Genomic DNA, 57,671 nt, shown 5'->3' with positions numbered 1-57,671 from the left:
TACAACTAAAATCAAAGTTGGAGGATATTTAAAAATAAATCCTATACCAATATACATGACTGCTCTGAAAATAGAGCTTCCTATCAAATGTCTTAGTTTTTGCCTTTGTCTATCAGCTACTACACCTAAAAATAAACTAATTAAGATGGGGAGAGTTTCTGAAGCTGATACTATCATAACTGCTATGCTTCCATTTGGAAGAGATGTTGCTGTCGTTAGCATTGCTGTATAGAATAGTTTATCTCCAATCTTTGATATGAGATTAATGCTGGCAAGTTGAGTGAAGAGTTTATTTTTCTTAAAAAAATTGAACATTGATTCTCCATTATAAAACGAGGTATATTATAATAATTTGTATTATGCAATGATAATAAGACCTTGTTCTGCTGCCATAGTTCTTCACCTCCTTCAAATAGACTTTTCCTAATGTTACGCAATAATGATGAGACCTTGTTCCGTAGTCATATGCTCATTCCCTTTCCTTTATTGTTTATTATTGATTTTTGAGCAGTATTTACTGCTTCGGGATTTATATCGACACCATCCACCATGTAACCTTCATCATTTAATTTTTTTACATGTCGACCAGTACCACAACATAAATCTAAAATAGTCATATCGTTTTTCGAAGTGGCTTTTAAATAATTATTCTTCAAAAAACGAATTTGTGATTCTAATTCTACATTTAATAATTCTGAATATACTTTTGAGTAAGAATAATCAAAAAAATCATTTATATCATCATTTGATTGAGCTTTTTCAAAACCTCTCATTTGTTCTAGTTCCAAATTAACACCTCAAATCTTTATTACGTATAATATCACAAAAAATAACTATAACACTTTTTATTCAAATATGAATATTAAATATCGATAATTTTCATATTTGAGAAAAATGGTTACCAATTGACATATAAAAAAGATTGAAGAATAATGTTTCTTCAATCTATAATTAAATTAGCGGTCTCTATGTCCTATATTTTCTCTTTAAGATAGGTAAGCGTTTTGGGGAATCGATTCAGAGGCCATTGCTAAAATTTTAAGACAAAAAGATATTTCTATGTTGGTAGTTGTTTATGGGTATACCCTATAAGAAAAAATCGAGCAAGAATTTAAAGTTGTTAGAACGTTACTATGATTTCCCAACAAAATACTTTTAATTAGCGAAAAAGCCCAATTCAAGGGCTTTCCATCTTGTATTTTTATGCCGATTGCAGGACTTGAACCTGTGACCTACGCGTTACGAGTGCGTTGCTCTACCAGCTGAGCTAAATCGGCTAACATTAGTATTTTACTATTTCTAAAAATTTTGTCAACAAAAATAGATAGTAATCCTTTAAGAATCTCAAGAGTTTAAAACTCTTCTACTAAATAACTAATAATCTCATTCTTTTCTTTCCATTTCCACAAATGATATAACCCTTTCACTATCATAGCAATGAAAACAAGTGAACCAAGCAACAAAAGAATTAATTAAAACAACCAAAGGCTTGAATAATATCCAAAAAATGAGAGTGAGAATATAGAAACCTATCATTAGACTGATGGTAAAAGCAGTCATAGGGAAAAAACTTAACCAAGTAAGTAGAGAGCGCATTCCTTCCCTTTTGAAACTTCAAACAAAACATGAAAAATAATGTCAACATCGCTTCTACCATATGTGTCTCACATCAATTTTCTGCTTGGAAATCTTATTTTATCTCATTATAACAAAAAATCGGCTCTATAATATCTGTAGTGGGTAACTCCACTTTGGAAATTATAGGGTCTTTTTGATGGCATACAAAAAGTCCCATATGACTTATAATGAAAAGCGACCAAACCATCATTAGAAAGGCTCATATGGAACATCTTAAAAATACCACAGATTTAATCGGATTGAAAGATAAAAATATTACGATTCTCTTCGTCTTGCAGTACCATTCCCGTATCGAGATTAAGGCTAAGTTGGATTACCCAGCTCCTCTTTATACCCACTGTCAAGGAGCTATGATTAAGTACGACTTCCAAAAGGAGTAAAATTTCCTATCCTCGATGCCCAAGGAGTGCCTACTGTCCTAAAACTTAAAAAGCGCCGCTTTCAGTGTAAAACTTGTCGTAGAGTGTCCGTTTCTGAGACGCCTCTCGTTCAAAAAAACTGTCAGATTCCAAAGTTGGTGTGGGATAAGATGACTCAGCTGCACACAGATCAGTTGACCAATACTGATATCGCCAAACAACTACACATTTCTGTTTCGGCTGTCCAAAGAAAGCTAGAACAATTCACCTTCGCTGAAGAGTTTTCAAAACTCCCCAAAGTCCTATCCTGGGATGAGTTCTCACGAAACAAGGGAAAACTAGCCTTCATCGCTCAGGATTTTGAGACAAGACAGATTGTCACTATCCTTGAAAATAACCGACAAACAACCATCAAGAACCATTTCTATAAGTACACCAGAAAGGTTCGGGAACAGGTCAAATTTGTGACCGTGGACATGTCTGGATGCTATATCCCCTATCATCAAGCAATTATTTCCTCAGGCACAAATCATCCTCGATAGATTTCACATCATTCAACACCTAAGCCGGGCTATGATGACGACTAGAATTGCCATCATGAAGAGTTTTGACAAGCAATCCCTCCCCTATCGGGCCATGAAAAACCACTGGCGGATTCTTCAGAAAGACAGTCGAAAACTGTCTGATAAATCCTTTTATTCAAGAACCTTTAGACAAACGCTCACGCCTCGTGAAGTGGTTCAAAAAACGCTAGAATTATCGGATGAGCTCCGCTATTACTACGACCTTTATCAGCTCTTACTATTCCATTTTCAAGAAAAGCGAGCGACTGAATTCTTTGAACTCATTGATGACAACACGTCAATGGTAAACCCTACTTTCAAAACGGTCTTCAAAACCTTTATGAAGTACAAGATTTATATCATGAATGCCTTGCACTATCCCTATTCCAACGCCAAACTTGAGGCTGCCAATAAACTCATCAAAGACATCAAACGACAAGCCTTTGGCTTTCGTAACTTCAAAAACTTTAAGACTAAAATCCTCATCGCTTTGAACATCAAAAAAGAGAGAACAAACATTGTTCTCTCTAGGTGTTCGTTATAAGTCACCCACTACAGTTGACAATGAGCCGAGATTTTCTTGATTGATATGTCCAGCAAAATTAAGCTTTACCTTCTGAACCAAAGACATCAATACGTTCTTCAACCGCTTCTGTAATAGCTTCAAAACCTGGTTTCAAGAATTTACGTGGGTCAAAGAGTTTTTCTTGTCGTATTCTGCTTCATTTGCTTCGTATTCAGCAGCAAATTTACGTGTAGCATTAGCAAATGCGATTTGACATTCAGTATTAACATTAACTTTGGCAACACCAAGTTTAATTGCTGCGCGGATTTGGTCATCAGGAATACCTGAACCACCGTGAAGTACAATTGGGAAACCTGGAACAGCCTCTGTCAATTTTTTCAAGTGATCAAGATCAAGCCCTTCCCAATTTGCTGGGTATGGACCGTGAATATTACCAATACCAGCTGCCAAGAAATCAATACCGGTTTCGACCATTGCTTTAGCGTCATCGATTGGTGCCAATTCACCGCGGCCGATGATACCATCTTCTTCACCACCGATAGTACCAACTTCAGCTTCTACTGAAATACCTTTAGCATGTGCTTTTGCAACAACTTCTTTAGCTTTTTCAAGATTTTCTTCAACTGGAAGATGAGAACCATCAAACATAATTGAAGTATAGCCAACTTCGATACATTCAAGAGCATCTTCATAATGACCATGGTCAAGGTGGATAGCAACTGGCACAGTAATTCCCATTGATTCTACAAGAGTTTCAATAAGAACTTTACAAAGTTTATAACCACCCATATATTTGGCAGCACCCATAGAAGTTTGAATGAGAACAGGAGCTTTTTTAGCTTCTGCTGCACGCAAGATAGCCTGAGTCCATTCAAGGTTGTTAGTGTTAAATCCACCGACAGCATAACCATTATCACGAGCTGCTTGGACAAATTTTTCTGCTGAAACGATTGCCATTTTTAAAGGCCTCCTAAATATTTTTTGGGTCAAACCCATTACGTTGTTTATTTTATCACTTTTACAATAAAATTGCCAGCCCTTATCAAAAGTTTCAACCTTTTCTCTAACTAATCTAGGCAACAAAAAAAGCTGACTTGAACAGTCAGCTCACTTTGCGGAGAGAGGGACTTGAACCCTCACGACCAAAAGCGGTCACAAGATCCTTAGTCTTGCGCGTCTGCCAATTCCGCCATCCCCGCGATAGCAACTTTTTAAATTATATCAGCTAACGAAGATAGTGTCAAGAGTTTTTTCGCTTTTTTCATTTGAGTGTCAAATCTTAGCAATGCCAATTGAAACCACCAAAGTAAAATCAGAACTCTTGATACTGAAAAATATCTCTATAAAACATCAACATTTTTCCTTTGAATCCTTTGAAATAATAGTAATCATCTCATCACTCAAAGTGACTTAATACAATCAAGTTTGTTATTACTTCAAGCTATTTAATACAAAGATAGCTGCTAAAAAATAGTTGCATTTCCCGATTATGGTCATGATAACTTTTAATTAAATAACTTCACATGGCAAACAACTTAAAAAAAGCAGAAAAATAACATAATAATGTCTAAATAATAAACATTTCATTGCAATGATAGAATCCTCTTGAATTTTTCTTAAAAAAACTAAACTATATGTGTATTCGTTTTGTTGGCAGCCAATTTCTTTAACTATAACGGGTATAGAAACCATATTTATTTAAAGGAGATTCAGTATGAATAGTTTAGTTTTTGAAGAGTTTGAATCTTTGGATGCTGATTGCCTTGTACAAATCCAAGGTGAGGGTTGGGTTGGTGCAGTCGCTGTAGGCAGTTACAATACGCCACTATAAAGAGATTGAGCTGAATATATGATGTTTATTATTTACTCGTTCATACTATTAAGTTTCGCAGTATTAGTCTTAATTTCTAAATATAGCCGAAGCGGTACTGTCAAGCTTCTCTGTTTTGGAATTTTTATATTGGAATGTATTTTTGTAATAGCTAATATGATTTATTCATTTTTGAATTGAACGATTAGCTGTAATAATGATCCCAAAAAGAAACCCCTTCTTAAATCTAGTAAATGAGATTTAAGAAGGGGTTTCTTTATAAGCAAAAGTTTAACCTACATGGAATCTCTTTATTCTTTTTACTGAAAGCCGTGTCAAGGAACTCACTTTTCTATCAATTAATGTGGCTGACTGTTTTCAACCGCTGCCGTAATAAAGGCTGTATAAAGTTCTTCCGGGCGATTCGGACGAGACTGTAATTCTGGATGATATTGGGCTGCAACAAAGAATTTTTTATCTGACAATTCTACCACTTCTACCAAGCGATTATCTGGTGATATTCCTGAAAATACGAAACCAGCCTCTTCAAATTGCTGACGAAAGGCATTATTAAATTCATAACGATGACGGTGACGACGCTGTACGACCTCTTGATTGCTATAAGCCGCTGCCGTTTTGCTGCCTGGTTTCAATTTACATGGATAAAGACCAAGGCGAAGCGTTCCTCCCATATCCTCAATATCAATCTGATCACGCATAATATCAATAACTGGATAGTTGGTATCTGGATCCAATTCCGCAGAATTAGCTCCTTCAAGGTTAAGGACATGGCGGGCATATTCAACACAAGTTAATTGCATACCAAGACAGATTCCTAGCATAGGCACATCGTTTTCACGCGCATAACGAATAGCCTCTATTTTCCCTTCTGTTCCACGATGGCCAAATCCACCCGGAACAATAATACCATCAGCATCCCCCAGCAAATCAGCAACCGTTTCAGGAGTGACTTCATTAGCATTAATCCAATTGAGATCAATGGCCGTATCATTGACATAGCCCGAATGCTTAAGAGCTTCAACAACTGATAAATAAGCATCTGGCAACTCTACATATTTCCCAACTAGAGCAATTTTAGTCTTTTTCTTAAGATTCATAACCTTATCAACCATTGCTGACCATTCGGTCATATCGGCAACAGGCACATCAAGTTTTAAGTGATCGCAAACAATCTGATCCATATTTTGTGCTTGAAGATTTAATGGAATTTGATAAAGATGATCCACATCAAGTGATTCAATAACAGCTTCTGGAGCCACATCACAGAATTGAGCCAATTTATTTTTAATACCTTGTCCAGCTGGCTGCTCTGTCCGAATAACAAGCATATTAGGTTGAATTCCCAAGCCACGCAGCTCCTTAACAGAGTGCTGGGTTGGTTTTGTTTTCATTTCGCCTGCAGCTTTGAGATAAGGAAGCAAAGTCGTATGAATATACATGACATTATCAGCGCCCACATCAGCTTTCATTTGACGAAGGGCTTCAAGGAAAGGCAAACTTTCAATATCGCCAACCGTACCACCAACTTCAGTGATAGTAACATCTGAGTCTGTTGTTGTAGCTGCACGTTTAATTTTTTCTTTTAGAGCATCTGTAATATGGGGAATAACTTGAACAGTTGCTCCAAGATATTCACCCTTACGTTCTTTACGCAGAACTTCGCTATATATCTTTCCTGTTGTAACATTTGAATATTTATTCAGATTAATATCAATGAAACGTTCGTAATGTCCAAGGTCAAGGTCGGTTTCAGCACCATCATCAGTCACATAAACTTCACCATGCTGATAAGGACTCATTGTTCCAGGATCAATATTAATATAAGGATCAAATTTTTGAATGGTTACTTTAAGCCCACGATTTTTCAAGAGACGTCCAAGGCTTGCAGCAACAATTCCTTTACCGATTGACGAAACGACACCACCTGTTACAAAAATATATTTTGTCATTAACTGCTCCTTTGTTTTATATTGTGAGGAAAATGAAAAATGCTCCCTACAAGTAGAGAGCTTATTCTGACCTCAAAAGAGGTGCCCAATAAATAATATAAACTATCTTATGAATTTTGTCAATGAAGAAATCCTTTATTCTCCTTCTTCCTCTTCCTCATCATCAGAATAATCGTCATCTTCTTCATCTAAATCAACATTTTCGTCTAAATCTTCATCTGGAATGATTTCATTGATTTCAGAATCATAGGATTCAACCTCGGACTTTTCATCATCTGGATCTTCTTCATCATATTCTGCATCCTCTTCAGTGGTATCAAAACTTTCATCTTCAGGATCGTCATCACTGTAATCAATAGCATCCTCATCACCATCCATAAAGGCATTAACACGTTTCCTCTTATGTTTTGGTGCACCGTCTTCATCTTCCTCAAGTGTCACAATCTCTTCATCAATTTCATCAATACCATACCAAGAGCGCAGCCCCCATTTATTCTCACCAAGCGGGATAAAGCTGCCATCTGTGTTTAAGTCTGAATAGAAAAACGGTAAAGCTTCACGAATGTCTGCATCTGACTTTTCTAAATAAACTTGAATAGCATTAACAAGATCACTAAAATACATTTCTTTATCTCGACCACGTTCTTCTAAAATGGCACGGGCAACTTCAATCATTGACAATTCATTTTTTTCTTGTCCAGCAAATACTTTTAATTCCAAAGTAATTCTCCTTATTATAATCAGCCAAAACCAAAGGCTTACACAACCGACTATCTATAAATATCGTTCCTTATTATTTTACGCTAAAAAGCGCCGTTCGTCAAAGGTTAATTCTTCTTTCAAAACTGGTAAAAAGGAAGTGCCTTTATCTAAAATTCTAAGATAGTAAATCTCATCAAATCAACTATCGCAGGTTACGCATAATCCCCATCAGCCTTCTTTTATAACAACAATGCAAAAGGCCGTTCGAAATTAAAGACTAGGTACGAGTATCTTATAAATAAAATATTTTTTATCAATACAGGTTTTTAAACTCAAAACAAGATATGAACGCTACTTTTTATTATATTATTATCCATGGTGCTAGTTAATCTTTTAGTTCACAAAAAAGTTCATTTGGATGATGCTGTAAGTGTTCATACGAAACGGCATCACTTACAATATGGTATAGAACAATTAAAGGCAATGTACTCCTATTATTATCAACTCTATGCCCCTAAAGAACTGACGCACCGTCGAAATGTCAATTATTGTAAAATTAGCGACAGCTCCGTTCTTATCCTTTTATCGCTTCAAGCTGAACACGGCATCAAATTTCAACGTCGATTCTATCAGCTATGCCAGATATTTCTTGTAAAAACTGGCTTAAAGCGAACCCGATTTTACTGAAGGGCTCGCTACCTCATTACCTTGTTGAAGCTCATTCATCAAGGCATGACCGAGCAATTCCATCAGGATGATATCATCATCATGGATAGCTTTCCGATACCCGTTTGTTTGCCAGCTCGCAACTATAAGGTTCGTATTTTAAGGATCAAGCAACTGTGGCCTGCAATCCTTCAAAAAAGATGTGGTTTTACGGCTTTAAAGACCGTATTCTGGCGACCCCTGTCAGGGTTTATTTGAACTATGTTGTGACACCAGCCTCTGTTTACGACCGTCAGATGGCCGAAGAACTGCTTGAGAACACGACCTTTCCTGTTGTCCAAGCTGACTGGGGTTCCCTTAATACTAGACTATAATCTTTTGAACTCCCTTGAGGCGCAATATGGCAAAGACTAAACAGAATAATCAGTGGTGGCTCAAAGCTGAAAGGTTAATCATTGAAATGCGATTCTCAGTTTTCTGCTCTGAATTTGATATGGAAAGACCATTAGTAAGAAACTTAAAAGGTCTGAAACTTTGGTTAGATCAGACTATCTTTGCTTATAACCCAAGATTTTTTAACTAGCACCACGGGTTATGTTAATACTTAGAAGGTTGTTTATTTGTCTGATTCTTCCGCTAAATTGTTTTCCATCATCCATTTTTTTATATCATCAGGAGTGAATCCATGCATTTCCTCAAAGTCTAATTTAGAAATCACCTTCTTATTTTCATAAATAACCAATGAGGGTGTCCCTTTGATATCATATGTCTGCTTAAATCGTTCCCATTTTGACTTATTTTTATATAATTCATCTACGTTAACATAAATCATTTTAGAGGAAAGATCATACTGCTTTATATACTTCACGAAAATTTTATCAAAATTATTACAGTCCTCACAAGTGGGTCTTCCTATGTATACCACTAATTTCTGACCAGTATTATATTTTGCCTCAAAATTTGCTAATTGCATACTATCCAAATACTTATATATTTCTAAATTCTTATCTTCTGAATTACGAAATTTTTCTGTAGGGTTCTTACTTAAGATTAGATTGAGATTTATCCCCAGACTGACTAATAAAAGAATTGGTAAAATAAACTTGATAATCTTTTTCATTTTTTACCCCCCATATTCTTGATAAATTTCTTAAAATGTTTGAGCGAATGATAACCTTCAATTTTTACCAGATTACCATTTTGGTTCTTTATAATAGTTGTCGGAGTTTTATATACTTTTAGGTTGGCCGCTTTTTGTACTATTTCAGAATTTGTAGTTTCCCAATGGTAAATTTTTACTCCCGTTTCATCTTGATAAGTTTTTAAAACCTTATTAAACTCTTGGCAAGTGGTATTTCCATAATATAATAGTTCACCCTCTTGTAGAGATTTAATATTATTATCTTTCAGTATTGAAAATTGTGGTTGAGGAGACGAGTTCATTAAGCTAATTCCCAAGAATAAAATTGCTCCAAACGATAGTAGCAACAAAATAGGAAATATTTTTTCCCTCATTTAGAATTCCTTTCTATTGAATTGGTAAACAGATACTAGATAAAAAAGAAAATATAGAGAAAAGGAATTAATAAATTATATATGGTACCTATGCTTTGAAAGGTACTAGGAGATAAATAATAAGCTAACTGAATATTAAAAAGGCCAGTTTTGCTAAAAATATAATTTACTAAATCCGGTAAAATCCATAAACTAATTATAGATAATAATAACCCTATCCCAGCCTTTCCAATATTAATAATAATGATAGTGTTTACCATTAAGTATAAAAGTGAAAAAATCAAATAAACAAGAAATTGATCAGCGATATCCCCTGACATTAAAGACATAGAAAACATGCAAACCAGAAGTAACAAGCCAACATACTTTAATAAAATATAATTGATAAATTTAAAACGATTAGGCACATATTCTAAATAATACCTAATGATCCCTTTTTCTAAAATTTCTCCAAAAGACAAAACAAAAGAGCAGCTGACAAAAAACAAATTAACCATCATAAATATTTTACTTGCTGATGGAAGTGCTTTTTTCTTATAAAAAAGATAAGAAAAAAGAAGTAAATCTAAAACAATAAAGATTAAAATTAATTTGTTTCTCTTTAACCTCAGCCATTCTGACTTTAGATAATGAATCATAGTACCCCTTTCATTCTTCGACTAAGACATCCAAAAGATTATTGGTAGAGTCATAAAATTCTATCAACATAAACTGATTCTTCACCAAATACTCAATGGCACTCGTAACTTTACTCCTCTCAATAGGAATTTTAATAGTTACAATATTACCTTCTATGGAAAAAGAATCTACTTGGAAATAATCTTGGCAAAATTTAAGAGCATTAGGCTGGTCTATAAAACGAAGCGTATAAATTCTATTGTTGTCTTGCAAATTTATACTACTCTTTAGTAACCCATTAGTTAAGTGCCAAACTGTATCACAAATTTGTCCAAGTTCTTCTAGAATGTGAGAGGAAATAATAATTAATTTTCCTTCCCCCTTTAAATCCAAAATTATATCTCTCAACTGAAGTTTAGTAATATAATCTAAACCATTAAACGGTTCATCTAGCAAAAAGATATCACCACCTGACAATATCATCCTAGCAATAGCTAGCTTTTGCTTCATTCCTAATGATAACTCTGATACTTTTTATTTTTGCATCGGTTAAGCCCACCTTTTCTAAAATATTATCTATAGTTTTTTCGCTAACCGTCCCAGACAGGGTAGTAAACAACTTTAAATTTGTATAGACTGTTATATTATTGTAGAAAGTCGGGTTTTCAATAGAGTAAGAGATTTTCCCATCGTAATGCACTAGACCGTTATAATCTTGAATTAGACCAGAAATGCATTTTAACAGTGTAGATTTTCCTGATCCATTAACACCAACAAGTCCAATAATTTTACCTTGTCTAGCTGATACTGAAATAGATTTCAAGACCTGTTGTTTAGAATAGGTTTTTTCCAAGTTTTTTATTTCCAACATAAGTGAATCCTCTTATCTTCGGACAAACGAAATCCTAAAATTTCGTTTTCCTTCGACTATTACCTTTGAACCCTTTTTTACAATAATTTTTGGACTATCTTCGTATAAAATTCCATATCGTGCATTCTCAGGTAGTCCTTTTTTCTTTGCTTTTTTATAAGAACGATCGGATATATGGTATTTTTTACCACCAATAGTAACAGAGCCACTTCCCTCCAAAGCATACACAGCATACTTCCCATCTTTTAGCTTTATATCATCACCAACTGTATATGTTCCAAGAGGCAAAGATTTATAATTACCGTCAGCAGTCCCAATTTTGACACTTCCACTCTGAGTCAATTTAAAAGCAGCTATTCCACTAATAGCAATTAAAACAAATGAAATAATAATAATTTTCTTCTTCATATCAGTACCTCAATTAATTTAGCTCAATAATTTGATTAGCCAACCTATCAAATTGATTATCGTGTGCAACAATGATTACCATAGCTTTGTCTTTCAGCGATTTGACTAAATGATAAAATTTATCTTTGGAATCTGTATCCAAATTAGTAGTCGGTTCGTCAAAAATATAAATATTGGCTTTCTTATTCAGACACCTTGTTAACAAAACCTTTTGCCCTTCTCCAAGCGATAAATTTTCCCCATTGTAAAAAATTACTTTATCTAAGGGAAGATTGAAATAATTTTCAATTTTATTTTTAAAATCATCATTATAAATGTTATAACGGATATTTCTCTCAATCGAAGTATAATTTAAATATTCATCACTAGAGTAGTAAGAGACCTGTTTCAATAAATTAAATTGATTAACATTGTAAACTTTTCCTTTATCCAAATATTTAATTTCTCCTGCACTAGGTCTCTCAATCCCCATCAATAGATGTAACAAAGTAGTTTTTCCAGAACCATTTTGCCCTTTAATAATAGATAGTTGATTATTTTCAAACAGGGCACTGAAATTTTTAATAATATCATTGTCGCTATCATCATAGATAAAAGAAACATTATTTAAAGCGACTGTTTCAATTAAAGGAGCAGATTCTGATGAACTTCCATTTACAATTTCATCTTGATATCCTCCAGTTTTGTTTAAAGAATATTTTTCAATATCTAATAACTTGTGAATAGAAGGTCTTGCCAAATTAAACATAATATAGACAAGGACAAAGCAAATCAAGCTAGTAGTAACAGATAATTTCACAGAAAAGTATACTGAAAATAAGATATATGTAAATATAATAATCAACTCAAGATAGATAAGCATATCATAAATTCCCAAAACTTTTGTTGACTCTGCTTTCTGATTCTTATCTGCAGTATCAATTTTCTTCAATAGATTCAAGCTGTAACTATCAACTTCACTTCTATTTGAGAAAACAAGTCTATCAATCTTATTATGCATGAATTCTTCAATAAAGTTTGATAGTTCACCTATTTTGGAAAGATAATCTCGATTAACATTCCTTCTTTGATTCCTAGTAAACATAAATACTGTTAAATATATTAAGAAAATGCCTAATGTAAAAAAGAAATTAAAGGATTTAAAACAAAATTAAACAGAATAAAATACCCATATAAAACAAATCATACTTTATTGTTAGTATTTTCACATTGTTATTTGCAGCATAAAAATTATTCCAAAATTTAATTAAATCATTATAAATGTTATGCTGGCGATCAATCTTTTTATTATTAATACCTCCCATAAAGTTATTAACTTGAATTAATCTATTATTGAAAGTAATCTTTTGACCCAAATCATCTAACCTAAGTTTATCAATGAAAAAAATAATTATTAATAATAGATAAATTATCGTAGCTAAAAATATTTGCGGTAAGGCCATATTTCTAGATTGATAAACAACTAAATATTGTATAGAAAATATAATAAATAAAGGGATAAGCCAAAGAAGACTACTTAATAAGAAGAGATTTGCTTTATCCCTAAATCCCAATGTCCCCTCCTTATTATTTTCTTGGCTAATAACCCTAGGAACATTTTCTTCAACAATGTAAGCATAACCTTTGAAAGTATTTTCTATGTCTTCAGCAGATTGATATAGAAGCTTACTTTCGTCAGGATTAGAAACTATTAATTTATTTCCATGCCGACCATAAACCAAAATATAGTGATTGATACCATCCCTTTTTGTCACTAAAATAGTAGGGGTTTCAAAATTTAAATAACTAAAATCATCAACTTGATAATTACTACCAAATATACCAAAATGAGCTAATAACTCTTCAATATCTAAAAGGGATAATCCCTGATTGATATTAAAATTTTGGATTTGACCAGAAAATGATGTGGAATTATACTTACCATACGTCAATAAAACTGACTTGACAACGGCTAAACCACAATCTGAGGAAAGATCTTGCATCGTATGGTGATATTTCATCCCAGTCCCTTTCATTTTATTTTAAAAAGGTGGATAGCTTATGCCTATCCACCTAAAATTTAGTTTAGCATTAGTTAGTTAGCCCCAACAAACAAAGCCCCAACCAACACATACCCAACCAGCTTTTACAATACGAGATTGTTTCTTACTAAGTTTTTTCATGATGTCAGTCCTCCTTTTTAGATTTCAGATTATTATTAAAGAACTAACTAGTATTTTCTTTATGATAATCTGATCGCAAACATCTAACTAAATTGTTTACACTTTTACTATACCACTCTTAATAACAATTTTTAAAAATTTGCAAATCTGATTTTTTTTTATTTATTTTCATATTTGCAATTATACTATTTTACACAAATTTCCTAGTAGATTAAGGATGAAGGATGTTGAGGCTCCCAATGTTAAAAAGAATTATTTATCTCGCCATTTGCTTATCATTTTTGTTTTTGTTACTGTTGTAGTTAGCTATATGGTAAGATACTTTACTTTCTTATTTTAAATTCTTCCAAAAGAAAGGCGTTGACTACTTTAGTAGTTCGGTACCTTTTATCATCGTTAGGTTATCTTTTTATAATCTGTTCCAAATTCGTTCTTAGAAACATGATCAAAGTTGGATTATCAAGTTGCTCAATTAAATCAATATAAGGTTTACCCCTCGTGCTAGTTTAGAAATCTTAGATTATAAGCCCAAACAACTTGTTCTACCCACAGTTCAATTCCCTTCAAACTTCTTGCCAATGTTTTTTCGATACCAAAGGCAGAACAAAGAACGAAAAATCTGATTTCAATTGTCCGTCGTTGAACTAGCAGTTTCCAATGATTGTGCTTTTTATCCCCTTCCATATTCTGTCGTAATGGTGTCCAAAAGCAATGCCTTTTACGAGCCTTCAAAGGCACGCTTAGGTAACCAAGATCCATTAGAATATAAGGAAATGGGCTGTTTTCTATCAATGCTTCTGCCACATGACTAGTATGTGCACTTTAAATCCATAAAACTACATTTTCTTAGAAGGTTTATAGGAAATATCAGCTTGCTCCTTTAATGCCTTTGCTTCCCCATTTCCAGCTGGTAGACAAAGTGGAAGTGGAAAACTATCTATAATAGCCGTATCATCATGGAAAAACTGCTTACTCATCCATTGGTGAATTAATTTTAGCAGAGGAACGAGATAGCGGAGCTCTACGATAAAAGCGAGTTTTTCTAGAACTGTATCACCAATAAACAATCGACACATCCGATAGAATTTTCGTTGAGATGTGATACCTAGTTCTGCTTGAAGAACTAGAAAAACTGTTGGAGCATATTCCTAATAATATCGAGAACAAATTGTTTCAATTGTTTCATGCTGTATTGCAAGTGATGAGTTTTAGAGTGATAATTAAAGTCGTTCATTTGGACTATGCTGTCGGTTTGGTCACTGACAGCATAGTCCAAATGAACTTTTTTGTGAACTAAAAGATTAACTAGCACCACGGGTATCAGATCATAAAAAATCACATTTTTTGCACTCAAAAAGCCAGATGTTTCTTCCATCTAGCTTTTATTTTTATTTCACTTTAACAGAATCAGTAATAACGTCAACCGCTTTTTTCATTGCAATGTCATGTTTGAGCATATCTGGTGAAAGAAGGGAACGCACTTGCTCAGCTTCCATCTTGTATTCTGTTGCAAGATCAGAAATTTCTTTTTCAATTTCTTCATCTGTCGCTTCAAAGCCTTCTGCTTTCGCAACTGCTTCAATAACAAGGTTTGTTTTACGCGTTTGTCAGCATCCGCTTCATATTGCTTGTGAAGATCCTCTTCAGTTGTACCTGTCAATTGGAAGTACATCTCTGGTGAAATCCCTTGACGCTGCATATTCCCCATGAATTCTTGCATCGCACGTTGGACCTCATCATGAATCATCTCTTCTGGCAATTCAACGATTTCAGCATTAGCAACCGCTAGGTCAATAACTGCTGTTTCAACCGCATCATTGTATGCAGTCTCTTTAGTAGCTTCCAGTTCCTTACGATACTTAGCTTTTAGTTCATCCAATGTTTCAACTTCTTCATCAATATCTTTAGCCAATTCATCATCAAGTTCTGGAACTTCCTTGGCCTTAACTTCATGAATAGTCGTCACGAATGTTGCATCTTTTCCTGCAAGGTCAGCAGATTGGTAATCTTCTGGGAAAGTGACATTAACCTTAACTGTTTCACCAGCCTTTTTGCCAACCAGTTGTTCTTCAAAACCTGGGATAAACTGACCAGAACCAAGTTCAAGCGAGAAATTATCGCCTTTACCACCATCAAATTCAACACCATCAACTGAACCAACAAAGTCAATCACGACAGTATCACCTTCAACGGCTGCTTCTTCTTTAAGAACCAGTTCAGCTAAATTATTGCGTTCACGTTCAATTTTTTCATCAACTTCTGCATCAGTAACCTCTTTTGATTCTTCTACTGATACTTCAAGATTTTTGTAATTTCCAAGCTTTACTTCTGGTTTTGTTACAACTTCTGCTGTAATTTCCCAATCCTTACCTTTTTCCATTGATTTAACATCAACTTTTGGCTGAGTGACAACATCAAGTTCTAATTCAGCAACGGCTTCTTCATAAGCTGCTGGTAAAATACTGTTTAAAGCCTCTTCATAAAGAGCTTCTTCTCCAAATTTTTGATTAAAGACTGTACGTGGCATATGACCTTTACGGAAACCTGGTGCTGTTAAATCCTTTTTCACTTTATTAAAGGCCTGATCAAGAGCTGGTTTGATTTTATCTTGACTGATCGTAAATGTAACAACACCACGATTGGTAGCTTTGTTTTCAAATGATGTAGACATGAAGTCATTTCTCCTTAAAATTTATTTGCCTTTCCAGTGTATCATATTTATTGCTAATTTGGAAGTTTTTTTCTTTTTGAAAAACTTCCAAACTCTCTGAAAATAGCAATTAAAGTTAGTTTCTTTCAAAAAAGAAGAAGTTTTTATGAAACCCTTTTCATTTTTCCCATCTCAAGCAGAATTGAGAGTCAAATTAATTCTTGTAGGGGTGCGGATTGAACTGCACCCCAATCATTAGATTCTTCGTCCAACTTTTGGGATCAGTACAGATTCATTTCCCTATTTTTTCATTTTTTGATAAACTAAATTTATGAAATTGATTACTTCTTATTTTGGCCATTTTAACTTAGAAAACCTCTTATTTGAATTTGCGTCAAAACTATTGTCCATTCTGCTTCTGCTCATTGTTTTTATTATTGCTAAAAGAGTTATTAGTTATCTTTTTGAAAAAACAATTGCGAGATCTACTGCTCTAGCTAGATATAGCCAGGGCCGACAAAAAACCTTGATTAAGCTTTTTCATAATATCATGGATTATAGTCTCTATTTTCTGTTGATATATTGGATTTTAGCTATTATTGGTCTGCCTGTTTCAAGTCTTCTAGCTGGTGCAGGTATTGCAGGGGTGGCTATTGGTCTTGGTGCTCAAGGTTTCCTTTCCGATCTGGTAAATGGCTTTTTCATTTTGCTGGAACGCCAGTTTGATGTTGGAGATTCCGTTAAATTAAGAGCAACAACGGGTTCAATCTCTGGAACAGTCTCTAGTGTTGGCATCCGAACCACACAAATTCGTGATTTTGATGGCACTCTGCATTTCGTCCCCAATCGCAATATTACCATCGTCAGTAATTTGTCACGCGGTGATATGCGAGCACAGATAGATATCCCTATCTATGCTAATACTAATCTTAGACAAGTAACTACCATTATCAAACAAGTCAACGAAGACAATATCAGTCAGTTTCCTGAAATCGTTGGTGTTCCTAATATCTTAGGAGCAACGACCTCTCCTGTCACAGGTCAAATCGTTTTTCGAATAGATATTTTTGTTCAAAATAGCAAGCAAAATCATATTTACTATACTTTTTATCGCCTCTATCAAGAAGCATTGCTGGCAAATCATATTTCCCTGCCAACAGCTAATGCCATGCCTATTGCTAAAAAATAAGAAGGCTATTATCATAAATCAACAGTTAAAAAATAAATGTAAGCTAAACACCCACCACTACCGCTGATAATAATTTCCAAAACAGACCATAAACACTAAAAGCCCTCACTAGAAATCATTCTAATGAGGGCTTTGTGTTTATTCTTATTTCCAAATTCAGTTTTACAATTTTAAAATTTACGAATAGGATCTGGCTGATAGCTAGCACGGCTGCCACCGATTAACTTAGGTCGACTGGCAAGAGCCGTCAAATGAGCACCCCCCAGTTCTCTTAGGAGAGGACGCAAAGGAACTTGAACGCGTTTCACGTGCATACCAATAGCAGTATCCCCAATATCAAGACCTGCATCAGCTACAATTTCTTCAACTTCCACAGGATCTTTCATGTATTTAAAAGCTGCTAGTTGACCACTGCCGCCAGCATGAAGATTAGGCAGGACATTTACAATTTCCAAATTTCTTTTATCAGCTAACTCTCGTTCAACCACAAGAGCACGATTGAGGTGCTCACACCCTTGAACCGCTAGGTAAATTCCTCTGTCATTGAGATAAGTAAGAATCGTCTTAACAATAACTTCTCCGATGTCAAGATTAGAATTCTTCCCAATTACACCACCGGCAACCTCACTGCTGGACAGACCTAAAACAAAAATCTGTCCTTTCTTGATGTTGCTTCGTTTAACGAGATCTGCTAGAACAGTTCTTGTTTCTTCGGCTAAGTTTTCTAAATCCATTTTCAACCTCTTTATTTTCGTTTATCATCACTAAATTAGAGATGATCAAGGCTTCACGCGCCTATAGGCAAGGCTAAGCGTATAACCAACAAACATACCAAAAAAATTTTGCAAAATATTGCCCCAAGCACCAGCAATTGAAGCTCCTAATCCATACATAGGAATGGAACAGAGTAAATAAATACTAATCATAGACAGAGAAGCTAAAGCAAGACCTAAAAATTGTTTTTCCCAGTCCAACCAGCAAAGTAACCTTGTGAGCCATGCGCCAAAAAGCTGACAAACATCCAATTAGGGTAACCGGCAATCAAATCAATTAAAAAACCTGATAAGCCACCAACAATCGCGGCTGCTTTGGAGCCTAGATAAAAGGCTGTAAAATAAATACCTGCGTCCAATAACGTTAAAAAACCAGTTGGTGTCGGAATTTTAATAAATAAACCAAAAACAACGCTTAAAGCTGTTAGGATAGCTAAAAGACTGATTTCTTGTAAATTACTATTTTTCATAATGTTGATTGACTCCGTATTGATCTGAATGCTCAATAGCCTGATAGACAAATTCTTTGGATACTTTAACTGCTTCTAAAACGGGCTTTCCTAACACTATTTGACTGGCAATGCTTGATGCAAAAGTACAGCCTGCACCGATATTGTTATTTGCCAGCAGAGGATAATCCAAAATTTCTACCTTTTCACCATCAAAAAAGACATCTATCGCTCGTTTTGAACTCAGCCGCGTTCCTCCTTTAACAACAACATTTTTAGCACCTAAATGATAAAGGCATTTGGCCGCTGCCTTCATATCATCAAGATTTTTTATTGGCATTTGCGTCAATAATTCAGCTTCAGCCAAATTCGGAGTAATAACAGCAGCATAAGGGAAAAATTTTAAGAGCTCATCTCTCAACGCACTAACCTCTACATCATGACTTTCTTTACAAACCAAGACAGGATCCAGTACTACTGGAAGATCGTCATGTACCTTAACAAAATCCAAAGCCTGCTCTGCTATGTCCACATTAGGCAAAAGACCAAGCTTAATACCTGAAAGCGGCACATCTTTGAGGCTACTGAGCTGATGGCCAAAAACAGTGCTGTCTGTTGCAAACACTTCAAAGCCTTTATCAGTCATTGCTGTTAAGCAAGTCACTGCTACAAAACCATGTAAATGATGGCTTGTGAAAGTTGCTAGATCTGCATGAAGCCCACCTCCACTAAAAATATCGTTACCTGAAATAGCTAAAATATACTTAGTCGTCATAAATAATCTCCTTAAGATAAAGTCCATTACCTGCAGCTGTTGGACCAGCTAGACTGCGGTCCCCAGATTCTAAAATCCTGTCAATTTGGTCAATCGGCATGCGGCCATTGCCAATTTTTAATAGGGTTCCAACCATATTTCTGACTTGTTTGTAAAGAAAACCACTTCCTGTAAACGTAAAAATGAGAAATCCAGTCTTGTCGTCTTTTTCAACAGTAGCACGGCTGATTGTTCTAACCTTGTTTTCCACGCTAGTACCAGACGCTGTAAAACCAGTGAAATCATGGGTTCCACGTAATTTTTTAATAGCCGCTTTAACAACTGAAAAATCCACTTTATACGGAAAATGGGTGGCATAATGGCGCATCAAAGGATTCTTAGGTCTCCCCAAATCTACTAAAAATTCATAGGTTTTGCGATGCTTTTGGTAACGCGCATGAAAATCATCTGCTACTTGTTCAACCTGAATAACATCAATATCATCTGGTGTCTGTGTATCAAGGCCAAAACGCAGTTTTTCTAAATCCCTTTGCTGCGGCAAATCAAAATGAATGACTTGACCATAAGCATGCACACCCGCATCTGTTCGGCCAGCCCCATGTACCTTAACAACCTGCCCGCTATTCAAACGTAAAAGAGTCTTTTCAATTTCCTCTTGCACTGTTCTCATCTGCGGCTGCCTTTGGAAACCCGAAAATTAGTGCCATCATAGGAAATAATCGCTTTATACCGTATCATAAGAAAAATTATAGCATGACAATTATTTAAGAACAACACACAATCAGAAAAATTGTATGGGGACAGAGTTGGTTAAATCTTCTTTTTAATCAAAGCATTAATTGAGCTTAACTTGTTTACATACTTAACATAGCAACTGCTGTGGATATCACTGCCAATTATCATACTATCTGCCGCTAACTTACACCTGTGACTGCCTATTCTGTCCTACCTAGGATTCGCCGATTTTTTATGAGAAACAAAAAAGCAATCGTAATGACTATGCCCAAGCCAACTGCGATTGCTCTTATATTTAACGCATTCTACATCTCATCAAAAGCGTCCTTGACTTTATTAAAGAAACCTTTTTCTTAGGATGAACAGGATTTATACCACTAGCCTTAGCAAAATCTTGCAGGGCCTCTTTTTGGGCATCATTAAGTTTTGTTGGAGTAACAACATTAACAGTAACGTGCTGATCTCCCTGTCCATTTCCACGCAAACGCGGAGCTCCTTTACCTTTGAGACGGAATGTCTTACCTGTCTGGGTACCTGCTGGAATAGCGAGTTCAACATTACCATGAACTGTTGGTACTTCAACAGTATCACCAAGTGCAGCCTGAACAAAATTAATGTCCATACTATAGTAAATGGTTGAACCATCACGTTCGAATTTATCACTCTTGAGGACATTGATAATGACAAAGAGGTCACCATAAGGGCCGCCATTAAAACCAGCTTCCCCTTGTCCTGCCAACCGAATTTGCTGGCCTGTTTCAACACCAGCAGGAATCTTGACAGAAACTTTATGGCTTTGCTTTTCATGACCCGTTCCATGACAAGTTGGACAAGGCTCTTTAATTTCTTGGCCCGTTCCATGACAAACATCACAGGTTACTTGACGACGCATCATACCAAGTGGCGTTTGGGTGTCCATATTGATAACACCTGAACCATGACATTTGCTACAAGTAACAGGACTAGTCCCTGGTTTAGCTCCAGAGCCATTACAGGTATGACAGCTTGCTTCACGATTATAGTGCACTTCTTTTTCTGTTCCAAAAACAGCTTCTTCTAATTGTAAATTAACACGATATTGAAGATCATCACCCTGACGGGGTGCATTAGGATTCCTAGAGGTTCCGCCACCAAAGAAACTTGAAAAGATATCTTCAAAACCACCAAAGCCCGAACTATCAAAACCACCAAAGCCCGAACTATCAAAACCACTACTATCACCAAAGCCGCCATTAGCTCCAGCTGGACCGTACTGATCATAAGCAGCACGTTTTTGTTCATCGCCTAGTGTATCATAAGCCTCTTGAATTTCCTTATATTTTTCCTCAGCACCCGGTTCTTTATTAATATCTGGATGATATTTTTTAGACATCCTGCGATAGGCTTTTTTATTTCGTCTTGTGAAGCGTCCCTTGAGATACCAAGACGATCATAATATTCTTGATTATTCATATAAGATATTAAGCCGTTAAGCGACTCAAAGAAAATAAGAAGTCCGACGAAGATACTAGAGTATCTAGGAGGTTTTCTCTTTTTTACAGAGTCGTAGGCGTATTCAGTTTCATTCAAAATGAGTAGAATGCACCAGCCTAACGCCCGTGTTCAGTTACGAACACTTTTCCTTTCCGCTATTTTATTTCTAGGAATTGAAGGTCGGGTTCAGTTCCTCTCTTTGAAACTTAGAAAGTTGTAATATTTTGAGAAGTCGTTCTGAACAACTCAGCAATTCCTTCTTGCGTCAGCCAATTCCAAAAACAGAGGCTGGTTTGCAACCTCTGAATTTAATTGAGCTTATAGTTATGACGTGAGATTTTGGAAATGATACTTTTCGAAAATCGGACTAGTAAGACGTTTAGGGCATTCGCCAAATAGCAATTGCTGTAGAGAAAGACAATCACTTTAGTGATTAGTCATTCTTAACTACCTCACTCTCCTGATTTTCAAGCTCGGGATAAAATAGTCCACTGGACTATTTTATTTCTCCGTAAACTCTCCATCTACAACATCGTCGCCACCCTTATCTGATGAGTCAGCATCAGATGATTGAGCTCCTTCTTGATCTGCTTGTGCTTGTTGTGCGGCAGCAGCTTGTTCATAAAGTTTCATGGCAAGAGCTTGAGCTTTTTCATTAAGTGCCTCAAGTTTAGCCTTCATATCGTCAAAGTTCCCTGATTCTTGGGCTTTCTTCAAGTCATCAAGAGCAGCCTGAGCGGCATCACGTTCAGTATCGAAACCTTTGCCTTCAGTTTCTTTGATAGTTTTTTCGGTTGTAAAGATAGCTTGATCAACCTCGTTCTTAAGATCAACTTCTTCTTTACGCTTAGCATCAGCTTCAGCATTTGCTTCAGCATCTTTCATCATTTTATCAATTTCTTCATCAGTAAGGCCTGAGTTAGATTGAATGACGATTGTTTGTTCTTTTTGAGTTCCAAGGTCTTTAGCCTTAACAGACACGATACCGTTCTTATCAATATCGAATGTTACTTCGATTTGTGGCACACCACGAGGCGCAGCTGGAATATCTGCCAATTGGAAACGACCAAGTGTTTTATTGTCCGCTGCCATTGGGCGTTCCCCTTGGAGGACATGGATATCAACGGCTGGTTGGTTATCTGCAGCTGTTGAGAAGACTTGTGATTTAGAAGTTGGGATTGTTGTATTGCGATCAATGAGTTTAGTAAAGACACCACCCATTGTTTCGATACCAAGTGACAATGGCGTTACGTCAAGAAGAACGACATCTTTGACATCACCAGTGATAACACCACCTTGAATGGCAGCCCCCATAGCAACAACTTCATCTGGATTCACTGATTTATTTGGTTCTTTGCCAGTTTCAGCTTTAACAGTATCTACAACAGCTGGAATACGTGTTGAACCGCCGACTAAGATAACTTCATCAATTTCTGACAATGACAAACCAGCATCTGAAAGGGCTTGACGAACAGGAGTTTTAGTACGTTCAACTAGATCGCGTGTTAAATCATCAAACTTAGCACGAGAAAGGCTCGTTTCTAAATGAAGGGGTCCCGCTTCACCAGCGGTAATGAAAGGTAAACTGATTTGTGTTGATGTTACACCTGAAAGATCTTTCTTAGCTTTTTCAGCAGCATCTTTCAAGCGTTGAAGAGCCATCTTATCAGTTGATAAATCAATACCATTTTCTTTCTTGAATTCTTCAACCAACCAATCAATGACTTTTTGGTCAAAGTTATCACCACCAAGTTTATTATCTCCAGCAGTTGCCAAAACGTCAAAGACACCGTCACCTAATTCAAGGATTGATACGTCAAAAGTACCGCCGCCAAGGTCGAAGACTAAAATTTTCTCATCTTTATCTGTTTTGTCAAGGCCATAAGCAAGTGCTGCAGCTGTTGGTTCGTTGACAATACGTTCTACTTCAAGACCAGCGATTTTACCAGCATCTTTAGTTGCTTGACGTTGTGCATCGTTAAAGTAAGCAGGAACTGTAATAACGGCTTTTTCGACTTTTTCACCAAGGTAATCTTCCGCATAACCTTTCAAATATTGCAGAATCATAGCTGAGATTTCTTGTGGCGTATACTCTTTGCCATTAGCTGAAACTTTTTCAGAAGTCCCCATCTTAGATTTGATGGAAAGAATTGTTTCTGGATTAGTCACTGCTTGACGTTTAGCAGCATCACCAACGATAATTTCACCATTTTTAAATGAAACTACAGAAGGAGTTGTACGGTTTCCTTCGGGATTAGCGATAATTTTGCTTTCAGTTCCTTCAAGAACTGCAACTGCTGAGTTTGTTGTACCTAAATCAATACCAATAATTTTAGACATAATAATGATACCAAGAACGCCGAAAATGCAACTGAAAATTAGGAAACCAACGACGCATTCAATGAGTGCTAGGCGGTTTATCTATTTTCCGAAGTATTGGTTCGGGTTCAAATCCTTTCTTAATTCCTCTTTAAATTTTTTTCTTTTTTGCTATTTCCCTTAGTGGTGAGGATATGAGCAACTCCTTTCGGGATTTCATCACTTATTTTTGAGACTGAAGTCCCAAAAAATCCCTTTGTTCCAGTAGCGCAAGCTACTGAAACTTTCACCACATCGGGAAATATCGCTGTAGTTCGCTTCGCTCACTGTAGGCAAAGCTGAGCTCATGTTTTTAACTTTTTCATAGTTTACTGTCGTTTCGGACAAATTGTTTTAGTTATAGACAACTACCATTGCCGGTCTTAACAAACGTTCATGGAGCTGATACCCTTTTTGAAGGACTTGTGCAATACTATCTGCTGGATGGTCATCATCTGCATCAAGAGTCTGCACAGCCATATGCAAATTAGGATCAAAATTTTCAAGTTCAACCTCTTCCACACCTTCTTCTTTCAAAGCCTGAATGAGACTCTCCTGAACCATTTCTAATCCTTTCTTGACATCATCTGTCAAACCTTCAACAGCAAGAGCACGTTCAAGATTATCAAGTGAAGGTAAGATCGCTTTAGCTAAATCCTGAGAGCGATATCTCTGCAAACTTTGTCGCTCTTCATTAGCGCGACGCTGAATATTTTGTATTTCAGCATGAGCACGCAAATATTTATTTTCAAAATCTTCAGCTCGCTCAAGTGCTTCTTGCAACTCCTTGTTTTCAGAAGTTTCTTCAGCGACTTCTTTTACGGACTCTTCAGTTGTAGGCTCAGTTGCTTCTACTTCTTCCTTGATCTCTTCTTTTTTATCTTTTTTCGACAAGGCTTTACCTTCTTTCTTTATATTTAAGATACAAATTCATCCCTAATGAACCTCATAATGATTGCTATTGAGATAACGATAGAAATCACCTAGTTTTACGGCTAAAACACGACTGATAACATTAATCAAGCTTATTGTTCTTTGATAATCCAAATCTACTGGACCAATTACTGTCAAAACTCCAAACCCTCTATAAGGAATGAGAAATTTCTGACTGATAACAGTTAAATCTACTAAGCTCTTTTCCTTACTCTCAGCAACTTGAACTCGATGAAGTTCATCTTCAGGAAGGCTTTGGCGAATTTCAAGAGCTACTGATTGTAGATTTTCCAAGAATTGATAAGTGTCAAGTCCAGCAAATTCCAAAGTTTTAATTTTACCAGAGATAAAAACTTCTTCTTGAAAAATAGGATTAAAAATGTGATCAAATAGATCTAAAACATTGTCCGTTCGTGGAAAATATTTCTGAATGATCTGCGGCAGCTCCGTTCGTAAACGATAATGAATATCTAGAACCGTTTGATTTAAAAAACGTTCCCGAGCTATTTTGGCCACCGTCATTAAATCGCTGTCCAAAAAATTTTTGGGAATAGCAAATTGTACCGTTACAGGACTGGCTTCATCTAGAGTCAAAACAGCTAAGGCATCATGATTACTAAGCTTAACAATATCAAAAGTAGTCAAACGTTGCTTTTTAGGCTCCACATCCAAAATCAGTGCTGTATAGCCAGTCAGATTCGCCAAAACATCACTGGCTCTTTGTAAAAGATCTCCTAAACGAAAAGCTTCAAAATCAAATGCCTTAATGACTTGATAAACATCCTGTTCGTCCAAACTATCTGGATTCAAAGAATGTTCAACAAAATAACGAAAACCTTCTTGACTGGGCAAACGACCGCTGGAAGTGTGCGCCTTCTCTAAAAGTCCTAACTTTTCTAAAGCTGCCATATCATTTCTGATGGTCGCACTGCTTGATGCAATTGAATTCTGGAGTGTTTTAGACCCAATGGGTTCATGTGTCTTGGTAAAAAGTTCAACAATCAAATTGAGAATATCCTTTTGACGCTGGGTAATCACCTAAGTCCACCTCCCATCATTAATCAATAGAGTTAGCACTCTTAACAGTCGACTGCTAACTTCATGATTCCATTATACTCCATTCCTAATTTCTGTCAAGAGAAAAACACAAAAAATTAGCACTCTTTTTATTTGAGTGCTAAAAATCCGTTTTAAGACCTAGCTTTCTTGCTGTTACGTTTCTAAATTAGCTAAATCTGCCTGTAAACGGTTGCTTCCGCTCGTCTCAATAACGATGTCCATATCACTGGCAGTGGATAATTTGACCATGGAGTAGGTCTGACCATTTGGCAGAGCAAATTCTAAACTGGTTTTATCAGCTACTAGATAAATATTAAGTTCTTTTTGTCCACTCCAGTGGCTATCAATAACATATGAGCGTTCGTAATTCACTTTTTGGCTGCCAACTATTTTTGAACTGGTTCTTTTTACCTCATAGTATCCATTATCAACATTGTAGTCAAGAGACACTTGAGAATCTGCCTGTTTGAAAATTAAGCGAATATGGCCCTTCAAAGCATCAGAGTTAGCCTGAAACTTTAAAGATAGCTCTTGTGAATGCCATCTTGATAGCGATAATAAAGTTTTATGGTAACCATCATCAGCAAGTTTTGCCGTATCAGCGTTGCTTTGGTAGCTAACAGCGTTTGTCCTGGAGTTGTTATTTTTAAGGTAAGACTCCAAAACATATTTACCATCTCTTTTAACCATTGTAATATCCCTAGCTGAACTAAGGGAACCTAAATGTTTGGATTCTTGGCCTTGATCATCAAGAATCTGCCCTTGCAGGTAATCCCAATTCCCCATCCAAGCAATACTCTTAACGATGCTATTGCTTTCTTGATAAAAGTTAGCACCGTAATAGTCTGATCCTTGATCCAAACGTTCTGCATTTTGCTCTGGCACAAAATTCCCTTGAGTATCTAAATGACCAACCATATAATAAGTTCCAGTTGTTGAACCATATTGGTAGCCATTTGCACCAAAAAAGAGAACATGTTTCGTCGTATTCGTTGCAGAATCATAAAAAGTTTTTAAATTTGGACATTCCACAAGACCTAAGTCTTTTCCACCTAAGGTATATTGATTGAGGACAGTCGCTCCTTGATAAGCCCAATTTTTCCCGTCTGAACTAGCATAAGTTCCAATTTTATCGCCCTCAGCCAGATACATCATTAACCTTTTGGAACTAGAATCATACCAAATGTAAGGATCACGCGCATTTTGCTCTTTTGTTTGTGAAGTCATAACTGGCTTACCATCATTGTAAGGCTGGTAGCTGCTGCCATTATCTAATGAATAAGCGACATATTGATGTTGACCTGTATCAGTATAGCTGGTAAAGTAGGCTACAATCGCACTGGCAGGTAAATCTTTGAAAAATTGATTACTATTTTGAAAAATTGATCCTGTTGCTACTGCTGACCAACCATTAACAAATTTAGGAATAGCTACTCCTAAATTTTCAAAATGTTCCCAATCTTTAGTTCTCACATGGTACCATTCTGTTCCATCATTTGCCAATTTATAGTTACTATTTAACAAATAATACATATGGTAGTAACCATCATTCCCTTTAAAAATCGTCTGAATATCATTCATAAATCCTTTGGGTGTATTATAATGATTGGTTTGCTGATACTCAGAACTTTCGCTGCTTCCAGCATAAATTTTAAAGGAGCCAAGAAAAGCAATTAAACCGATTAATAAATAAAGTAATTTTTTCTTTAGCATAAGACACCTCTACCTCTATCTACTGTTAGCCAAAAACAAACCTCTAGACTCGTCAAAATCTAGAGGTTTACTTTAAGAAAATGAATCAATCAATCCTTGCATTTTTTGAAATAGCCAGCTATTTCTACAAGAAATGAACCAATCATTGCCCACACTCCTAATTGACTTAAGTCTGTCTTCTGATCACCAGTATCTGGCAGCGTTGCTTTAGATGAAGAACTCATTGCTAAAGGTCTTGTTTGTTGAACAATATTGACATCTGCTGCCTTATTTGCAGTATATTTTTGTGAAATAGGTGAAACCTTAACCTCTTGTTCTAAATGTAATGGATAAGAAACAGCAACATTTTCTTGCTTTTCTTTATCCTGAGGGTTTGTTTGGTTTTCTGCTTGATAGACTAAGCCGTATTCACTAAAGTGTCCTGCTGTAAAGCGGACATAATTTTGCTGCTTACCATTGCTATCTGTCAAGCTCACAATCATAAACGGAAGGTTTTCTTCGTTGTCCGTATTTGGTAAATACACTACTTTATCTACCACTTTTCCAGCATCAATTGGCAATAAGACTGTCGCTGGTTTCGTAATAGCAACAACTTTCTCATCTTTATCAATAGGCGTGATATTGAAGAGATCATAGTCTTTTGCATTTAGAACAGCTGGTGTATGAGCATCATTCGTTTCGATATGGCTGACCTTGACTCTAACGATAGAAGCTAGCTCCCCTTTTTGAAGAATGACACGAACGCCAGTTGCAGGGTCAATCAATTCCCTTTCTTGATCCAATACTTCTGGGGCATCTGGTTGCGGTTTCGGATCAGGACCTGGTTTGGGAGTTGTTGCATGATCTGTTACAAAGAAGTTTTGAAATTCAACAGCTCCGTCCCACAAACCGAGACCTACATAAGCATCATTAAAGTATGCGTCCACTTGATCAAAGTTATGGCTCATCACTTCTTGACCATCTACTGATATGATTATACTATTTTTTGTTTTTGTGACTTTAATATGGTGGTATTGACCATCATTGATTCGTTTGCCCATGTTGGTTTCTGCAATGGTATCGCCAGCAAAACGGTAAAGCCGAACAGTCTCACTGTCACCAAATTGTACAGAATATGCTTGACTCGGATCAATATTGCCAGAAGCAACAAAAAGATTAATTAAACCACGTTGGTATTTGAGATCAATATCGTAATCATATTCTTTGAGACCCGGTTTTTGAGAAGCCATATAGTAATCATTCGAACCTGTATTACTATCATAGAGCGTTTCATCATCAACATACCACTTACCAGTAACAGATTGCAAGCCCTTGAGGTTAGTCTTGAAGTTATTTAAGGTAATACTGATCGTAAAGGTTTTACTGAGACTTGAGTTTTCTTTAGAAATTGCTGTAACAGTAAGCTTTCCTTTTTTCACAGCGGTCAAATGAAGAACATTACCCTTTTGACTTGTCCTAACAAGACTTGGATCACTGATCGTCCATTCCACATCTTGCCTAACACTTGCTGGTGCCAGATAGACTTGCAGATCCTGAGTTTGACCAACTTGAAGGGCTAGCTCTTTCGCAGTTGTTGTGTTCATAGCCACCGGTTTTGTCGTATCTTTCTTATCTGTCCAAATCGTTTTCATTTGATAAACGGAGATATCTGCTTGAGCTTTGCCGCCTTCTACAATAATACTGGCTCCTACAGCTTCTGGATTAGGAAAAATTTGATTAGCACCAGCCACTGTATTATTTTTGGAAAAGACTTCAACACTGGCACGATCAACATAGAGATGCAAATCAATAGAGCCGTCTGCATTTTTAGTCACATGTTGACTATTAACCTTTGCAAAAGCAGCAGATAAGATGGTACCCGACTGACTACGGTCAATAGACAAGGTTTCTGTCTGCAAGTCATAAATAACTTTCGTTGCTTGACCATTGCCAACACGAAGATTGAAGCCTACTTTTGTGGTCTTTTCATCTGGTCGGAAATGAGAAACAATTTCATAACTATCTCCTTTGAAATCCTTCAAAAGAGTATTATTAGCATCTACTGTTACATCTTTGAAATGCAAGGCAGTATTCACATCACGAAGACTATCATAGGCCTTAACAGGCGTTTGCGTCAAGATGTACTGACCATTTTCATTGATAAGACCAAGATCAAGGTTTAAATTAAACGTACCGTTAAAGTCTTGCCCAACCGTATCTGCTACAAGATTACAGTAATCTTCCCATGTGTTCATCCAGTTGACTTCTGTTAATTTTGGAATGGTTGGTCGGGTCTCTGTACCAAAATCGTGTACATAGTAAGTCATAGCAGCATAAGAATCTTTACCGAAGTTCATGACCTGATCCTTATCTTTATAAGCAGCATCTGCTATAAAAGTCCATTTACCATCTACTTGTTTGAAATCACCAACCTTGTAAAAACGACCGCCGCGAGACAGCACCCATTTAAGCACACCATCATTAGCAACAATTGGATACATATCTGGACATTCTGTATGAAGATCAGGATAGGTAGACTCCACCTTCCAGTCTTTTAAATTGTTAGAAGAATAGATGCGAAGCGGACCCCCTGCTAGTACCATGAACCATTGGTTATTCCAGTGAAAAACTTTTGGATCACGAAAATCCTGATTTTGCAATGGGTCATTTGACCAATCGGCTACAATTTTGTCATATTTCTGCCAAGTCTTGCCTTCATCTTCACTATAGGCAAGTTCCATGCGCTGTCCATTTCCATTAGCTGTGATAATCGCAACTAAGCCACCTTTAGCCGTCTTAAATAAGCCTGAACTATTATGTTCGTCAACCACTGCACAGCCTGAGAACATGTAGCCGTTTGAATCTGGGTAAAAAGCAATTGGCTCTTCTTTCCAGTGAATCAAATCTGTACTGGTCGCGTGCGCCCAGTGCATAGGACCCCATTTCGTATCATCGTAAAATTGATGGAAGAGATGATAAACACCATTGTAATAAACCAAGCCATTAGGATCATTAGCCCAGCCGTCTTTTACAGAATAGTGATATTGGTCGCGATAAAGTTCATTATAATAGACTTCGTCATTTTGCCGACGGTGGACATTAATACGATAAGTCAATGTTACTGTACGGCCAAATGAATCTATAATTGTACTCTTAATAGTGAAATAATTAGCGCCTACGTTGACTGGGAGATGAGAAGGGTCTGTGTAAACATGACCAGCCTCATCTTCTACTGTGACAGTAGCTGCAGGATTATGTTTAGCAATGTCAAAGCCCACTTGAGAGGCATCATTGCTAACATACTGAATATGAAGGGGTTCCTCAGAGAAGAATTGACCTTGTTTTTCGACACTTCCCTTATCAGACCTTACTGTAATATTATCAATCAGCGGAGCTGTTGTATCGTCCAATAGAGCAAATTTTGTATTTTGGAAAACCATATCGCCATTCCAATTCAAAAGACCAAAGTGTCCTTCAGGAATGACAGTGTTTTGACCTTTATCAGCTTTTTGAAGGACATAATCCCCTGTGCTAGCCATCAAAACATCATTGACATAATAAGAAATCCAGTTATTAACCGCCACAACCTTAAGAGTATAGCGATTATCAGCTGTCGGTGCCACATCGCGTTCATCAATTAATTGGATATCTTTATTGTCAACCCAACGCCAAAATTTAGCCTTATGTCCCCCCACATCCACATTAACCGCATACATATTTTTGTTACTGCTATCATTGTTACTTCTAAAAACAAGAGCTGCTGCACCGCTGTTTTGTTTAAAAGTAACATCTGTCGCATAGACAAAGTTCTTCCCGCTTGATTGAGAATACAAGAAAGAATCACCCTTACCAGTGGCATTAGAATGAATACCATCTTCTTGTACTTCCCAAGTCCCATTCGTATCATGTGAGACATCTTTTAAATTGGTCTCAGAGTTAGCCTCTTCTTTCTTAGGGTCTGCTGCTTGCTGAACATCCGCCTTTGCTTGGGGTTCAGAGTCAGCCGGAGTAAGAGTTTGTTGAGGTTCTGTCGTGTCAGTCACTTGATAAGGACTGCTCGCACTGGCAGAGGGACTGATGGGGTCATTATCAGCAGACTCTGCAGTTTGATCTGCTGCCGCCGGAGTGGTCAGTTGTTTTGAAGCAGTTTCCTCAGCTTGAGTCGTTTCTGTAACTGCTGTTTCTTGAGATGATGTCTGACTGCTGTCTTCTCTTCTGACTTCTGTAACAGCAGTATCAGCAGCAGTTGTTGGACTCATATCTTCAGCTGCTGCCGGTAAAGCAGTTGTCAAACCTAACACAAAAAGACGGCAAAGCCAAAAATCCAGCTTTTACCACTTTTACGCATGAACCAATTCTTACAAACTGTTTCTTCTTCCATTTCCTTGCTCTCCTTTTTAAATTTATGAAACTGACAAACTCTGTTTAAACAGACAGCTGTTAAAATTGGCTGCTCGAAATTTTTTTATCCCTCATTTCTTTCATATTTAAGTCGGTCAGTATTTAAGCTTCAAAAGCTTATCTAAACTATTGTAAGCGCTATCTTAGCTTAAGTATAACAAATCCCTATCTATCTTCCATCTCGCAATTGTCATTTCCTTAATATGACAGATGTCATTGATGCTCACTAAAAATCAAAAAAATAGACTAGGCAAGGCGGCAAAGTTAATAGGCGCTAAGCATTTCATTAATTAGTGGTAGCTATTAGTGACAAGTCTGATTATCTCATTAGATCTTATTATCAAGACAACAACCTATCGTTTTGATTTTTGAAGAGTATAGTTTGAAAACAATAAAAAAGCATTCTAAACGATGCAGTTTCATCAGTCATATACTTTTATCCAAAACTAATAAACTCAACCGTTTTTTAGAATACCTATTTATCATAATCTGTTAAATTATTTTCCTCTATAACAGCTATTAACTTGTCCGCATAGTTAGGATCACTATTAAAACCAGCTGCTTGCAAGGCTCTTGCAACTGTTTTATAACCACTAGAAGTCATCATCGTCGTATACAATGCCTTATCCCAAATTTTATTTCCATGTAGAATAGCCATGTAATCATAAAGAGATTCTTTCCAAGATTCATAAACAAGATAGCGGTTTGTCACTTCCTGCCAACGTCCATTCTTGTACTCATGGTTTTTTAAACGAACAGCTCCTTGACCTGGACTTGCTTCAATGCTAAAAAGATTGTGATATTTATTGGCTAGCAAAGTACTGCCAAAATGACTGTCCAGCGCTGCTTGTCCAATAATAATAGAACTCCTCACGCCATAGATTTTTGATAACTTTTGAGCTGTTGGAGCAATTTCTTTGACAAACTCTTTATGACTATAAGGACTTGACATTTTTTTGTTAGCATCAGCCAATCCTCCACTTGCCAAAACCGGAAGCAAAATCACCAGCAAAAGAAGTAAAACAATTACAACAAAAGACTTAAATTTGAGTCTTGCTCTCACGATCTACTTCTCCTTTAATTTTTTTAAATATTCTTCTAAGGTTAAATCATGCTTTGTCATATACTTGGCAGATTTAACACCAACATAGCGATAGTGCCAGTCCTCATAATCAATACCTGTAGCATCCTTTTTACCTTCAGGAAAACGAAGGACAAAACCATATTTAGGCGCAATGGCAGCAACCTTGGCAACAACATTAGTATCACTTTGATTAAGACTGTCAACTGTACTCATATCAATAGCCAGTCCCGTTTGGTGTTCACTAGAACCCGGTGGCTGAGAATAAGTTTGAACCTGTTTTTGCGCCTCTTCTTGGTTAAGGCTGGGATTGTTGGCTTTTTCTTGAGCTATATAATTATTATAGAGTTCTTCTTGATAGGCAACACTGCGATAGCCTGATATCAAATGTTCACTGGAGTCAATTTCTTGCGCAGCTGCTAGAAATTTCCTCGTATTTTCTGCAATGCGAGAATCCACCTTAACGCCGTCAATATCAGTCACATCAGGGTTCATTTCAGCAGTGATATGATCACGATTAACCAAAACCAACTCCCAATCATTTGCTGAAACATTTGGTAAGCCTGCTGTTTGTTTGCTCTTTTTTGTCTCAGCAACTTGCTGCGTTTTGTTCCCTGCCTTATTTTCTTGTGCCCCTTGTTTGCCTTTATGTAAAAAAAGATAAATGCCCAAAATGAAAACAAAGATAATACCTATTTGCAGCACAATTGTTAATAAACTAGAATTTTTCTTCATAAATATCTTCCAAAATTTTTCTTCCTTGATGACGATAAGACATATCTGCAATCGTTTCAATAGAAAATTTATTATCTTTATAAGAAACAACAGAAACACTGCCATTATCAATAGCCGCTTTTTCCTGCTTGTGGTCTATCAGCCACATAAAAGTACCAATAGTCATCCCATGGCTGACTATAATAGTATTTCCGCCTCCAGATTGTTCAACTGTTTGAGCTATGGCTTCAAAACCATCATAAATACGTTTGCTAAGAATCTGCCAAGGTTCAGCCCAATTAGCTGTATCCACTTCAACGATACTAGCTGCTAATTCAGGGTAAGTTACTTCTTCAAAGGATTTGCCAGTATTAAAAGCTGCTGTTCGAGGCAAGACACCTTGGAAAAGATCCCCATCATAACCGCCATCAAGGCTCCCAAAGCACCATTCTCGAATGCGTTTATCTCGTACATAAGGCAAATTTTCATTATTCGTTTCACGAAGGATAATCTCCATTGTTTGCATGGTTCTGCCGCTGTCACTGGAAAAAGCTGCTTTAAAAGGGATACGGGCTTTCCTTAAACCAATTCCCAATTCCCGTATCCCTTCTTCACCTGCTTGTGTAAGAGGAGTATCACTCCAACCTTGAGCACGACCAATTGTATTAAACATTGTCTTTCCGTGTCTAGCTATATAGAGTCTTGTTTCTGCCATTTTTCTCTCCCAATCTAGCCTATATTATAACATTAAAAGAAAACACTTGCAAAAGACTTGCAAGTGCTCTACTTAATTTTTAAAGCTATGAATAGGTGCCGGAATCTGTCCGCCACGCGCAATAAAGTCTGCAGATGATTTTTTATTAACCGGCATGACAGGAGCATAACCGAGTAAACCGCCAAATTCAATCATATCGCCTTCCTTACCTTTAGGGATAATACGAACAGCCGTTGTTTTTTGATTGATGACACCAATAGCCGCTTCGTCTGCAATCATGGCTGCAATCGTTGTATCTGGTGTATCTGCTGGGATAGCAATCATATCAAGACCAACCGAGCAAATGGCTGTCATGGCTTCTAATTTCTCCAGATTAAGAGAACCATTTTGTACAGCAGCAATCATCCCCTCATCTTCGGAAACCGGAATAAAGGCGCCTGAGAGGCCGCCAACCTGATTACAAGCCATGACACCGCCCTTTTTGACCTGATCATTGAGGAGTGCCAAGGCCGCTGTTGTCCCATGAGTTCCGACGGTTTCCAGCCCCATTTCTTCAAGAACACGAGCTACAGAATCGCCAACAGCCGGCGTCGGTGCAAGAGATAAGTCTACAATACCAAATTTGACACCAAGACGCTCACTAGCCAAGCTACCAACCAACTGACCAATACGGGTGATTTTAAAAGCTGTTTTCTTAACAGTCTCAGCCACCACATCAAAACTTTGACCGCGGACCTTTTCTAAAGCACGCTTGACAACACCCGGTCCAGAAACACCAACATTGATGACAACATCTGCTTCCCCAACACCGTGAAAGGCTCCTGCCATAAAAGGATTATCTTCTACTGCATTGGCAAAAACAACCAATTTTGCAGGTCCCATTTCTGAAGCTGCTGAGGTCTCTTTAATAATGCGTCCCATATCGCGGACAGCTGTCATGTTGATTCCCGACTTAGTTGAACCAATATTGACAGACGAACAGACAAAGTCCGTTTCGGCAAGAGCTTTTGGGATCGAATTAATAAGAATTTCATCCCCTTTTTGATAGCCTTTTTGTACCAAAGCAGAAAAGCCACCAATAAAATTCACTCCAATCTCTTTTGCTGCATGGTCAAGCGCCTTGGCTAAGGGCACATAATCCGTCGCATCTGTTGCTGCACCAATAATTGAAATCGGTGTAACCGATACACGCTTATTAACAATTGGAATACCGAGTTCTGTTGAAATATCATCCCCCACTTGAACCAACTTGCCAGCTTTGGTTACAATTTTGTGATAAACCTTTTCAGCTGCTTTTTCAATATCCGAATCAATACAATCAAGAAGCGAAATTCCCATGGTAATTGTCCGAACATCAAAATTCTGCTCTTCAATCATTGCAATCGTTTCGGTAACCTGTTTAATATCCATCAGACTAAAACTCCTATTCTTACAAGTTATGCATAGCGTCAAAAATAGCTGAACTTTGAATATTAATTTTGACATTCAAGGTCTCACCGAAAGCTTCAAACTCTTTCCTAAGCTGTGCAAAATCCTGACTTCCTTGAGAAGATACGACTGCCATCATCGTAAAATACTCATCTAAAACAGTCTGTGTAATATCATCAATGTTAAGACCTAACTCTGCAATTTTAGTTGACACACCTGCTACAATTCCAGTCCTATCTTTTCCAACCACTGTAATAATCGCCTTCATATTAGCCTCCAAATATCTTCTACGTTTTTTTATTTTAGCATAAATAAGCTGAAAGTTCTATATTAAATACAATGATAATGTTCGGATTTTTGTCTATTTTCCTTTTAAGAAGCAAAATTTAATAAGACGATCACCGCTTTCTTTCTGTTACCTTGCTTTCTAGAAAAATATTCAAAAAAGAGGGAAAATCATCATGAAATTATGATATCGATTGTGCTGTTCCAACTAAAGTTGATTAAGTATTGACATGAACCGATGTTTATGGAATTAGATAAATATTTTCAATTAACCACTACATAATAAAAAAGGTCGGAGCATTTTTGTTCCAACCTTCCTACTTAAGCCTTATCGCTGACTGTTATAAACTGGATAAGTTATTATTGAATCTTCTGCATATACTTTCTATACAAGTAATAGAGAAATAGCCATCTAAAAACATTATCTGCTAAGGTCGCCAGCCAAACTCCGGATAAACCAAGATTTAAATGAACCCCTAAATAATAGCCTAAAACAATACGAATCAGCCACATACCAAGTGTCGTCGCATAAAAAGTCAGTTTAGCTTTTCCCAGGCCCTGCCAAGCAGCTGTAAAAATCAGGGTACCTGATATTGCAGGACCTCCTATAAAAGAATAAAACAATACGACTAAACTCGCTTGAAGAGCCGCTTCATTATCGGTAAATAGATAGGTCAGATACCTGCCTCCAAAAAGGATACAAGCTCCCACCAACATGATTAACAGGGTAGCAATAAGGTAAGACTCTCTAACAACTTCCTTAATGACCTTCTTTTGCCCTTGCCCTAAATTATGGGCTACTAAGATAACTGTTGCTGTGGCAACCCCCATTCCCGGCATATAATTAAACTGTGTCAGGGTCTCACCAATAGCATTTCCAGCTACTGCCGCTGTCCCAAATTTAACGATAATAGCAATAATAACAACATCACCTGCTCGCATCATTAAACGCTCACCAGCTGAAGGCAAAGCAATGGCTAGGAAGGCCCTGTCAATTTTAATTCTCATTGACCTCAAAATAGCTTTAATCGGTAATTGACAAGCTAAAACAAAGGTCCCAAGAAAACGTGAAAGAACTGTTGCTGCCGCAACTCCAACAATTCCCCAATGTCCAATATAAATAGCTGCAGTTGCTAAAATAACATTAACAATATTGGTTAGTAAACTGACATACATAGGCAAACGTGGTTTCCCTTGTGCTCTCAAAATAGCACCCAGCGACGTTTGTAAGCCAAGACTGACAACCAAACCGCCAACAATAGCTAAATAAATTCCTCCTGCCTGTGTGACACTATCTGTTGTTCCTAAAAGATGAAGCATATTGTTGCCAAAAACAAAAGATATAAACCCTAACACTAAACTCAGCATTAATGTGATGGCAACGGACTCAGACTGATAAAACCTCACTCTGGCTTGGTTATCTTCACCTAAACTTTTAGCCACTAAACTGGATACTGCCGCCTCAAGTGCAATAAAAATAGCCTGATAAATTGTAATAATATTATTAGCAACCGAAACACCAGATACAGCAACCAAACCAAGCTGAGCCACTAAATAGTTGTCAACAACTCCCATTAACATTTGCAGTAAGTTTTCTGCCATAGCTGGCAGAGCAAGCTCTATAATTTTATTTCTTTGATTCATCTTGATTATGTAGAAAGGTTTTTCATATGCTATTGAATTTTCAAGCAATAGAAAAAAGCAGTCTTTGCTGAAAACACAGCAAAGTAATTAAAACTTTCTATCCATCACACATTCAAGCATTAACCTTTCTCATCTTCCTTCCTATATGATGAAAAAGTGGGACAGACTTCTATGATTGCTGTACAAATCATCCAAAAAATAGTGTAAATCCAAATCCCTAAGATTACCTATAAAAAATCAGTAAATCATAATAAAAAGCGATATTGATTTCATCATCCTAGCTTTCGCAAAGTGGATTAGGCATTGACACAAACTGACCTTCATAAGATTAGATAAACTCCAACAGTCCAGCGGACTGATGCTAAAAATCAAAAAGCGAAATTCCCAACCAACTGCTGCGTTAAACGAAAACCATTATACAATAAAAAGGTCGGAACACTTTTGTTCCAGCCTCCTGTTAAATTCCTAAATATGACTCTACTGCTTTTTGCATATCAGCTGCCACGACAACATTTCGATGACGAACTTCAGCAGTTTCAAGGCCATCAACTGCCCTTGGCACTGACACACCTGATAAACGGCTCAGCTCACGTACAGCTGCAAAATCATCTTTTGGATCTTTGCCTTCGACTGCAGAGACAACGACACGCGGAAATTTATAAGGGCTAGCTGTTGAAGCTATTACAGTTGGGCTTTGATCACCACTAGATTTCCTATAAGCATGGTAAACAGACGAAGCAACTGCTGTATGCGGATCTTCAATATAATGCGAAGCGGTATAAACACGTTTAATCTCAGCGGCTGTCTCTTCTTCAGTCGCAAATCCCGCAGCAAATAAATCTAAAATAGTCTTATCAGCTTTTTCTAAAGTATACTCACCCTTTTCAACTAAAGCCTGCATGAGTTCTTTTGTTTTAACAGAATCATTTCCCAAAAGATGAAAAATAAGGCGTTCCAAATTAGACGAAACAAGAATGTCCATTGAGGGACTGGTTGTTACACGAAATTCTCTTTTCTTATCATAAGTCCCTGTTTTGAAGAAGTCAGTCAAAACATTATTTTCATTTGAAGCACAAATAAGTTTGCCAATTGGCACACCAATTTGACGTGCATAATAAGCAGCTAAAATATTTCCAAAATTTCCTGTTGGTACTGTAAAGTTAACTCTATCACCGTTTTTGATGTCACCTGACTTAAGCAACTGGGCATAAGCATAAACATAGTAAACCACTTGTGGTACTAAGCGACCGACATTCATAGAATTTGCCGATGAAAATTGGGCACCGTGCTCTAAAAGTTTTGCTCGCAGATCACTATCGTTGAACATCTTTTTGACATTTGTCTGAGCATCATCAAAGTTTCCTTCAATAGCAACAACGTGTGTATTATCTCCTACCTGTGTGGTCATTTGTAATTCTTGAATCTTGCTGACACCACCATTAGGATAAAAGACAATAATTTCCGTTCCCGGAACATCCGCAAAGCCTGCCATAGCTGCCTTACCAGTATCTCCGGATGTCGCTGTTAAAATGACGATCTTGTTGTTAATGCCTTGCTTTTTAGCTGACGTTGTTAAAAGATAAGGCAAAATCGAAAGTGCCATATCCTTAAAAGCAATAGTTGAACCATGAAAAAGTTCAAGATTATATTGGCCATTAAGTTTAACTAAAGGTGCAATGCCCGGTGTATCAAACTTAGCATCATAAGCATTAGCAATACAATAATCCAATTCTGCTTCTGTAAAATCATCCAAAAAAGCTGATAAAACCAACTTAGCGACTTCTTGATAGGAAGCCGTTTTAAGCTGGTCAAAATCCAAATCAACTTGCGGATAAGATGTCGGCGTAAAAAGACCGCCATCTCTTGCTAAGCCTTGCAAAATAGCCTGACTGGCGCTTACTTTATTATTTTCATCACGGGTTGATTGATACACTAATGTCATGATTCATCCTCTTTTTATAGATAGCTTTTTAAGCATTATACCATAATTATCAGACAATTTGCTCATATTTATTTAAAAAAGAGAGTGAGTCAAAAATCGGTAATGGTAAATCGCAATAAAACTGCGATGTTGATTTCATCGTCCTACCTTTCGCAAAGTGGATGAGGTATTGATACAAACTGAGCTTCATGGGATTAAGCGCATCATTTCCTAAACGATTGAAAGTTTAAGCCTAAAAACCAAGAGGCAAAAAGTTCAATCAACCGCTGCATCAAACTAACACCACCATACAATAAAAAGGTTGGAACACTTTTGTCCCAACCTTCACAAAATATTAATGACCCCAACGAGCATCCACACCAGCAATAGAAATCCAAATTGCTGCTAAAGCATCATAAAACAAAGCAGACATGCCATATCCTCCATTCCTCACATCTTATGTCACCACAATTATAACGCAGAAGCAAGCTCTTGTAAACCGAATTCAGGCCTTTTTTATCAATTTTTTAATGTCATTACTTCTAACATCTTTAGTAACTTGAAAGCACCTATAAATCTCAAATCAATTTCATTGATCCAATCAGCATAGGATCGCTCAAAACAACGAAAAAACCTCAACTTTATTCTTTATCTCTCACTTTGATTTAAGTCAAGACCGCCCCTCTAAAGACTATGGCTAGGGTTGTTTTTCCCCTTTAGCAGGCTGCTTTGCAGATGCCTGAATGGCTTTTTTTATAGTTTCGACATAAAGTTTAGCACCTTCATCACTGCTGTCATTATAGTGAACACCATCAGATTCCGTCCAAATTTCAGGATGTGCCACAGCTGCTTGATACCAATCAGCTACCGTGACAAACTGGTATTTCTTTGCTAAATCTAATTCGTAATCACGAATATCTGGAATACGTTCATCTTTAGTATTATAAGGAGTCACAATAATAAGTCGATGTCCATCTGGGAGATTATCAATGAATTGTTGAATATTATCTTTGTAACCTTCAACCGAATTAACGCCAACCGCTAAAACAACTGTTTTTGATAATGTACTATTATCAATATGATTTTTAAAAATATCATAGGCATTCCCAAAATTACGGCTAACTGCCGCGTCTACCTGAGCTTCCGGCAGTAGTTCAGAAAAAGCAGTACTTGAGCGCAAAGCAACTGAATCACCAATAACAGTGATATCACTAATAGCACTTGCGTCTCCAGCAGCCAGCGTATGTGTCCGATTCATATTATTATCAGCTTGGTTGAGCGCATCAACTAAAAGTCCTGTTTCAAAAGAACCGACACTTGGTGCCGTAAAGGCAATACTTAAAGTCACAACGGTCAATAAACCAACCAAACTGTAGAACCATTTTTTGTAATGCTCAATAGGAATAGCCAGCCCAAACAAAACAGCTTGCTTTCCTGCAATATAAGGTTCAACAACATAATAAGAAATCGTTGCAAAGATAAGAGAGAAAAGGACTGTAAAAATGACAGCCAACCAGTTATTCATTAATTGTCCAAAGATAATATAAAAAGGCCAGTGAAAAAGGTAAACACCATAACTGATATCAGCTAAATAAGTAACAAAAGCAGGTTCTTGCAAATGTGACGTTTGGTCATTTAAGACACGGCTGGAATAAACCATTACAGCTGTGAATAGACTGGCTAAAGCAAAACCAAATAAATAAGTGATTATATTATTAAAGTCAAGAATAAATCCTAACAGAAATAGCAAGGCTGCACTGCCAACCATGAAAAGGACAACGCGTTTGGTTTGCCAGAGCTGCACATTTTTCTTAAAGCGTTTCGTTGTCTCACTAATTCCTGACATCGTTGCAAAAATGGCTCCTAAAAAGAAAGGAAAAATATGTGACAAAGTTGAAAAATAAATTGTCGAAAAATTATTAACAAAAAAGGCACGCGCAAACATAGTGAAGAAGCTCAGCAAAAATAAACCAACTGAAAGCAAAAAAATGAGGCCGCGAAATTGCGTAGGGTCTTTAACCTTTCTTGATAAGAACCAGACAAGAATCCCCCAAAAAAGGTAAAAATGCACTTCAATAGCTAGGCTCCAAGTATGAACAAAAAGGTGGGGGATGAATTGGCTTTCATAACTGCTGCCAGTAAAAATTTCATAAAGGTTAGTTGTAAAACCTAGAACAGAAGCAATTTGGCGGCCAATATCTGCCACAAAATCCTTCCTAATCAAAAAAGTAAAAGGCAAAACGACCAAAACCATAATGACAACAGGCGGTACAATGCGATAGAAGCGCCGCCTTAGAAAGCCTAAAAGATCAATCATCTTATTTCTAGCAAATTCATCAATCAGTAGAGCTGTAATCAAATAACCCGAAAAGGTAAAGAAAACGTCTACTCCTATAAAGCCGCCCGGAAAAGCTCGTTGGAAAAAATGATAAAGCAGCACCAAAAGCAGCCCTGTAACTCTAACAAAAGAAAACCATTTTATTCTCATTTTTGATAAATCCCTTGCTTAAATGTCCCTTTATAAATTTTTTTGTCCTTAGCTGTTAATTTCCCATGACCATCTGCTTGTCCTTTTTTAAACTCGCCAACATAAGACCAGCCCATGCTGGACTTGAAGCGGCCATGACCGCTGAAAATACCATTAACAAAATGCCCCTCATAAACATCGCCATTAGGATAAGTTAGTTTTCCTTGGCCATTCATTCGATGATTGAGGACATAGCCTGTATAGTTAATCTTACCACCTTCATAAGTTAAGGTTGCTTTACTCCCAAATTTAAGGGTGAAAACAGATAAACCGCATACAAGGATGACAATAACTGCTAACAGCTCTAATTTTTCTCTCGTTATCTGTATCTTTCTCATCATATTCCTTCAATTTTTCTTATCATATATGTCATTTTACTACAATTTGAAAATATAACAAGATGTACTATTTAATTTTTTTCAACCAAGTTTGACAGCCCTTTTCGACCAGATGATAAGTTTCTTCGAAGTCTCCGGTATAGTAAGGATCCGGTACACCACCATCAATAAAAAGAAAGATTTTATCATCAAATTGTCCTTGAGATAACCTTTTGAGATCACAGACATTAGTCTCGTCCATTCCAATGATCCAATCAAAGTAAGCAAAATCAGCCAAACTAATTCGTTGAGATCTTTTAGAGGAATCATAAGCAATTTTATATTTTCTAAAAATCCCTTGCGTTCCGCGATGAATAGGATTTCCATGTTCCCAACCTGACGTTGCCCGGCTGGCAATCTCTAGACTAGCATTGGATGCTGCCTCTCTCATCACAAATTCAGCCATAGGACTGCGGCAGATATTACCCAAACAAACAAAACAAATTTTCTTCATGCTATTCCTTTAACTTTTCTTGTCAGAATGACTATTGTTATTCTGTGTAACGATAACCCAAATGTTCATAAGCTTTGGCAGTGGCTACACGTCCACTGCGGGTCCGTATAATAAATCCCTTTTGAATAAGATAGGGTTCATACATGTCTTCAACGGTCTCACGTTCCTCGGCAATATTAACTGACAAAGTCCCCAGACCAACAGGCCCGCCATGATACATCTCAATCATCGTCTTAAGGATCTTCTGATCAACATAATCAAGACCTTCATGATCAACATCAAGCATGGTCAAAGCCTTATCTGTCATTTTATCATCAATAAGACCATCTCCCATAATTTGGGCATAATCTCGGACACGTTTTAAAAGTCTGTTAGCAATACGCGGAGTCCCACGAGAGCGCCGTGCTAATTCTAACGCAGCTTGATGGGTGATAGTCATCTCAAAAATATCCGCTGTTCGCTCAACAATTTCAGTTAAATCGATATCTGTATAATATTCCATATGACCTGTGATCCCAAAACGCGCTCGCAAAGGATTTGACAGCATACCTGCCCGTGTTGTCGCCCCAATTAAAGTAAAAGGCGGCAAATCCAAATGCACGCTGCGAGAAGTTTCTCCCGCACCAATCATAATGTCAATATAAAAATCTTCCATGGCACTATAAAGAACTTCCTCAACAGCCATAGGCAGCCGATGGATTTCATCAATAAAAAGAACATCCCCAGGCTCTAAGTCATTTAAAACAGCAACCAAATCGCCAGCTTTTTCAATAGCTGGACCACTGGTTTGCTTAAGATTAACCCCCAATTCATTGGCAATGACAAAAGCCATGGTAGTCTTACCAAGGCCGGGAGGACCAAATAAAAGGACATGATCCAAAGCCTCATCACGTTGTTTAGCTGCTTCAATGAAGATCTTCAGCTGGTCTTTAACTTTATTCTGACCAATATATTCCTGTAAATACTGCGGACGAAGTGTGCGTTCTGCAAATTCCTCATCGCCCATAGGTTCGTTATCTAAAATTCTAGTCATAAGACTATTATAACAGAAACGAAGTAAGCAGAATAGCACAAATCTTTCCAAGAATCTGCATTCACAGAAAAATAATTTAGTTATAAGATAAGCGCCAGCTTAAAGAGGCTGGGGTGCTTAGAAGGACAAATTGATAATATTCCTTCATTCTAAAGCTATATAAAACACAGCCAATAGAGCCCTAACGGCGGCGTGCCATCCTGCCGTTCCTATCATCTAAGGAAACCGTTAAAAAGTTTGGAATTCAGGTTTTGACAGCGCCCTTGTGAATTTTCTGAATTTTGATATAATAGAACGGTGGTAAAAAAGAATGATCAAGTTATCATTCTTTTTATTATATTTTTAAAGTTGAATATGTTTTTAAGAAAACTGATATTCATACTTTTTAGAAGGGTTAGAAACCACAATGAGTAAAAAATTTCTTTTTAATCGCTCTGTTTTCTCAAATGCTAAGGGACATGATGTCAAGCGCAAATCCTCCAAGGGGCTCGTAACGGGAATTGCCTTAGCAGGAGCTATCGTTTTACTGGGAGGCAGCAAAATTGCTTCTGCTGATAACGTTACTGCTTCAGAAAACACTACCACATCCTCAACTGCAGCTAACACAGACGCTGCAAATTCTCAGACAGTTGATAGCAATGATAGTGACAACAGCCAAGTGACTTCTGAGACTGCCTCATCAGAAAACAGCACAGCAAGCAGTGAGGCCGCTTCTGAAAGCAATGAAGCTGAGACAAACAATGACGCAACAGCTTCTGAGTCAGCCGATCAAAGTGATGATGAACTTTCCGATGAAATAACAAGTAATGAAGCTCAAGTTAAGTCTCAATCAGTCGCTGCTTTAGAGTCAGCAAAATATGATAAAGATGATGATGAAGAGGAAGAAGAAGTCAAAGAATACAAAGAAGATGATAAATCTGAAAAAGCAGATATTAAATTTGACAATACAGGTGTAAAAACAACTTCATCTGGTGTGAGCATTGATGGAAAAAACATTACCATTACATCTGCAGGAACTTATACCCTTACAGGGTCTGCCAGCGGCTACAGCATATCAGTAGCAGATAAAGTAACGGATACAGTGAAGCTCAAACTCGATGCAGTGAATTTGACTGACTCCACTATTTATTCATCAAGAGATTTAGATATTAAAGTCCTATCTGACAGCTCTATTTCGTCTTCTTTGAAGAATACAATCGAAACAGGAGGAGCACTCTACCTTTCCAGTAAAAGAAAAGCGGTTTAAAAGTTACAAGTACAGCTGGTCACGCTATCAAAGCAAACAGTTTAGAAGCTGATAAAGTAACCTTGGAGCTATCTTCTACTGCTAAAGATGGGATTAATGCCACATCAAACGTCTCCATTAACAAGTCAACTGTTACCATTTCGGCAGAAGATGATGGGATTCAAGCTGAAGATAATACCGATGTCAATTCAGGTGATATCCAGATCAAAGATTCTATTGTCAAAATCACCTCTACAAGTAAAGGAATTACAGCTAACGACGAGATAACCGTCAAAGGGTCAACTTTCATAACAATTACATCTGGCTCTGAAGGAATTGAAGGCCGCTATGTGAATTTAAAAAAGGGTCAAATAACAATCAATGCTGGTGATGATGCTATCAACGCGACTGAATGGACAACAAAAGACGATGCTGACCTATCACATTTGAAAAACAGCAAGAAAGATATCGAAAATGAGGTTGCTATTGTTATTTCTGGTGCTAATATCAGCGGTATTGGCAAAGATGACGGTGTGGATTCAAATGGAAATCTCTATATTACCGGTGGCAGTCTCAAAATTCAATCGATCACTGATTACAGCTCAGCCATTGATTATGATGGTACAGGGTTTGCTTCCGGGGGAACAACTTGGGCAATTGGTCATATGGGATTTGCTCAAGGCTTCTCAAAGGGAACCAAACAAGCTTATATTGCTGCGATTGTTTCAGGATTAGCCGGTGATACCATTACTATAACTGACTCAAAAGGGCATATCGTTGCAAAAACAAAGGCAGATGTAGACTTTGACCATGTTGTCTTTTCAAATAAAACCATCAAAGCAGGCAAAACCTACACGGTTACAACATCTGATGGTCATAAAGCAGTTATCAAAGCAACAAAAGACACAACCACTCATCCTTCAGGCAGGCATGTATCAAAAGATACTGTTCCGCTCCTTCCAAATGGGCACCATCCAGCCTTTCCTGGAAACGGGACACCTCCAAGTGATGAAAACAACTGATGACTCTGGCAATTAACCTGAACTTTAAAAATTAATAGAATGGAAGGTGTGTGTTCATTGAGATACACACCTTTTAGCATGCCATTGTCAGATTTACTCAATCAAATACCCTAGCTTTTTCAGCTAGGGCATTTAACTTTTGTTCATCCAGTCTTCCTATCTGAGCAAAATACCACAGATTTGATGCTGCAGCTGCTGCCGAAGACTTCGTTGATTTTATCTTGAGTCAAACGTGATCTGCCTATTGAATTTGCTTCTCTTTTTTATTACTGTGCTGTGTTAGCAAATACAAGTTATCACTATCTCAACATCATCATCTGACACAAGGGCTGTCTATTATAAGCCCCACCAGTCAAGACCCATCAAAATACTTGTTAAAATTGAAAACATCCTGTTATTCTCCTTTCTTTTTGATATTATTCATTATAAATGATCCCTCAAAAAAAGAACAGGACATTTATGTCCCGTTCTGAGAATCTTTTTGCCATTCTTTCTCCAAATTTTCTCTTAAATTAATGTTTTCTGTTAACTGGGCAAATAAGATAGCAGCATCATAGCTCTTTTTAGCTTGCGCATAATCTTTTTCAACAAACAAATAGTGTTTCCATGTCAGAAGATTAACAATAGGCTTTTTTTGAAAATCATAAGTTCTAGCCATGATTTCATTGCTGACAGCAATAAGCTGCTTAACAAAATCATATTTTTTCAATTCTAAGAGGAGTCCAAAATTATTCAATAAAACATTATTTAAAACGAAAAGATCTTCCAATGGAAGACAATGTACCTGCTTAAGCAATGTTTCCAATAATTGATTATATTTTTTTGAATCAAAAATAGCTGAATCCAAGCCACTAACAGTTAAGCAGGAAAAATAGAGATCAATCAGAATCAAATCATTGACCTGATAATTGGTTTTTCTTAAAATCTGATCAAAATAGTCATTTAAAATACCAACGCCAAAATCGATATTATCACTAAAATGAATATCTAGTTTCGATTGTAAACCATCAATAATCAATTGTTCTTCTTCAGGCAAATCATCATAAAACTGACTAAAAATCTCGTCAAAATAGGTTTCTTTTTCGGCTAATCTTTGCTGGTCGCCATAGGTTGGCGTTCGTAATAATAAATATTTTAGTTCTTTATAACGACTGGGTAACTCGACATTTTCTCCGTCCGTTAAATAGCCAAGCGTCACTCCTAAACGGCCTGCAATATAAACAGCTTTATTAAGAGTTGGCGTAGACTGTCCCGATTCAATTCTAGTCAGCTGCCGTATTGACAACTGCGATTCATCACGGCAGACAGCCTCTTTGGTCAGCCCCTTTTCTAACCTCAGGCTCTTAATTTTCTTCCCAAAATCTTTTAACATAAAACCTTTTCCTATAATCTCTGTCTAAACTTTTACTATTTTATCATAACTCTATAATATAGTAAATTTACTAGACTTCTATATGTTTTTTCTGACATCTTTTGGGAACAACACTTTCAGCGAGTTTCAAAAAGGAAGCATGAGTCATAAGCGTAGTCTTGCAGTAAACGATTCATCTTTGTTTTCTTATCCTTTATACTTAGAACCTGTACTTACAGGAATCATTTTAGTTATGAATAAGCGTTAGCTTATTAAAAGCGACCGCAAGGCCGCAATAAAAGAACTTATGAATACAGGCTCTAAAAAACGACTGACTCGCAAAATTTCAGCTTAGTCTATTGGCCCGCAGTTATTTTGCGTGTGATATAAAATATGATAAGCTGCTTATCATAAATATTTGCTAGCTTCTTTAATAGATAAATTGGCCATCTGATTTTTATGCTTTTCAATGAAAGTTCTAACCCAATCTGGATTAGTTTTAGAGTAGTCTCGCAAGATCCAGCCAATAGCTTTATTGATGAAAAATTCGCTTTGATTGAGATTGTTAATAAGAATCTTCTCCAAAAGATTTGTCTTCATCTTATCTTTTCGTAAAAGCTGGTGGTCAATTGCCACGCGCCGCAACCAAAAGTTATCATCAGAGGACCACTCTAACATAGTTGCATCAACGATACTACTGGGAAAGTTGATCTTGCCAATAGTTCTATCCAAACTGTCTGTTGTATCCCACCAAGACTTGGTTACAACCAGTTGTTTGAGACGAGGTAGATCTGCTTCCGTTAAAAAGATCTGCATAGCCCGTAAATAATCACAAGCAGCGTACTGAAATTCTCGCTCAGGCAGTTCCCACAACTCTTCCACAAAAACCCAATCAACCGCCTTAGATGCCTTAGATTCTTTAATAAAGTCCTTCTCCAACTGACGGCGAAGCGGAGTAGAAAGACCTAGAAAAGGAAACTGGTCACGCATATAGACTGCCATAGCATGCGCCCTCTCTTTGTCTGCATGATCATAAAAAGTTTGAATAAGTATTTTCTTGTCCATAGCTTGATTATAGCACAAAAGGCAGCCATCGGCCGCCTTGTTTTGTATTTAGTCTCCCAATCCAATCCGATCAAAGATTTCATCCACACGCTTGGTGTAGTAGACTGGATTGAAGATTTCATCGATTTCTTCTTGGCTCAAGCGAGACGTGATCTCTGGATCTGATTCCAGCAGCGGTTTGAAGTCTACTTGATTGTCCCAAGATTGCGCAGTCTTAGGCTGAACAAGGTCGTAAGCTTGCTCGCGGGTCATGCCTTTTTCAATCAAGGTCAGCATGGCACGCTGGCTGAAAATGAGACCAAAGGTAGAGCCCATGTTGCGCTTCATGTTTTCTGGGAAGACAGTCAAGTTTTTCACGATATTACCAAAGCGATTGAGCATGTAGTCAATGAGAATGGTCGTATCAGGCGCGATAATGCGCTCAGCCGATGAGTGAGAAATATCGCGTTCATGCCAGAGCGAAACGTCTTCATAGGCCGTCACCATGTGACCGCGGATAACGCGAGCCAGCCCAGTCATATTTTCAGAGCCGATAGGGTTGCGTTTATGGGGCATAGCAGAGCTGCCTTTTTGCCCCTTGGCAAAGAACTCTTCTACTTCACGCTGTTCTGATTTTTGCAGACCGCGGATTTCTGTTGCCATACGCTCGATTGATGTGGCAATGCTGGCTAGCACTGCAAAATATTCAGCATGCAGATCACGCGGTAAGACTTGAGTCGAAATTTCCTGAGCACGAATGCCTAATTTGTCACAGACATATTTTTCTACAAATGGTGGAATGTTGGCAAAATTCCCAACAGCACCTGAAATTTTTCCAGCCTCTACGCCAGCAGCAGCATGTTCAAAACGCTCAATATTGCGTTTCATCTCGCTGTACCAAGTCGCAAGCTTGAGACCAAAAGTCGTTGGCTCCGCATGAACACCGTGCGTGCGCCCCATCATGATGGTAAACTTGTGCTCCTTAGCCTTATCAGCGATGATATTGAGGAAATTATCCAAATCCTTACGAATGATAGCGTTAGCCTGCTTGTAAAGATAACCGTAGGCCGTGTCCACCACGTCTGTCGAGGTCAAGCCAAAGTGCACCCACTTGCGCTCATCACCCAGCGTCTCAGACACCGCACGAGTAAAGGCCACCACATCGTGACGCGTTTGCTGCTCAATCTCCAGAATGCGGTCAATATCAAAATCCGCCTTCTCGCGAATCTTGACCACATCTTCCTTAGGAATCTCACCCAACTCAGCCCAAGCCTCATCAGCCAAGATTTCCACTTCCAACCAAGCACGGTACTTGTTTTCTTCACTCCAAATGTTCGCCATCTCAGGGCGTGAATAACGTGATAGCATATTTTCTCCTTAATTATTATTTACCTAATAAAAGTGATGAAATGATACCTCCTAAGGTACCAGATATTAGATCTTTAATGAACTGTTGATTGAAAAATGATGCGTTTTCTTTAACAATTACAGTAAATTCATCTTCATCCTTTTTTTCAACTGCAATAAGCAATTTCTTTAAAATTTTAACAGTTTGTTCAGATAACTCTGAAGAGTTACTAATAATCGTTTGCAATTGTTCTAACAATTTAACCCAAGGAAACTCAATATTGGTATTTATACTAGATTCTTCCACAGTAGAATCTTTAACACTATTTGAGTTAACATTATTATCACCCTTGATTGCAACATTATTGCTTGAACCAAAATCATTCCCAATGACATTATCATCACCTAAAATTGTCGCATTAGATGAGCCTTTTTCAAAAATATGTTGTTCACCACCAATTTGTTGATGTTTTATGTCCACAAAAGTAACTTGATTTTTATCTCCAAAAGATTTCTTAATAATATCATATACTTTATTTCGAAACTCCTCTTGTTCAAAAAATAAATAAGAATTTTTACTAGAACCTAGATTAAATTCTATATAATATCTTGTTTTAAGATATTTTTCATAACGCCTATAAGCAATATAACCATACAAAACCAAAAGAATAATCGGAATCACATTAGGGATAAACTCTATAGGAAACAGTATTAGCATTATAAATATAAAAATTATTTCTTTCCAAGAGATTTTAAATCTCAAAGTTGCTTTTGTCATCATAGAGATATTATCAATCTGTATAACATCATCTTGAGTAGATATTGCGTGCTCTCTGATACTTAAAGTATCTGTTTCAATAGTATTGGTTTCATTGTTAAACAAATCATTAAATAAATCTAGGTTCATTGTCATCTCCTCTAATAAAAATCTATTTTATCTATCTACACCGACAGATAACACAATGCTTTCTCCAAATCTCGAAAATACTGCTTCTGCTGCTTTCTTAAGTAAAACCAGACAAATGGTTTCAAGAGTGTGTTTTTAACAGTGACATTTTCTGTAAAATCCAGAATGGTTTGTCCATCTTGATACTGAAAAGTTCCTATCCAAGTACCTTGGATATTTTTATTTTTGAATTCTAGCTTCCAAACCTTGTACAAATCCGCCTTAGTCACTTTAAAGTCCGTTTGAATGCCCTCCTTCGTGTATTCTATAAAATGACTCTCATCAACTTTTTCAAACCGGTCGAGATCACTTCTCCAAGTTTGATTGGACAAGTCGGTTACAAGTTTCCAGACCTGATCAATAGGATAAGGAAAACTCGCCTTTCTATTAGATTTTATCATAAGTTGTCTCCTACTTTAAAGATAATTCTGCCGCTTTTTGAGCATGGATAGCTGTTGTGTCATAGAGGGGAAGGTCTGTGTCTGCCTGTTTGACTAGGAGACCAATTTCTGTACAGCCTAGGATAACGGCTTTAGCACCAGCATTTTTCAAATCATCAATGATGGCAAGATAGGTTTGCTTTGAGCTGTCTTTGATATCTCCCAAGCACAGCTCGTCATAGATGATCCGGTTGACTTCAGTAATGCCTGATTGATCCGGAATCAGCACCTCAAGCCCTGCTTCAAGCAGCTTTTCCTTGTAAAAGTCTTGAGTCATGGTGTACTTGGTGCCCAAGAGACCAACTTTTTGAATGCCATTTTCAAGAAGAGCCTCAGCAGTTGCCTGCGCAATGTGCAAAATCGGAATCGTGATTTGCTCTTGAATCTGCGGGGCAACCTTGTGCATGGTGTTGGTGCAGATGACAATAAAGTCCGCACCAGCCTGCTCCAGTTTCTGGGCAATTTGGCTCAGGACTTCCGCACTCTTAGCCCAGTCACCGCTGGCCTGATAGTGCTCAATCTCCGCAAAATCAACACTGTAAAGCAGAATTTTAGCCGAATGCAGTCCGCCAAGCTCTTTTTTAATTGTCTCGTTGATGAGCTGATAATAAGAAGTCGTGCTCTCCCAGCTCATGCCGCCGATAAGACCGATTGTTTTCATGTTATTCATTTAAAAACCAACTTTGTAAATTGTTTTGTATCAGGAAATGACATTTGAGATTAATTACTTTTCATTTCATTAGATATTAAGTCACCTATAAATTCTAATATTGATTCATCCTCTAAGTTTTTGTAATGCCTATTAAATTCATTAATAAACACTTCCCTTGAAATTTTATTATTACGATATTGGTTGCCAATATCAATGATAGATTCTATGACTTCTTGAGTATCGCTATCATCAATATAACAATTAGATTCTTGTAGTTTATTTATAGCCTCAGCACTAATACCTTCCTGCTTTTTTACATCTTTTAAAATTATATAAATATCCTTCAGATAAGGGTAGTCGAATAAAACTTGCATATTATCTTTTGTTAATAAATCCAAATCTTTTATCCGTTCCCCTACATCAATATCTTCTTCTGTATAAATATAGCCAATTTCATCAATTAAATGTTGAGGAACTCTATTCTCCAACAAAATTACGGATAAATACCCACTAATTTCTATTTTATCAAAATTAAGAGGAGATATTCCCTCGATAAATTTTAAATATGATGATTTATCAGATGTATTTCTCAAATAAATGATAATCTCACTTAAAGCTATCCGTTCATCTATTTTTATAGAACTTAACCCTCGACAGCCATTCTCCATATGTAAAAATATCTTCTGGGCTTTTGAGTCATTTCTAAGTTCATATGAATAAGTCCCCGATTTACTACTTCCCTCCTCAACAAGTAGATAGTACTTTTTTACTATTTTAGAGAGCACCCGCCCTATCAATTCCCTAATACTACTGTTGATTAGAATTACACGTGAATCAGATACTGACGTTTCATAACTGATTTGATTATTAGAGAAAAACTTACTAATAAGTTCATACTCCCAGTTATTCCCCACTCCTGAAAATCTATCATATCTCGCATTGGAATAAAATTCTTTTAAAAGCTCTATAAATTGGCGTTCTTGTTTGCTAAAATTAGTTTTCTTATCTATTGCTATTGCCTTTTCAATCTTGTTATGTAATTCAACATGATTGTGAATCTTTATACTTTCAGAAAAATCTTCAATAGAATTATCTTCATTGAATTCCCATAATACTAAGATTATTTTTGTAGTCTTTCAATTCCCACAGAAATATTATATAAAGCCAAGAATAATTCTGTAGGCATCTCAGGAGTAATGTTACTCATATTATTCACAATAGAAAGCCCAGTATATATAAATTCTCCTGAGATATCTAACTCTGAAACCATATTAAAATTTTTATAATACCATTCTTTACTCGCCATAATATTCCTCAGCTATTATACTAATAAAAACAATATAATAACCTCCTCCTAAAATTCTTTTCCTTCCCCAAACTCTCTCACCTTATCAGGCTTATCACTAAACACGGTCACATGCCCCATTTTGCGGTTGTATTTGGCTTCTGCCTTGCCGTAAAGGTGGAGGTGAGTGCTAGGGTTTTTAGAGACATATTCTTGAGCTTGTTGAATGTGCTGGCCGAGAACGTTGAGCATGACGGCTGGGGCGTGGAGTTTGATGGCTGGGAGAGGCTGACCGAGGACGCCTAGGATATGGGTGTCAAATTGTGAGAAGTCGCAGGCTTCGATGGAGTAATGCCCTGAGTTGTGGGGGCGCGGTGCGATTTCGTTGACAATGATGTCGTCGGCTGTCGCAAACATTTCCACACAAAGGGTTCCTGATAGCTGGAGTTTTTGAGCAATAGTCACCGCCATGCTCTTAGCTTTTTCTGCCAAGGCAGGAGAAATCCGGGCTGGGACAATGGTTTTTGAGAGGATATTGTTGCGGTGGATATTTTCCTGAACGGGGAAGACCGTCACATCCTTGCCATTGCCTGAGACAATGACTGAAATTTCAAGGTCAAAGTCCACAAATTCTTCTAAGACGCACTCAGCAGAGTTTGCTAATTGGTTCGCGGCAGCTAAATCGTCGTGTGATTTAATAACAACTTGACCGTGACCATCATAACCGCCTGTGGCCGTTTTCAAGACGTAAGTCTTGCCCAAATCCAAATCCTCCAAGTCCAAACTAGAGGTCACCACCTTATATGGAGCGACCGTAACGCCAGCCTTGTTGGCGAGGAAGTTCTTTTCAAAAATACGGTTTTGCGAAATGCGCAGCAAATCAGTCCCCTGCGGCAGCTGACCGTCTCCTACGACCGCATCAAGGCCGTCAGCGTCGACATTTTCAAACTCATAGGTCAACAGGTCGCAACGCACAGCCATTTCTCGCAAAGCATCCACATCATCGTAAGGCGCCACAATCATCTCAGACACGCGCGAGGCAGGACAGTCCGCCGTCGGATCCAGCGTCACCACCTTATGTCCCATGTAAACCGCCGCGATAGCCATCATCTGACCCAGCTGACCGCCGCCGATTATGCCAATGGTTTTAGTTGAGTTCATTCGTTGACTCCTCTGCGATTTTTCCTTGTTCCTCTGCGAAATCTGCTAACGCGGCTGCCAAGTCTTGGTCTTCAATGGCCAAGATACGCAGGGCTGTCAGGGCAGCGTTGGTCGCTCCCGCTTCCCCAATAGCCATGGTTGCCACAGGCACACCACCCGGCATCTGCACAATGGAATAGAGCGAGTCCAAGCCGCTGAGGGCGCGTGATTTGACAGGCACACCGATAACAGGCAGTGTTGTTTTAGCTGCCACCATACCCGGTAAATGCGCGGCACCGCCTGCACCTGCAATGATAACCTTGATGCCGCGGCTGCGGGCTTCTTCTGCATGTTTGAACATGAGGTCTGGTGTGCGGTGGGCTGAGACGACTTTCTTCTCATAAGCTACGCCGAAGTTATCCAAAACTTGAGCGGTTTTTTGCATGGTTCCCCAGTCGGATTTGGAGCCCATGATAATAGAAATAAGTGGTTTCATAATAAGATACAAACGCCATAAAGCGACCTCCAACAAAATGGGCGGTAAATCAGAAAACTTTGATTTCGCTGACGCACCCCATCAGGACGACTAGGACTTTCTTAGCCTACTGGCGTAGAAAGTTCAGACATCTACAGCATAAGTCTTTCCTAGAGGCTTGTGCCTCGTCGTCAGACTCATCTTTTTGCCCAGTGTTGTTGTCGTAGGCGTGTTTAATTCCTTTCGTTTTTATTTTATAACGATTTTTTGTCGCTTGCAAAATTTCCATAGAAAAATAGGAAAACTAACAGAATGTTCCTTTGAATAAACGGAATCTTTTGCTCAAATATTTTTTAGAGTGGTCGGTTCCACACTATAATGTTTAACGGTGTTATCAACCAACTTGGTGACACTTCCAGGATTTATCAATAATCGGATTGTAATAATGGCAAGAGGAATAAAACTCAAAAAGTCTTTCCAAACTGGAGTTAAAACCTCTTCACTGTCACTTTTAAAAAGCCACTTCCTCATTGTCCGTACAATCTTCTTTCTACTCTTCGTTCGCTCAGCAGTACCGATAAGCAAAGCCATCAGGCTATGCGTCTCTACCCCTGCTTGCCCAACACTAACATCAGATTTGGAATAGCAATCATTAGCTAACTCTATCATAATTTTCGGGAAATTAACCCCCGCTTTATAAGCATTAGCAGGTTCAACCATTCTGGGATTGCACTCTATGTAATAAAAATGACCGTCGGTACGTATAAAATCTAAAGTTAAAGCACCATGCCATTGTAAAAATTGACCTAATTTTTCGACATGCTCTCTCGTTTTCTCAGATTCTATACTTAATCTAGCAGCAGCTGAACCACCGGCACCAGAACCCACTTTAACACTAGAATGAACCGCAAGTAACTGACCATGATGAAATACTGCTTGAACCTGACCATAGTCTCCGACTATGTCTTGCTGAACCATCCATTTTTCATCACTCGCTGTTAATCTGCTCGCAGCTTCCGCCAAATCTTCCTTACTTGTGATTTTATAAACCGAACGACCGGCAGTACCATAGTCTGCCTTTAGCCAATAAGGATAATGAAGAGAAATAGATTCTAAATTTTCCACACGCTCCCATTTAGGAATTGGCAGATTTAACTGATACGAAATTTCAGCAAACGCAATCTTCCCAGCCAGCTTTTCAATTTGTTCCTTATCAGCAAGCGCTACTGGCAAACGAGTTGGTAAAAATTTTTCCCCATTTGCCAATAACCAGCCTTCCTCATGTGTCGGCAAAATAGCTGCATAATTTTTTTGATGAAGCAGCTGATTAACTTGTTTCAAATAATCTAAAGGAAAACGATTGACATCAACTGTCGGAATTCTATGAGTGAGTCGACTGAATGTTGCAATAGAAAACTTATCAGGAGACAGGACATCAACTTTATAGCCCTCTTTTAGCAATACTGTTAGAGTCTCTCTTGAAGTTAAGCTAGAACCTTCTAAAAATAGCAGTCTGTTTTTCATTTTTCAAACACCAGAATTCTATATTCAAGCCTCACGGCTCAAAGTTTAATACATTTGATTTACAAAGCCTTGCTTCCGATGTCCGTACGATAAAAGAGGCCTGTTGTGTTTTGTTTATTCAGTTGGGTGTAGATTTTGTCCTGCGCAGCCTTGACGCTGTCGGCTGTAGTAACCAGCATGTAGACGCGGCCGCCGTTTGACAAGAGCAGCTGGCTATTGCCATCAAACTTAGCCCCTGCATAATAGGTGATTATGTCGCCGTCGGTCTTTTCTGGCAGAAGCACCCCTTTTTCATAGGCGAGCGGATAGCCATTTGAAGCAACAACCACACCTAGGGTCACACCTTCCTTCGTCCAAGTGATGTCAGGTTCCTTGCCAGCCAAGAGATCCGTGATGTTCTGCGCAAAGTCAGAAGTCAGGCGCGGCAGGATAATCTGGGTCTCGGGATCGCCAAAGCGAGAGTTGAACTCGATAACCTTAGGACCGTCCTTAGTCAAGATAAGCCCCGCGTAGAGCACGCCAAGATAAGGGCGACCTTCAGCAATCATACCATCAAGCACTGGCTTGATAATAGCATCAACCGACTGGTCAATCACGCTTTGCGGCAGGTGAGGAACAGGAGCATAGGCGCCCATACCGCCTGTGTTTGGTCCCTTGTCACCATCATAGGCACGCTTGTGATCCTGCGCCGCAGGCATGATATAAAACTTGTCACCATTGACAAAGGCAAAAAGAGAAAATTCCTC

At 37.5% G+C, this 57,671-nt stretch carries 40 protein-coding genes, 2 tRNA genes and 13 pseudogenes (2 of these 55 cut by a window edge); 4 read left to right on the top strand and 51 right to left on the bottom strand.

What is annotated here, in order from left to right:
- The 4 genes and pseudogenes from SRT_RS00645 to SRT_RS00630 form a co-directional block, all read right to left on the bottom strand.
- Positions 1 to 315: pseudogene (locus SRT_RS00645) on the bottom strand (MFS transporter) (it extends 903 nt beyond the left edge of the window).
- A gap of 146 nt (positions 316 to 461) precedes the next feature.
- Complete coding sequence (locus tag SRT_RS11305; protein WP_230401488.1) at positions 462 to 617, bottom strand: class I SAM-dependent methyltransferase; 156 nt, start codon at positions 615 to 617, stop codon at positions 462 to 464.
- 4 nt (positions 618 to 621) lie between these two features.
- Positions 622 to 788: pseudogene (locus SRT_RS11300) on the bottom strand (methyltransferase); the annotation flags it as partial.
- 416 nt (positions 789 to 1,204) lie between these two features.
- Positions 1,205 to 1,277 (bottom strand) — tRNA-Thr (locus SRT_RS00630).
- Positions 1,278 to 1,841: 564 nt separating this feature from the next.
- Between SRT_RS00630 and SRT_RS00620 the strand changes: the two are divergent.
- A pseudogene (locus tag SRT_RS00620) lies at positions 1,842 to 3,104 on the top strand (ISL3 family transposase).
- A gap of 58 nt (positions 3,105 to 3,162) precedes the next feature.
- On the opposite strand, the pseudogene SRT_RS00615 reads toward SRT_RS00620, so the two are convergent.
- From SRT_RS00615 to rpoE, 4 genes and pseudogenes are all read right to left on the bottom strand, one after another.
- A pseudogene (locus SRT_RS00615) lies at positions 3,163 to 4,043 on the bottom strand (class II fructose-bisphosphate aldolase).
- A gap of 156 nt (positions 4,044 to 4,199) precedes the next feature.
- Positions 4,200 to 4,285: transfer RNA gene (locus tag SRT_RS00610), tRNA-Leu, on the bottom strand.
- A gap of 970 nt (positions 4,286 to 5,255) precedes the next feature.
- A complete protein-coding gene (gene pyrG, locus SRT_RS00605; RefSeq protein WP_128832691.1) occupies positions 5,256 to 6,866 on the bottom strand; it encodes a CTP synthase in 1,611 nt (536 codons plus the stop codon).
- 135 nt (positions 6,867 to 7,001) lie between these two features.
- Entirely contained in the window at positions 7,002 to 7,586 is a 585-nt protein-coding gene (rpoE, locus tag SRT_RS00600; protein ID WP_128832690.1) for a DNA-directed RNA polymerase subunit delta, read from the bottom strand.
- 396 nt (positions 7,587 to 7,982) lie between these two features.
- On the opposite strand from rpoE, the pseudogene SRT_RS00595 reads away from it, so the two are divergent.
- Positions 7,983 to 8,817: pseudogene (locus SRT_RS00595) on the top strand (IS982 family transposase).
- Between the two features lie 33 nt (positions 8,818 to 8,850).
- On the opposite strand, the gene SRT_RS00590 reads toward SRT_RS00595, so the two are convergent.
- From SRT_RS00590 to tig, 10 genes and pseudogenes are all read right to left on the bottom strand, one after another.
- Positions 8,851 to 9,354: a thioredoxin family protein gene (locus tag SRT_RS00590; RefSeq protein WP_223213962.1), complete on the bottom strand. Its 504-nt coding sequence runs from the start codon at positions 9,352 to 9,354 to the stop codon at positions 8,851 to 8,853.
- A complete protein-coding gene (locus SRT_RS00585) occupies positions 9,351 to 9,749 on the bottom strand; it encodes a thioredoxin domain-containing protein (protein WP_128832689.1) in 399 nt (132 codons plus the stop codon). Before SRT_RS00585 ends, SRT_RS00590 begins: the two co-directional genes overlap by 4 nt.
- Positions 9,750 to 9,784: 35 nt before the next feature.
- Positions 9,785 to 10,387: a hypothetical protein gene (locus SRT_RS00580; protein WP_128832688.1), complete on the bottom strand. Its 603-nt coding sequence runs from the start codon at positions 10,385 to 10,387 to the stop codon at positions 9,785 to 9,787.
- A gap of 10 nt (positions 10,388 to 10,397) precedes the next feature.
- Positions 10,398 to 10,844 carry a hypothetical protein gene (locus SRT_RS11005; protein ID WP_230401484.1) on the bottom strand — a complete coding sequence of 149 codons (447 nt, stop codon included), beginning with the start codon at positions 10,842 to 10,844 and terminating at the stop codon, positions 10,398 to 10,400.
- 18 nt (positions 10,845 to 10,862) lie between these two features.
- Positions 10,863 to 11,238, bottom strand: a pseudogene (locus tag SRT_RS11000) (ATP-binding cassette domain-containing protein); the annotation flags it as partial.
- Between the two features lie 12 nt (positions 11,239 to 11,250).
- Complete coding sequence (locus SRT_RS00565; protein ID WP_128832685.1) at positions 11,251 to 11,646, bottom strand: hypothetical protein; 396 nt, start codon at positions 11,644 to 11,646, stop codon at positions 11,251 to 11,253.
- Positions 11,647 to 11,659: 13 nt separating this feature from the next.
- On the bottom strand, positions 11,660 to 12,646 hold the full coding sequence (locus tag SRT_RS00560; RefSeq protein ID WP_161940000.1) for an ATP-binding cassette domain-containing protein: 987 nt from the start codon (positions 12,644 to 12,646) through the stop codon (positions 11,660 to 11,662).
- Between the two features lie 139 nt (positions 12,647 to 12,785).
- Complete coding sequence (locus SRT_RS00555) at positions 12,786 to 13,646, bottom strand: cysteine peptidase family C39 domain-containing protein (protein ID WP_128832683.1); 861 nt, start codon at positions 13,644 to 13,646, stop codon at positions 12,786 to 12,788.
- 663 nt (positions 13,647 to 14,309) lie between these two features.
- Positions 14,310 to 15,042, bottom strand: a pseudogene (locus SRT_RS00550) (transposase family protein).
- 154 nt (positions 15,043 to 15,196) lie between these two features.
- Positions 15,197 to 16,479: pseudogene (gene tig / locus SRT_RS00545) on the bottom strand (trigger factor).
- A 310-nt stretch (positions 16,480 to 16,789) separates the two neighbouring features.
- Between tig and SRT_RS00540 the strand changes: the two are divergent.
- Entirely contained in the window at positions 16,790 to 17,647 is an 858-nt protein-coding gene (locus SRT_RS00540; protein WP_128832682.1) for a mechanosensitive ion channel family protein, read from the top strand.
- 170 nt (positions 17,648 to 17,817) lie between these two features.
- Here the strand turns inward: SRT_RS00540 and SRT_RS00535 are convergent, their stop codons facing one another.
- From SRT_RS00535 to ruvB, 21 genes and pseudogenes are all read right to left on the bottom strand, one after another.
- Entirely contained in the window at positions 17,818 to 18,381 is a 564-nt protein-coding gene (locus SRT_RS00535; RefSeq protein ID WP_128832681.1) for a TIGR01440 family protein, read from the bottom strand.
- Between the two features lie 45 nt (positions 18,382 to 18,426).
- A pseudogene (locus SRT_RS00530) lies at positions 18,427 to 18,890 on the bottom strand (ECF transporter S component).
- The gene (locus tag SRT_RS00525; protein WP_128832680.1) at positions 18,880 to 19,644 is read right to left on the bottom strand and encodes a bifunctional hydroxymethylpyrimidine kinase/phosphomethylpyrimidine kinase; all 765 of its coding nucleotides are present in this window, start codon (positions 19,642 to 19,644) and stop codon (positions 18,880 to 18,882) included. The pseudogene SRT_RS00530 and the gene SRT_RS00525 overlap by 11 nt, the downstream one beginning before the upstream one ends.
- Positions 19,634 to 20,382 (bottom strand): annotated as a pseudogene (truA, locus tag SRT_RS00520) (tRNA pseudouridine(38-40) synthase TruA). Before truA ends, SRT_RS00525 begins: the two are co-directional and overlap by 11 nt.
- Positions 20,383 to 20,684: 302 nt before the next feature.
- Positions 20,685 to 21,831, bottom strand: a pseudogene (dnaJ, locus tag SRT_RS00515) (molecular chaperone DnaJ).
- Positions 21,832 to 22,353: 522 nt separating this feature from the next.
- Positions 22,354 to 24,192, bottom strand: coding sequence for a molecular chaperone DnaK (dnaK, locus tag SRT_RS00510; RefSeq protein ID WP_002266386.1), 1,839 nt, complete (start codon positions 24,190 to 24,192; stop codon positions 22,354 to 22,356).
- A 372-nt stretch (positions 24,193 to 24,564) separates the two neighbouring features.
- The gene (gene grpE / locus SRT_RS00500; protein ID WP_128832678.1) at positions 24,565 to 25,104 is read right to left on the bottom strand and encodes a nucleotide exchange factor GrpE; all 540 of its coding nucleotides are present in this window, start codon (positions 25,102 to 25,104) and stop codon (positions 24,565 to 24,567) included.
- A gap of 42 nt (positions 25,105 to 25,146) precedes the next feature.
- A complete protein-coding gene (gene hrcA, locus SRT_RS00495; RefSeq protein WP_002271415.1) occupies positions 25,147 to 26,181 on the bottom strand; it encodes a heat-inducible transcriptional repressor HrcA in 1,035 nt (344 codons plus the stop codon).
- Between the two features lie 174 nt (positions 26,182 to 26,355).
- Complete coding sequence (locus SRT_RS00490; RefSeq protein ID WP_128832677.1) at positions 26,356 to 27,915, bottom strand: glycoside hydrolase family 32 protein; 1,560 nt, start codon at positions 27,913 to 27,915, stop codon at positions 26,356 to 26,358.
- 89 nt (positions 27,916 to 28,004) lie between these two features.
- Positions 28,005 to 32,275: pseudogene (fruA, locus tag SRT_RS00485) on the bottom strand (fructan beta-fructosidase).
- 495 nt (positions 32,276 to 32,770) lie between these two features.
- On the bottom strand, positions 32,771 to 33,358 hold the full coding sequence (locus SRT_RS00480) for a glycoside hydrolase family 73 protein (protein ID WP_128832676.1): 588 nt from the start codon (positions 33,356 to 33,358) through the stop codon (positions 32,771 to 32,773).
- Positions 33,359 to 33,361: 3 nt separating this feature from the next.
- Positions 33,362 to 34,111 (bottom strand): M15 family metallopeptidase, encoded by a 750-nt coding sequence (locus SRT_RS00475; protein ID WP_128832675.1) that lies wholly within the window; start codon positions 34,109 to 34,111, stop codon positions 33,362 to 33,364.
- Positions 34,095 to 34,805: a histidine phosphatase family protein gene (locus tag SRT_RS00470; protein WP_128832674.1), complete on the bottom strand. Its 711-nt coding sequence runs from the start codon at positions 34,803 to 34,805 to the stop codon at positions 34,095 to 34,097. The genes SRT_RS00475 and SRT_RS00470 overlap by 17 nt, the downstream gene beginning before the upstream one ends.
- Before the next feature lie 72 nt (positions 34,806 to 34,877).
- Positions 34,878 to 36,215: a PFL family protein gene (locus tag SRT_RS00465; RefSeq protein WP_128832673.1), complete on the bottom strand. Its 1,338-nt coding sequence runs from the start codon at positions 36,213 to 36,215 to the stop codon at positions 34,878 to 34,880.
- A gap of 19 nt (positions 36,216 to 36,234) precedes the next feature.
- Complete coding sequence (locus tag SRT_RS00460; RefSeq protein ID WP_002264687.1) at positions 36,235 to 36,501, bottom strand: ACT domain-containing protein; 267 nt, start codon at positions 36,499 to 36,501, stop codon at positions 36,235 to 36,237.
- 377 nt (positions 36,502 to 36,878) lie between these two features.
- Complete coding sequence (locus SRT_RS00455; protein WP_128832672.1) at positions 36,879 to 38,162, bottom strand: MATE family efflux transporter; 1,284 nt, start codon at positions 38,160 to 38,162, stop codon at positions 36,879 to 36,881.
- A 457-nt stretch (positions 38,163 to 38,619) separates the two neighbouring features.
- Positions 38,620 to 40,104 carry a threonine synthase gene (gene thrC / locus SRT_RS00445; RefSeq protein WP_128832671.1) on the bottom strand — a complete coding sequence of 495 codons (1,485 nt, stop codon included), beginning with the start codon at positions 40,102 to 40,104 and terminating at the stop codon, positions 38,620 to 38,622.
- 676 nt (positions 40,105 to 40,780) lie between these two features.
- Positions 40,781 to 42,571, bottom strand: a complete 1,791-nt coding sequence (locus tag SRT_RS00430; RefSeq protein ID WP_128832670.1) for an acyltransferase family protein — start codon at positions 42,569 to 42,571, stop codon at positions 40,781 to 40,783.
- A complete protein-coding gene (locus SRT_RS00425) occupies positions 42,568 to 42,951 on the bottom strand; it encodes an MORN repeat-containing protein (RefSeq protein ID WP_128832669.1) in 384 nt (127 codons plus the stop codon). Before SRT_RS00425 ends, SRT_RS00430 begins: the two co-directional genes overlap by 4 nt.
- 64 nt (positions 42,952 to 43,015) lie before the next feature.
- Entirely contained in the window at positions 43,016 to 43,441 is a 426-nt protein-coding gene (locus SRT_RS00420; protein ID WP_128832668.1) for a low molecular weight protein-tyrosine-phosphatase, read from the bottom strand.
- Positions 43,442 to 43,478: 37 nt separating this feature from the next.
- Positions 43,479 to 44,474, bottom strand: coding sequence for a Holliday junction branch migration DNA helicase RuvB (gene ruvB, locus SRT_RS00415; protein ID WP_128832667.1), 996 nt, complete (start codon positions 44,472 to 44,474; stop codon positions 43,479 to 43,481).
- A gap of 406 nt (positions 44,475 to 44,880) precedes the next feature.
- Here ruvB and SRT_RS00410 point away from each other — a divergent pair.
- Positions 44,881 to 46,721 (top strand): annotated as a pseudogene (locus tag SRT_RS00410) (SMU_63c family functional amyloid protein).
- Between the two features lie 457 nt (positions 46,722 to 47,178).
- Here SRT_RS00410 and SRT_RS00405 read toward each other — a convergent pair.
- The 12 genes from SRT_RS00405 to purD all read right to left on the bottom strand — a co-directional run.
- The gene (locus tag SRT_RS00405) at positions 47,179 to 48,093 is read right to left on the bottom strand and encodes a helix-turn-helix domain-containing protein (protein WP_128832666.1); all 915 of its coding nucleotides are present in this window, start codon (positions 48,091 to 48,093) and stop codon (positions 47,179 to 47,181) included.
- Between the two features lie 387 nt (positions 48,094 to 48,480).
- Entirely contained in the window at positions 48,481 to 49,137 is a 657-nt protein-coding gene (locus SRT_RS00400; RefSeq protein ID WP_128832665.1) for a DNA alkylation repair protein, read from the bottom strand.
- A 48-nt stretch (positions 49,138 to 49,185) separates the two neighbouring features.
- On the bottom strand, positions 49,186 to 50,484 hold the full coding sequence (gene purB, locus SRT_RS00395; RefSeq protein ID WP_128832664.1) for an adenylosuccinate lyase: 1,299 nt from the start codon (positions 50,482 to 50,484) through the stop codon (positions 49,186 to 49,188).
- 16 nt (positions 50,485 to 50,500) lie between these two features.
- Positions 50,501 to 51,370 carry a hypothetical protein gene (locus SRT_RS00390; RefSeq protein WP_128832663.1) on the bottom strand — a complete coding sequence of 290 codons (870 nt, stop codon included), beginning with the start codon at positions 51,368 to 51,370 and terminating at the stop codon, positions 50,501 to 50,503.
- 35 nt (positions 51,371 to 51,405) lie between these two features.
- A complete protein-coding gene (locus SRT_RS00385; protein ID WP_128832662.1) occupies positions 51,406 to 51,810 on the bottom strand; it encodes an SRPBCC family protein in 405 nt (134 codons plus the stop codon).
- Positions 51,811 to 51,820: 10 nt separating this feature from the next.
- Positions 51,821 to 52,510: an aspartate/glutamate racemase family protein gene (locus SRT_RS00380; protein WP_128832661.1), complete on the bottom strand. Its 690-nt coding sequence runs from the start codon at positions 52,508 to 52,510 to the stop codon at positions 51,821 to 51,823.
- A 59-nt stretch (positions 52,511 to 52,569) separates the two neighbouring features.
- Positions 52,570 to 53,415 carry a hypothetical protein gene (locus tag SRT_RS00375; protein ID WP_223213961.1) on the bottom strand — a complete coding sequence of 282 codons (846 nt, stop codon included), beginning with the start codon at positions 53,413 to 53,415 and terminating at the stop codon, positions 52,570 to 52,572.
- Between the two features lie 206 nt (positions 53,416 to 53,621).
- The gene (locus SRT_RS10520; RefSeq protein WP_223213960.1) at positions 53,622 to 53,807 is read right to left on the bottom strand and encodes a hypothetical protein; all 186 of its coding nucleotides are present in this window, start codon (positions 53,805 to 53,807) and stop codon (positions 53,622 to 53,624) included.
- 48 nt (positions 53,808 to 53,855) lie between these two features.
- Positions 53,856 to 54,947 (bottom strand): 5-(carboxyamino)imidazole ribonucleotide synthase, encoded by a 1,092-nt coding sequence (purK, locus tag SRT_RS00370; protein ID WP_128832660.1) that lies wholly within the window; start codon positions 54,945 to 54,947, stop codon positions 53,856 to 53,858.
- On the bottom strand, positions 54,934 to 55,422 hold the full coding sequence (purE, locus tag SRT_RS00365) for a 5-(carboxyamino)imidazole ribonucleotide mutase (protein ID WP_128832659.1): 489 nt from the start codon (positions 55,420 to 55,422) through the stop codon (positions 54,934 to 54,936). The genes purK and purE overlap by 14 nt, the downstream gene beginning before the upstream one ends.
- Before the next feature lie 321 nt (positions 55,423 to 55,743).
- Positions 55,744 to 56,925 carry an ATP-grasp domain-containing protein gene (locus tag SRT_RS00360; protein WP_128832658.1) on the bottom strand — a complete coding sequence of 394 codons (1,182 nt, stop codon included), beginning with the start codon at positions 56,923 to 56,925 and terminating at the stop codon, positions 55,744 to 55,746.
- A gap of 59 nt (positions 56,926 to 56,984) precedes the next feature.
- A protein-coding gene (gene purD / locus SRT_RS00355) for a phosphoribosylamine--glycine ligase (RefSeq protein WP_128832657.1) crosses the window boundary here: on the bottom strand, positions 56,985 to 57,671 show its 3' portion. 573 nt of this gene lie beyond the right edge of the window; 687 of the gene's 1,260 nt are visible here — the last part of the coding sequence; the start codon falls outside the window, past its right edge; the stop codon is at positions 56,985 to 56,987.

Source organism: Streptococcus troglodytae, from assembly GCF_002355215.1.
GTDB classification, from domain to species: domain Bacteria; phylum Bacillota; class Bacilli; order Lactobacillales; family Streptococcaceae; genus Streptococcus; species Streptococcus troglodytae.
The sequence above is the reverse complement of the archived record's forward strand: the minus strand, read 5'-3'. Positions and strand labels throughout refer to the sequence as shown.

Bases quoted from the DNA above. Each gene is read 5' to 3' on its own strand.
- SRT_RS11305 (WP_230401488.1), bottom strand. From the start codon at position 617: ATGACTATTTTAGATTTATGTTGTGGTACTGGTCGACATGTAAAAAAA.
- pyrG (WP_128832691.1), bottom strand. From the start codon at position 6,866: ATGACAAAATATATTTTTGTAACAGGTGGTGTCGTTTCGTCAATCGGT.
- SRT_RS00590 (WP_223213962.1), bottom strand. From the start codon at position 9,354: ATGAAAAAGATTATCAAGTTTATTTTACCAATTCTTTTATTAGTCAGT.
- SRT_RS00585 (WP_128832689.1), bottom strand. From the start codon at position 9,749: ATGAGGGAAAAAATATTTCCTATTTTGTTGCTACTATCGTTTGGAGCA.
- SRT_RS00580 (WP_128832688.1), bottom strand. From the start codon at position 10,387: ATGATTCATTATCTAAAGTCAGAATGGCTGAGGTTAAAGAGAAACAAA.
- SRT_RS00565 (WP_128832685.1), bottom strand. From the start codon at position 11,646: ATGAAGAAGAAAATTATTATTATTTCATTTGTTTTAATTGCTATTAGT.
- SRT_RS00560 (WP_161940000.1), bottom strand. From the start codon at position 12,646: ATGCATAATAAGATTGATAGACTTGTTTTCTCAAATAGAAGTGAAGTT.
- SRT_RS00555 (WP_128832683.1), bottom strand. From the start codon at position 13,646: ATGAAATATCACCATACGATGCAAGATCTTTCCTCAGATTGTGGTTTA.
- SRT_RS00540 (WP_128832682.1), top strand. From the start codon at position 16,790: ATGAAATTGATTACTTCTTATTTTGGCCATTTTAACTTAGAAAACCTC.
- SRT_RS00535 (WP_128832681.1), bottom strand. From the start codon at position 18,381: ATGGATTTAGAAAACTTAGCCGAAGAAACAAGAACTGTTCTAGCAGAT.
- SRT_RS00525 (WP_128832680.1), bottom strand. From the start codon at position 19,644: ATGACGACTAAGTATATTTTAGCTATTTCAGGTAACGATATTTTTAGT.
- dnaK (WP_002266386.1), bottom strand. From the start codon at position 24,192: ATGTCTAAAATTATTGGTATTGATTTAGGTACAACAAACTCAGCAGTT.
- SRT_RS00490 (WP_128832677.1), bottom strand. From the start codon at position 27,915: ATGCTAAAGAAAAAATTACTTTATTTATTAATCGGTTTAATTGCTTTT.
- SRT_RS00475 (WP_128832675.1), bottom strand. From the start codon at position 34,111: ATGAAGAAAAATTCTAGTTTATTAACAATTGTGCTGCAAATAGGTATT.
- SRT_RS00470 (WP_128832674.1), bottom strand. From the start codon at position 34,805: ATGGCAGAAACAAGACTCTATATAGCTAGACACGGAAAGACAATGTTT.
- SRT_RS00465 (WP_128832673.1), bottom strand. From the start codon at position 36,215: ATGGATATTAAACAGGTTACCGAAACGATTGCAATGATTGAAGAGCAG.
- SRT_RS00460 (WP_002264687.1), bottom strand. From the start codon at position 36,501: ATGAAGGCGATTATTACAGTGGTTGGAAAAGATAGGACTGGAATTGTA.
- SRT_RS00455 (WP_128832672.1), bottom strand. From the start codon at position 38,162: ATGAATCAAAGAAATAAAATTATAGAGCTTGCTCTGCCAGCTATGGCA.
- thrC (WP_128832671.1), bottom strand. From the start codon at position 40,104: ATGACATTAGTGTATCAATCAACCCGTGATGAAAATAATAAAGTAAGC.
- SRT_RS00430 (WP_128832670.1), bottom strand. From the start codon at position 42,571: ATGAGAATAAAATGGTTTTCTTTTGTTAGAGTTACAGGGCTGCTTTTG.
- SRT_RS00425 (WP_128832669.1), bottom strand. From the start codon at position 42,951: ATGATGAGAAAGATACAGATAACGAGAGAAAAATTAGAGCTGTTAGCA.
- SRT_RS00420 (WP_128832668.1), bottom strand. From the start codon at position 43,441: ATGAAGAAAATTTGTTTTGTTTGTTTGGGTAATATCTGCCGCAGTCCT.
- ruvB (WP_128832667.1), bottom strand. From the start codon at position 44,474: ATGACTAGAATTTTAGATAACGAACCTATGGGCGATGAGGAATTTGCA.
- SRT_RS00405 (WP_128832666.1), bottom strand. From the start codon at position 48,093: ATGTTAAAAGATTTTGGGAAGAAAATTAAGAGCCTGAGGTTAGAAAAG.
- SRT_RS00400 (WP_128832665.1), bottom strand. From the start codon at position 49,137: ATGGACAAGAAAATACTTATTCAAACTTTTTATGATCATGCAGACAAA.
- purB (WP_128832664.1), bottom strand. From the start codon at position 50,484: ATGCTATCACGTTATTCACGCCCTGAGATGGCGAACATTTGGAGTGAA.
- SRT_RS00390 (WP_128832663.1), bottom strand. From the start codon at position 51,370: ATGAACCTAGATTTATTTAATGATTTGTTTAACAATGAAACCAATACT.
- SRT_RS00385 (WP_128832662.1), bottom strand. From the start codon at position 51,810: ATGATAAAATCTAATAGAAAGGCGAGTTTTCCTTATCCTATTGATCAG.
- SRT_RS00380 (WP_128832661.1), bottom strand. From the start codon at position 52,510: ATGAAAACAATCGGTCTTATCGGCGGCATGAGCTGGGAGAGCACGACT.
- SRT_RS10520 (WP_223213960.1), bottom strand. From the start codon at position 53,807: ATGGCGAGTAAAGAATGGTATTATAAAAATTTTAATATGGTTTCAGAG.
- purK (WP_128832660.1), bottom strand. From the start codon at position 54,947: ATGAACTCAACTAAAACCATTGGCATAATCGGCGGCGGTCAGCTGGGT.
- purE (WP_128832659.1), bottom strand. From the start codon at position 55,422: ATGAAACCACTTATTTCTATTATCATGGGCTCCAAATCCGACTGGGGA.
- SRT_RS00360 (WP_128832658.1), bottom strand. From the start codon at position 56,925: ATGAAAAACAGACTGCTATTTTTAGAAGGTTCTAGCTTAACTTCAAGA.